The organism is Lysobacter sp. Soil_C_15, from assembly GCF_057657315.1.
Window position 1 is genome coordinate 259,229 of record NZ_JBDGIR010000002.1, and the last position, 57,671, is coordinate 316,899.

Annotated in this window: 39 protein-coding genes (2 of these 39 running past the window's edge); 25 read left to right on the forward strand and 14 right to left on the reverse strand. The window is 69.7% G+C overall.

All coding sequences use genetic code 11. The features are described 5' to 3' along the window. The 4 genes in view from AC3A57_RS05120 to AC3A57_RS05135 are tightly spaced (at most 16 nt apart) and all read left to right on the forward strand, a layout consistent with a single transcriptional unit that may run on beyond the window. Window positions 1-1,841, forward strand: the 3' portion of a protein-coding gene (locus AC3A57_RS05120) for a putative baseplate assembly protein (protein WP_487577911.1). 664 nt of this gene lie to the left of the window's left edge; the window shows 1,841 of its 2,505 coding nt (coding positions 665-2,505); its start codon lies beyond the left edge, outside the window; it ends in the stop codon at window positions 1,839-1,841. Then, window positions 1,838-4,999, forward strand: a complete 3,162-nt coding sequence (locus AC3A57_RS05125; RefSeq protein WP_487577912.1) for a putative baseplate assembly protein — start codon at window positions 1,838-1,840, stop codon at window positions 4,997-4,999. Before AC3A57_RS05120 ends, AC3A57_RS05125 begins: the two co-directional genes overlap by 4 nt. An 8-nt stretch (window positions 5,000-5,007) precedes the next feature. After that, window positions 5,008-7,257 carry a hypothetical protein gene (locus AC3A57_RS05130; RefSeq protein ID WP_487577913.1) on the forward strand — a complete coding sequence of 750 codons (2,250 nt, stop codon included), beginning with the start codon at window positions 5,008-5,010 and terminating at the stop codon, window positions 7,255-7,257. Window positions 7,258-7,273: 16 nt separating this feature from the next. Further along, complete coding sequence (locus AC3A57_RS05135; protein ID WP_487577914.1) at window positions 7,274-8,872, forward strand: DUF6519 domain-containing protein; 1,599 nt, start codon at window positions 7,274-7,276, stop codon at window positions 8,870-8,872. Window positions 8,873-8,887: 15 nt separating this feature from the next. Here the strand turns inward: AC3A57_RS05135 and cobA are convergent, their stop codons facing one another. From cobA to gcvA, 6 genes are all read right to left on the reverse strand, one after another. Then, entirely contained in the window at window positions 8,888-9,631 is a 744-nt protein-coding gene (cobA, locus tag AC3A57_RS05140; protein WP_487578399.1) for a uroporphyrinogen-III C-methyltransferase, read from the reverse strand. A 156-nt stretch (window positions 9,632-9,787) separates the two neighbouring features. After that, window positions 9,788-12,586 (reverse strand): nitrate reductase, encoded by a 2,799-nt coding sequence (locus tag AC3A57_RS05145; protein ID WP_487577915.1) that lies wholly within the window; start codon window positions 12,584-12,586, stop codon window positions 9,788-9,790. Beyond that, on the reverse strand, window positions 12,586-12,942 hold the full coding sequence (gene nirD, locus AC3A57_RS05150) for a nitrite reductase small subunit NirD (protein ID WP_221672561.1): 357 nt from the start codon (window positions 12,940-12,942) through the stop codon (window positions 12,586-12,588). Before nirD ends, AC3A57_RS05145 begins: the two co-directional genes overlap by 1 nt. Window positions 12,943-12,945: 3 nt before the next feature. Further along, window positions 12,946-15,399: a nitrite reductase large subunit NirB gene (gene nirB / locus AC3A57_RS05155; protein WP_487577916.1), complete on the reverse strand. Its 2,454-nt coding sequence runs from the start codon at window positions 15,397-15,399 to the stop codon at window positions 12,946-12,948. 11 nt (window positions 15,400-15,410) lie between these two features. Next, window positions 15,411-16,577: an MFS transporter gene (locus AC3A57_RS05160; protein WP_487578400.1), complete on the reverse strand. Its 1,167-nt coding sequence runs from the start codon at window positions 16,575-16,577 to the stop codon at window positions 15,411-15,413. 666 nt (window positions 16,578-17,243) lie between these two features. Beyond that, window positions 17,244-18,128, reverse strand: a complete 885-nt coding sequence (gene gcvA, locus AC3A57_RS05165) for a transcriptional regulator GcvA (RefSeq protein ID WP_487577917.1) — start codon at window positions 18,126-18,128, stop codon at window positions 17,244-17,246. A 101-nt stretch (window positions 18,129-18,229) separates the two neighbouring features. Between gcvA and AC3A57_RS05170 the strand changes: the two genes are divergently transcribed. After that, window positions 18,230-19,627 (forward strand): metal-dependent hydrolase family protein, encoded by a 1,398-nt coding sequence (locus AC3A57_RS05170; RefSeq protein WP_487577918.1) that lies wholly within the window; start codon window positions 18,230-18,232, stop codon window positions 19,625-19,627. Further along, the gene (locus AC3A57_RS05175; protein ID WP_487577919.1) at window positions 19,624-20,280 is read left to right on the forward strand and encodes a LysE family translocator; all 657 of its coding nucleotides are present in this window, start codon (window positions 19,624-19,626) and stop codon (window positions 20,278-20,280) included. The genes AC3A57_RS05170 and AC3A57_RS05175 overlap by 4 nt, the downstream gene beginning before the upstream one ends. Window positions 20,281-20,405: 125 nt before the next feature. Here the strand turns inward: AC3A57_RS05175 and AC3A57_RS05180 are convergent, their stop codons facing one another. Next, window positions 20,406-21,458, reverse strand: coding sequence for a CmpA/NrtA family ABC transporter substrate-binding protein (locus tag AC3A57_RS05180; RefSeq protein WP_487577920.1), 1,053 nt, complete (start codon window positions 21,456-21,458; stop codon window positions 20,406-20,408). Between the two features lie 7 nt (window positions 21,459-21,465). Continuing rightward, window positions 21,466-22,041, reverse strand: coding sequence for an ANTAR domain-containing response regulator (locus AC3A57_RS05185; RefSeq protein ID WP_487577921.1), 576 nt, complete (start codon window positions 22,039-22,041; stop codon window positions 21,466-21,468). A 583-nt stretch (window positions 22,042-22,624) separates the two neighbouring features. Between AC3A57_RS05185 and tssA the strand changes: the two genes are divergently transcribed. The 19 genes from tssA (at window position 22,625) to AC3A57_RS05280 (ending at window position 50,383) form a co-directional block, all read left to right on the forward strand. Further along, window positions 22,625-23,668: a type VI secretion system protein TssA gene (gene tssA / locus AC3A57_RS05190; RefSeq protein WP_487577922.1), complete on the forward strand. Its 1,044-nt coding sequence runs from the start codon at window positions 22,625-22,627 to the stop codon at window positions 23,666-23,668. A 54-nt stretch (window positions 23,669-23,722) separates the two neighbouring features. After that, the gene (gene tssB / locus AC3A57_RS05195) at window positions 23,723-24,313 is read left to right on the forward strand and encodes a type VI secretion system contractile sheath small subunit (RefSeq protein WP_487577923.1); all 591 of its coding nucleotides are present in this window, start codon (window positions 23,723-23,725) and stop codon (window positions 24,311-24,313) included. Between the two features lie 46 nt (window positions 24,314-24,359). Further along, entirely contained in the window at window positions 24,360-25,880 is a 1,521-nt protein-coding gene (tssC, locus tag AC3A57_RS05200; protein ID WP_487577924.1) for a type VI secretion system contractile sheath large subunit, read from the forward strand. Between the two features lie 41 nt (window positions 25,881-25,921). Then, window positions 25,922-26,404 (forward strand): Hcp family type VI secretion system effector, encoded by a 483-nt coding sequence (locus AC3A57_RS05205; RefSeq protein ID WP_487577925.1) that lies wholly within the window; start codon window positions 25,922-25,924, stop codon window positions 26,402-26,404. 261 nt (window positions 26,405-26,665) lie between these two features. Next, window positions 26,666-27,199, forward strand: a complete 534-nt coding sequence (gene tssE / locus AC3A57_RS05210) for a type VI secretion system baseplate subunit TssE (protein ID WP_487577926.1) — start codon at window positions 26,666-26,668, stop codon at window positions 27,197-27,199. 1 nt (window position 27,200) lies between these two features. After that, window positions 27,201-29,066, forward strand: a complete 1,866-nt coding sequence (tssF, locus tag AC3A57_RS05215; RefSeq protein WP_487577927.1) for a type VI secretion system baseplate subunit TssF — start codon at window positions 27,201-27,203, stop codon at window positions 29,064-29,066. Next, a complete protein-coding gene (tssG, locus tag AC3A57_RS05220) occupies window positions 29,063-30,157 on the forward strand; it encodes a type VI secretion system baseplate subunit TssG (RefSeq protein WP_487577928.1) in 1,095 nt (364 codons plus the stop codon). Before tssF ends, tssG begins: the two co-directional genes overlap by 4 nt. Continuing rightward, window positions 30,154-32,859 carry a type VI secretion system ATPase TssH gene (gene tssH, locus AC3A57_RS05225; protein WP_487577929.1) on the forward strand — a complete coding sequence of 902 codons (2,706 nt, stop codon included), beginning with the start codon at window positions 30,154-30,156 and terminating at the stop codon, window positions 32,857-32,859. The genes tssG and tssH overlap by 4 nt, the downstream gene beginning before the upstream one ends. Further along, window positions 32,856-35,765 carry a type VI secretion system Vgr family protein gene (locus tag AC3A57_RS05230; RefSeq protein WP_487577930.1) on the forward strand — a complete coding sequence of 970 codons (2,910 nt, stop codon included), beginning with the start codon at window positions 32,856-32,858 and terminating at the stop codon, window positions 35,763-35,765. The genes tssH and AC3A57_RS05230 overlap by 4 nt, the downstream gene beginning before the upstream one ends. Window positions 35,766-35,845: 80 nt before the next feature. Next, window positions 35,846-38,416, forward strand: a complete 2,571-nt coding sequence (locus AC3A57_RS05235; protein ID WP_487577931.1) for a DUF2169 family type VI secretion system accessory protein — start codon at window positions 35,846-35,848, stop codon at window positions 38,414-38,416. Continuing rightward, window positions 38,413-39,483, forward strand: coding sequence for a pentapeptide repeat-containing protein (locus AC3A57_RS05240; RefSeq protein ID WP_487577932.1), 1,071 nt, complete (start codon window positions 38,413-38,415; stop codon window positions 39,481-39,483). Before AC3A57_RS05235 ends, AC3A57_RS05240 begins: the two co-directional genes overlap by 4 nt. 11 nt (window positions 39,484-39,494) lie before the next feature. Beyond that, the gene (locus AC3A57_RS05245) at window positions 39,495-40,175 is read left to right on the forward strand and encodes a DUF3540 domain-containing protein (RefSeq protein WP_487577933.1); all 681 of its coding nucleotides are present in this window, start codon (window positions 39,495-39,497) and stop codon (window positions 40,173-40,175) included. 62 nt (window positions 40,176-40,237) lie between these two features. Further along, window positions 40,238-40,624 (forward strand): DUF4150 domain-containing protein, encoded by a 387-nt coding sequence (locus AC3A57_RS05250; protein WP_487577934.1) that lies wholly within the window; start codon window positions 40,238-40,240, stop codon window positions 40,622-40,624. 50 nt (window positions 40,625-40,674) lie between these two features. Continuing rightward, window positions 40,675-42,108 carry a type VI secretion system lipoprotein TssJ gene (gene tssJ, locus AC3A57_RS05255; RefSeq protein ID WP_487577935.1) on the forward strand — a complete coding sequence of 478 codons (1,434 nt, stop codon included), beginning with the start codon at window positions 40,675-40,677 and terminating at the stop codon, window positions 42,106-42,108. Further along, a complete protein-coding gene (tssK, locus tag AC3A57_RS05260) occupies window positions 42,105-43,472 on the forward strand; it encodes a type VI secretion system baseplate subunit TssK (protein WP_487577936.1) in 1,368 nt (455 codons plus the stop codon). The genes tssJ and tssK overlap by 4 nt, the downstream gene beginning before the upstream one ends. A gap of 60 nt (window positions 43,473-43,532) precedes the next feature. Then, complete coding sequence (tssL, locus tag AC3A57_RS05265; RefSeq protein ID WP_487577937.1) at window positions 43,533-44,780, forward strand: type VI secretion system protein TssL, long form; 1,248 nt, start codon at window positions 43,533-43,535, stop codon at window positions 44,778-44,780. 8 nt (window positions 44,781-44,788) lie between these two features. Continuing rightward, complete coding sequence (tssM, locus tag AC3A57_RS05270) at window positions 44,789-48,391, forward strand: type VI secretion system membrane subunit TssM (protein ID WP_487577938.1); 3,603 nt, start codon at window positions 44,789-44,791, stop codon at window positions 48,389-48,391. 63 nt (window positions 48,392-48,454) lie between these two features. Beyond that, window positions 48,455-49,633, forward strand: coding sequence for a hypothetical protein (locus AC3A57_RS05275; protein ID WP_487577939.1), 1,179 nt, complete (start codon window positions 48,455-48,457; stop codon window positions 49,631-49,633). 375 nt (window positions 49,634-50,008) lie between these two features. Beyond that, the gene (locus tag AC3A57_RS05280) at window positions 50,009-50,383 is read left to right on the forward strand and encodes a VOC family protein (RefSeq protein WP_487577940.1); all 375 of its coding nucleotides are present in this window, start codon (window positions 50,009-50,011) and stop codon (window positions 50,381-50,383) included. Window positions 50,384-50,462: 79 nt separating this feature from the next. Here AC3A57_RS05280 and AC3A57_RS05285 read toward each other — a convergent pair whose 3' ends face one another. The 6 genes from AC3A57_RS05285 to AC3A57_RS05310 all read right to left on the reverse strand — a co-directional run. Beyond that, on the reverse strand, window positions 50,463-50,867 hold the full coding sequence (locus AC3A57_RS05285; RefSeq protein ID WP_487577941.1) for a DUF4288 domain-containing protein: 405 nt from the start codon (window positions 50,865-50,867) through the stop codon (window positions 50,463-50,465). Window positions 50,868-50,869: 2 nt separating this feature from the next. Continuing rightward, window positions 50,870-52,594, reverse strand: coding sequence for a single-stranded-DNA-specific exonuclease RecJ (gene recJ / locus AC3A57_RS05290; protein ID WP_487577942.1), 1,725 nt, complete (start codon window positions 52,592-52,594; stop codon window positions 50,870-50,872). Further along, window positions 52,591-53,541, reverse strand: coding sequence for a phosphoglycerate mutase (locus AC3A57_RS05295; protein ID WP_487577943.1), 951 nt, complete (start codon window positions 53,539-53,541; stop codon window positions 52,591-52,593). Before AC3A57_RS05295 ends, recJ begins: the two co-directional genes overlap by 4 nt. Before the next feature lie 17 nt (window positions 53,542-53,558). Further along, entirely contained in the window at window positions 53,559-54,035 is a 477-nt protein-coding gene (gene greA, locus AC3A57_RS05300) for a transcription elongation factor GreA (protein ID WP_221672533.1), read from the reverse strand. A gap of 256 nt (window positions 54,036-54,291) precedes the next feature. After that, window positions 54,292-57,537, reverse strand: a complete 3,246-nt coding sequence (carB, locus tag AC3A57_RS05305; RefSeq protein WP_487577944.1) for a carbamoyl-phosphate synthase large subunit — start codon at window positions 57,535-57,537, stop codon at window positions 54,292-54,294. A gap of 3 nt (window positions 57,538-57,540) precedes the next feature. Continuing rightward, a protein-coding gene (locus AC3A57_RS05310; RefSeq protein ID WP_487577945.1) for a four helix bundle protein crosses the window boundary here: on the reverse strand, window positions 57,541-57,671 show its 3' portion. The gene runs 274 nt beyond the window's last position; only the last 131 of its 405 coding nucleotides appear in the window; its start codon lies beyond the right edge, outside the window; it ends in the stop codon at window positions 57,541-57,543.

A 57,671-nucleotide genomic window follows, 5' to 3' on the forward strand; every position in this document is an offset into this window, starting at 1 on the left:
CCCGCCTGGTCGACTACCGCCTGCACGAAGGCTGCAACGCCCGCGCCTGGGTCGCGATCGAGACCTCGCAGGATCTCGACCTGCCGGCCGCGGCGCTGCAATTCGTCAGCGGCATCGCCGCCGACGCGCCGCTGCCCGGCCTGCTCGATGCCGACGCGATGCGCGAGCTCGCGGCCGACAGCTACCAAAGCTTCCAGCCGCACCTGGCCGACGCCGCGGCCATCCTCCCGCTGCGCAGCGCGCACAACCGGATCGCGTTCTACGACTGGGGCCGCGACGACTGCTGCCTGCCGCGCGGCGCCACCGCGGCGGTGCTGCGCGACCGCTGGGCCGACGGCGAAGGGTCGGCGCGCGCTTTGCAACTGCGCGTCGGCGACGTGCTGTTGCTGAAAGAAGCCATCGGCCCGCGCACCGGCCTGGAAGCCGACGCCGATCCGGAACGGGTCTGGCCGGTGCGGCTGGTCGAGGTCGAACCGCTGCAGGACGATCTTTATCCCGCCGCGGCCGACGACCCGCGCCCGACCCCGTTGCTGCGGGTGCACTGGCATGCCGACGACGCCCTGCCGTTCCCGCTGTGCCTGAGCGCGCTGGGCCCGCCACCGCAGTGCCCGCGCCTGCGCGAGGTCTCGATCGCGCTCGGCAACGTGGTCCTGGCCGATCACGGTCGCGACGCGCCGGCGCAGGACCTGGGCGCGGTGCCGGACGGCCAGAGCGAAACGCTGTGCGAATGCGAAGGCCAGCCCGCGGACATCGAACTACGGCCGGGGCGTTTCAACTGGTCCTTGGACGAGACGCCGCTGACCCATCGCGAAGCGGCTCCCGCCGCCGCGCGCGCCGCCTCCGCCAGTCTGCGCCAGGACCCGCGCGCGGCGCTGCCGGCGCTGCGCCTGGACGATAGCGACGGCGGCGCGTGGATACCGGCATTCGACCTGCTCTCCAGCGCGAGCGAGGACCGCCACGTGGTCGCCGAAATCGACAACCGGGGCGTCGCCCGGCTGCGCTTCGGCGACGACGATCTCGGCAAGCGCCCGGCCGCCGGGCAGCGCTTCCAGGCCAGCTACCGGATCGGCAACGGCCGCGCCGGCAACGTCGGCGCGCACAGCATCAACCGCGTGCACCTGCGCGACGGCGATTGGAGCGGCTTGCAACTGCGGGTCGACAATCCGCTGCCGGCGCAGGGCGGCCGCGATGCCGAGCCGCTGGCGCAGGCGCGCCTGCTCGCCCCCGGCGCATTCCGCAGCCAGCGCCTGCGCGCGATCACCGCCGACGACTACGCCCGTCTGGCCGAACGCGACCCGCGCGTGCAGCGCGCCAGCGCCGAACTGGTTTGGACCGGCAGTTGGTACGAGGCCGACGTAGCGCTGGATCCTTATGGGCGCGTGCCCGCCGATGCGCCGCTGCTAGAGGACGTGCAGGCGGCGCTGCAGCGGGTGCGCCGCATCGGCCACGACCTGCATCTGGAAACCGCGGTGTACGTACCGATCGACCTGGCCCTGGAGGCATGCGCCCTGCCCGGCTACGAACGCGGCGCGATCCGGGCCGCCCTGCTCGACCGTTTCGGCGCCGGCCGCCGCCGCGACGGCCAGCCCGGCTACTTCCATCCCGACCGGCTCAGCTTCGGCCAGCCCCTGCGGATCAGCGCGCTGGTCGCCGAGGCGATGGCGGTGCCGGGGGTGGAATGCGCCCGCGTGGTCCGCCTGCAACGGCTGTTCGCGCCGGCCAACCGCGAACTCGAGGACGGTCTGCTGCGGCTGGGCGCGCATGAGATCGCGCGGCTGGACCAGGACCCCAACTACCCCGAGCACGGCAAGCTCGCGATCTCCGTCGGAGGTGGCCGATGAGCGCCCACGATCATGGATGCGGTTGCGGCGGCGCCGGCTGCGGCTGCTGCCAAGGCGTCGCAGTCTCCACGCCAGTGCCGATCCACAACCGCCGCGGTCTGCCCGAACTGGCCTACCGCGTCGGCAGCCACGGCCGGTTCCTGGCTAGCATGAAAGCGCGGCTGGCGACCGCCGTCGTCGACCTGCCGGCCGACGGCGAACGGCCCGCGCGCAGCCTGCGGCCGCTGCAGGCGTTGACCACCCGCGATGCGGCCGACCCGGCCATCGCCCTGCTCGATGCCTGGGCGACCGTCGGCGACGTGCTGAGCTTTTACCAGGAGCGCATCGCCAACGAAGGCTATCTGCGCACCGCCACCGAACGCCGCTCGCTGGTCGAGCTGGCGCGCCTGGTCGGCTACGCGCCGCGGCCCGGCGTCTCGTCCAGCGTGTTCCTGTCCTACACCGTCGACGACAACCAGGCGGTGCCGGTCGAACTGCCGATCGGCACCCGCGCGCAGAGCATTCCCGGCCCCGACGAACTGCCGCAGACGTTCGAGACCGACGAGCCGCTGCTGGCGCGGCGCGAATGGAACGACCTGCAGATCCGTCGCCAGCGCCCGCAACGGATCGGCTTGGCGACGATCCTGGCCGTGGACAGCGTTCACGCGGTCGGCGTGGCCACCGGCGTGCAGCCCGGCGAACTGCTGCTGTTCCAGTTCGGCAGCGGCGCCGCGCCGGTCTACGTGGCGCGCCGGCTGATCGCGGTCGAACCCGACTTCACCGGCCAGCGCACCGCCCTGCGCCTGCAGCCGCTGCCGCCGCTGGAGGCGCAGGCGCACGCGCTGTTGCAGGTGCTGCAGAACCGGCTGAGCTTCGTCCAGGACCAACGCGCGATCGAGAACTGCGCGCAGTTGCTCGGCGCGCTGCGCCTGGGCGCGCCGCGGCCGCCGCTGGGGGCGTGGGTCGAATTCCTCGATGCCGGCGTCGACGACACCGACGCTCACCAGGCGATCGACCGGTTCGCCACCGACCTGGCCGAACTGCAGGCGCCGGGCGCGGCCGTGCCGGGCGAAGGCCCCGACGCGGTGGTCGACAGCCTGCTCAAGCCGCAGCGGCCGCAGGCGGCCAACAGCCTGCGCCTGCGCCGCGATCTCGGCGCCGGCTTCCGTTACGGCGCCGATCTGCAACCGCAGCTGATCACCGATTTCGCGCCCGCGCTCAAGGACAACTATTACCAGGCCTGGCGCGGCGCGCACCCGGAGCAACTGCCGCCGCCGCTGGCCGCGGTGTATGCGCTCGGGGCCGGCGAGACGCTGTTCGGCGCGACCACCGCCAAACCCATGCCGGCGATCAACGGCGACAACGTACCGGCGGTGGAATCGTGGCCCGACTGGCGCTACGCCGCCGACGAAACCGACAGCAACGCCTTCCTGGCCAAGGCCGACCCGCTGCTGGTCGCCGGCGACGTGGTGCTGGTGACCCGGCCGCCGGAGCAGTTCCAGATCCTGCCGCGCTACGAAGCGCTGCGCATCGCCGCCATCCGCAGCGGACCGCGCAGCGCTTACGGCATATCCGGCGAAACCACCGAAATCGCCTTCGGCGCCGACGGCAAGCCCATCGCCTGGCGCGAAGTCGACGAAAACCCGCAGCTGAAGAAGCAGATCGTCGAGCTGCGCCAGATCTGGATCCATCCGCAGCGGCGGCGCCTGGAAATGGCCCAGGAACCGATCCTGGACGATGTCTCCGGCAGCGAACTCGAGCTCGGCCCGCTGCACGAACAGCTCAAGTCCGGCCGCTGGATCGTGGTCGAAGGCGAGCGCAGCGACATCGACGGCATCCGCGGCGTGCGCGCCAGCGAATTGCTGATGGTCGCCGGCCTGGAACACGGCAGCGACTTCACCCTGCCCGGCGACCGCCCGCACACCACCCTGCGCCTGGCTACGCCGATGGCCTATACCTACTACCGCGAAGGGCTGGCGATCCGCGCCAACGTGGTCCGCGCCAGCCACGGCGAAAGCCGCAAGGAAGTGCTCGGCAGCAGCGACGCGCGGCGGCCGTTGCAACGCTTCGCCCTGCGCCAGCCGCCGTTGACCTGGCGCCCGGCGCCGACCGCGGCCGGCGCCGCCAGCACGCTCAAGGTGCTGGTCGACGGGGTCGAGTGGCGCGAGGTCGACAGCCTCTCCAGCCTCGGTCCCGACGCGCGCGCCTACGTCAGCGCGACCGGCGACGACGGCGTCACCGCGGTGATCTTCGGCGACGGCGAGCACGGCCTGCGCCCGCCCAGCGGTTTCGAGAACCTGCGCGCCGAGTACCGCAACGGCATCGGCAAGGGCGGCAACGTGCGGGCCAAGCAGGTCTCCTTGCTGGTGAGCCGTCCGCTGGGGATCAAGGACGTGGTCAATCCGCTGCCCGCCTCCGGCGGCGCCGAGCGCGAAACCGCGGCGCTGATCCGCGAGAACGCGCCGCGCTCGCTGGCCGCGCTGGACCGCCTGGTATCGCTGTCGGACTACGCCGATTTCGCCCGCATGTTCGCCGGCATCGCCAAGGCCGAGGCGGTGCGCCTCAGCGACGGGATGCGCGAGCAGGTCCATATCACCGTGGCCGGGGTCGACGACATGCCGCTGGAACCGAACTCCGACCTCTACCGCAACCTGCTGCAGGCGCTGCGCGAACTCGGCGACCCCGGCCTGTCGGTGCAGGTGGCGATGCGCGAGCGGATCGCCCTGGTGCTGCAGGCGCGCCTGCGCCTGCAGGCCGGCCATCGCTGGGAGGCGGTCGCGAGCGCGGTGCGCGCGCGCCTGCTCGAGCGCTTCGGCTTCGAACGACGCGCCCTGGCCCAGCCGGCTTTGCTGTGCGAACTGGTCGCGGCGATGCAGTCGGTGCGCGGCGTCGATTGGGTCGACGTCGACAGCTTCGGCGGCATTCCGGAGACGGTGATCGACTGGCAGAGCGGGCAGCGTCGCCTGGTGCGCCAGGACGAGATCACCGAGATCGTCCAGACCATCGTCTACGGCGACAGCGACACCGGCTTCGACGACGAGCAAGGCGTGCCGGTGCAACCGCCGGCGCGGGTCGACGCCGGAACCGCCTATCGCGAAGGCGAGCGCATCCGCCCGGCTCGCCTGGCCTGCTTCGTGCCCGGCGTGCCCGACACCCTGATCCTCAACCCGGTCCAGTGAGCCAGGCCATGGACATCCCTTCGCTGCATCTCGAGCCGCGCACCGACCGCCTGTATCGGCTGCTGCCGGCGATCCACCGCATCCGCGACATCGAACAGGGCCATCCGCTGCAAGCGCTGCTGCGGGTCATCGCCGAACAGGTGAACCTGGTCGAGGACGATATCGCCCAGTTGTACGAGAACTGGTTCGTCGAGACCGCCGACGACTGGGCCGTGCCCTATATCGCCGACCTGCTCGGCTACCGCCCGGTCGAGGCCGCCGGCGCTGCGGCGCAACGCCGCGACGCCCAGGGCCGCGCGCTGGAGCGCGCGCTGGTGCCGCGGCGCGAAGTCGCCCAGTTGATCCAGCACCGGCGGCGCAAGGGCACCGTGTCGTTGCTGGAAGACCTGGCCCGCGACGTCGCCGGCTGGCCGGCGCGCGCGGTCGAGTTTTTCCAGTATCTGGATCGCGCTCAGAACCTGGATCATCTGCATATGCAGCGGATCGGCACCGCCTCGCTGCGCGATCCGGCGCCGCTGGAACTGGCCGGCAGCCCGTTCGATCCGCTGGCGCACAGCGTAGACGTGCGCCGGATCGCCTCGCGCCATCGCGTCGGCCGCCACAACATCCCCAGCGTCGGCGTGTTCGCCTGGCGCATGCGCAGCTACCCGGTGACCCGCACTCCGGCCTACTGCGTCGAGGATGTCGGCCCGCACTGCTTCACTTTCAGCGTGCTCGGCCAGGACGCGCCGCTGTACCGCAAACCGCGCCCGGAGCCGGACCGCTACCACCAGGCCGGCGAACAGAACCTGCCGTTGCCGCTGCGTCGGCGCGCCTTGCAGCGCGAACTCGAACACGAATACGGCCCCGGCAAAAGCCTGGCGGTGTGGGCCGAACAATGGGCCGGCCACGACGGCAGCCAGCCGCTGCCGACCAGCGCATTGCTGGTCGCCGACCTGAGCGGCTGGCGTTATCGGGTGCCGCGCGGCAAGGTCGCGATCGACCCGGTGCTGGGCCGGCTGATGTTTCCGCCCAACCAGATTCCCAAGAAAGGCGTGCGGGTCAGCTACCACTACGGTTTCGCCGCCGATCTCGGCGGCGGCGAATACCGCCGCGCGATGCGCCGGCCGGCGCAGGACTACACCCTGTACCGGGTCGGCGAAGCCGGCTCGCCGACGCCGACGGACAGCGAACCGCCGCTGCCGCGCATCGCCGACGCGCTGCGCCTGTGGCAGGAACAGTCGCCGCAGCACGCGGTGATCGAACTGATCCACAGCGGGGTCTGGGTCGAACCGCTGCATATCCGCCTGCAACCGGGCCAGTCGCTGAGCCTGCGCGCCGCCGACGGCGTGCGCCCGGTGATCCGGCTGATCGACTGGCAGACCGACCTGGCCGATGCGCTGACCGTGGAACTCGACGTCGGCAGCCGCTTCGCCCTCGACGGCATCCTGCTGACCGGCCGGCCGATGCACGTGTCGGCGCCGCGCGATCCGGAACGCTACGCCGAGCAGGCCGCGCTGCAGCCCGATTGCGCCGCCGCCCTGTCGATCCGCCATTGCACCCTGGTGCCGGGCTGGGGCATCGGCTGCGGCTGCGAGCCTGAACGCCCGTCCGAACCCAGCCTGGAGCTGTACAACCTGCGCGCGACGGTGCGGATCGAGCGCAGCATCGTCGGCTCGATCCAGGTCCAGCAGGACGAGGTCGGCAGCGACCCGATCCCGCTGACCATCGAAGACAGCATCGTCGATGCCGCCGGGCCGCGCCAGGAAGCGATCGGCGCGGCGACCTCGGCGGTCGCACACGCCTGCCTGAGCCTGCGCCGCTGCACCGTGTTCGGCACGGTCGAGGCGCATGCGCTGGCGCTGGCCGAGAACTGCCTGTTCAACGACTGCCTCAACGTCGCCCGGCGCCAGATCGGCTGCGTGCGCTTCTGCTACGTGCCCTGCCATTGCCGCACCCCGCGCCGCTATCGCTGCCAACCCGACGGCGTCATCGCCGCGGTGCGCGAGCGCAAGCTGCCGGCCGCGCAGGAGCCGCGCGAACTGGCCGCCGAGCGCCTGCGGGTGCGGCCGCGCTACCGCTCGCGCCGCTACGGCCGGCCCGGCTATGCGCGCCTGCTCGACGCCTGCGCGATCGAGATCCTGCGCGGCGCCGACGACGAATCGCAGATGGGCGTCTACCACCATCTCTACGAGCCGCAGCGCGCCGCCAATCTACGCGCGCGCCTGGACCAATACACCCCGGCCGGGATGACGGTCGGGCTCCTCTTCGCCGACTGACCTGGAAGGAACGCATATGAAAGGCGATTTCACTCGGGCGACCTTCGATCCCCGCCATCACTTCAGCCAGGTCCTGCTGCAACAAGGCCGGGTCACCCTGGACGCCGATCCCAACGAACAGGGCGCGATCCTGCTGCACCTGCTGCGCACCCTGGCCCGCGACGTGTTCGGCCCCTACGCCGCGCCCGCCGCCGAGCCGGGCTTCGCGTTGCAGCTGCAGGACAACGACGGCAAACGCTCGCTGAGCATCGGCGCCGGGCGCTACTACGTCGACGGCATCCTGTGCGAGAACGAGGGCTGCGACTACCTCGCCCAGCCGCACTACACCCCGGCCCCGGCCGATCCGAACGCCGGCGGCGGCGATCCTTTGCGGCTGTGGCTGGAATCGGGTTCCGACAACCAGGAGCAACGCTTCTGGGTCTACCTGGACGTGTGGGAACGCCACGTCACCTCGGTCGAAATGCCGCACCTGCGCGAGGTCGCCCTCGGCGGGCCGGACACCTGCAGCCGGCGGCAAGTGGTGTGGCAGGTCCGCGCCTGGGCCCAGGAGCCGTTGCGCAAGGCCTTCGAGGACCGCATCGCCCAACTCAAGCAGCGCGCCGAACAGACCGAGGACGAGGCCGAGCGCGAGCGCCTGCAGGAGTGGATCGCGCGCCTGGACGCGGCGCTGTCGCAGTTGTCCGAGGACTACCGCTCGGCCTGCGCCGCGCCGCTGCGCCTGTTCGAGCGCGAGCGGCCGCGGCTGGCGGCGCAACTGCAGGAGCACGAGCGCCTGGACGACCCCTGCGCGACCAGCCCCGACTCGGCCTACCGCGGCGCGGAGAACCACTTGTACCGGGTCGAGATCCACCGCGGCAGCGAGCACCCGCAAGGCCCGACCTTCAAATGGTCGCGCGACAACGGCAGCGTGCTGACGCGCTGGATCGGCGGCGGCGGCGACCGGCTCGAAGTGGCCAACGCGCGCGACTTCCGCGATCGGCAATGGGTCGAGATCACCGACGAGGAAGACGATCTGCTCGGCCGCCCCGGCCGGCTCAGCCAGATCGCCAGCGTCGAGGGCAACGTGCTGGTCCTGACCCAGGCCCAGGACCGCAGCCCCAACGCCAGCACCAAGCTGCGGCGCTGGGACCACGTCGGCCAGGGCGACTTCGGCCTGGCCAGCGACAACGCGGTGCCGCTGAACCCGCCGCCCAAACACGACCCAGGCAAGCCGTACTGGATTCCGCTCGAGGACGGCATCGTGGTCCGCTTCGGCGACGGCGGCGAGTACCGCAGCGGCGACTACTGGCTGATTCCGGCGCGGGTCGCGACCGGCGACGTCGAATGGCCGCGCATCGACGGCGAGGCCGAACTGCGTCCGCCGCTCGGCGTCGAGCACCGCTACGCGCCGCTGGGTTTCGTCGGCAGCGGCGACGACGGCGAAGGCGGACAGGTCGATTCCTGCCAGTGCCTGGTCTATCCCGAACGCCTGTGCGGCGAACTCACCCGCGTGCCGGGACCGGTCGACAACGATGCCATCGCCGGCGATCTGAGCGTGGCCGCCGGACGCGCGCCGCAGAACGCGGCGACGGCGGCGAAGAAGACAGCGGCCAAGCGCAAGAAGGTCGAGAAGTAGGCATCGCCGGCCGCTTCAGCGCCGCGCTGCGGCGGCCGCTTCGTCGGCGCAGGCAGGCGAGGCCGCGGCTGCGGCCAGCGCCGCGCCGACCAGGATCAGGCCGGGCGCGCCGCCCTGGCCGGCCGCGGCGTGTTCGTGCAGGCGCGCCAGCGTGGTGACGATGCGGCGCTCGTCGGCCCGGCTGGCCGCCAACACGATCGCCGCCGGCGTCTGCGCCGGCAGATGCCGCAACAGCGCCGCGGCGACCGACGCGACCCGGCCCAGCCCCATGTAGATCGCCAGGGTCGTGCCGGTCGCCGCCAGCGCCGCCCAATCGGGTTCGCCGTGGTCGCGGGTGTGCGCGGTGACGAAGCTGACCCCGTGGCAATGCTCGCGATGGGTCAGCGACACGCCCAGCCCCGCGGCCGCGGCGAAGGCCGAACTGACCCCGTTGACGATGCGCACCGGCACCCCGGCCGCGCGCAGGAATTCGATCTCTTCGCCGGCGCGGCCGAACAACAGCGCATCGCCGCCCTTGACCCGCACCACCCGCGCGCCCTGCAGCGCGTAGCGGCGCATCAGCCGGCAGATGAACGCCTGCGGCGTGGACCGGCAACCGCCGCGCTTGCCGACCCGCAGCACCCGCGCCCGCGGCGCCAGTTCGACGATGTCCGGATCGACCAGTTCGTCGAGCAGCAGCACCTGCGCCGCAGCCAGTTCGCGCGCCGCCTTCAGGGTCAGCAGTTCCAGATCGCCGGGACCGGCCGACAGCAGCACCACTTCGCCGCCGCGCCCTGCCCCGTCTGTGCCGATGTTCTGCCGCATGCTCGTCTCCGCCGGATGCCGTGTTGCGCCTGTTCGTCTTGCCTGCTCGTCCTGTCTTTTTGTCCCGCCTGTTCCACCGCCGCGACCAGGGCCGCGACCGCTTGCCTGCGCTCAGGCGCGCAACGCGGTCTCGCGGCACATGCGCATGACCTGCGGCCCGCAGGAGCCGCAGACGCCGGCGCAGCCCAGCCGTTGCTTGACCGTCTCGGCGTCGGCGCCGCGCGCGATCTCGGCGCGGATCGCCGACTCGCGCACCTGCAGGCATTGGCAGACCACCGGGTCGCGCGCGCTCGCCGCCGAGCGCGAGAACACCGCCAGGCGTGGGCCTTCCCAGGCGGTGCCGGACAGGGCGGTGTCCAGCAGCGCCTCGGCCGCGGCCGGGCGCTGCGGATCGGTCCACAGCAGGCCTTCGATCCGGTCCTGCGCGCTGGCGTCGCCCCAGACCACGCGCTTGACCAGGCCGCGGCGCGGGTCGCGGTATTCCAGCCGCACGGCTTGCGCCTGCAGGTCCAGCGCCGCCGCCAACTCGTCCAGCCAGGCTGCCGGCGGCGCCTCGACGCAGGCCGCGCGCAGCACCAGCCAGCCGCGCCCCTGGTCGGCTTCGCCGCGCCCCGGCGCGTCGCCCGGCATCGCCCAGGGATACAGGCCGATCCCGGCATACCCGCAATCGCGCAGGAACGGCTGCGCCGCGGCGTGCAGCGCCAGCGCGTCGCCGCAACGCGCCGCGAGCAGGTGCCAGCCGAACTCGGCCTTCTCCACCCGCACCGCGGCGTGCTTGAGTTCGGGCTGCAGCGAACGCGCGTCGACTGCGGGCTGGGTCACTTCGTTGATGCCGCCGCTGGACAAGAACTGGCCGCTCCAGTGCATGGCCGCGAACACCGTGCCGGAACTCACTTCGTCGGACAGTTCCAGCGGCAGCACCAGTTCGCCGCGTTTGCCGATCACCCGTACCAGATCGCCGGGGGCCAGGCCGCGCCGCGCCGCGTCCTGGGCCTGCATGCGCAGGCCGGGCTCGGGGCTGTGCGCGAACAGCGCCGGCACCCGGCCGCTGCGCGACATGCCGTGCCACTGATCACGCAGCCGGCCGCTGAGCAGGCGCAGCGGAAAACGCGACGAAGTGGGTTCGGCCACCGGCCGGTACGGGGTCGGCTGGAAACGCGCGCGGCCGTCGTCGGTGGGATAGCGGCCGTCGGCGTAGCGCCGCGCCTGGCCGCTTTGCGCGCCGGCCGGATACGGCCATTGCTGCGGCCCCTGCGCGTCCAGGCGCGCATAGTCGAGTCCGCCGATGTCGAGGTCGCGGCCTTCGGTCAGCCGCCGGTGTTCGTCGAAGATCGCCTCCGGCCCGTCGAAGCCGAACATCGGCGCGGTACCGGGCGGCGCCAGCCGCGCTTCCAGCCGGCGCGCGACTTCGGTCGCGATCCACCAGTCCGGCCGGGCCCGGCCGGGCGCCGGCACCGCGGCGCGCACCCGCGAGATGCGCCGCTCGGAGTTGGTCACCGTGCCTTCTTTTTCGCCCCAGGTCGCTGCCGGCAGTAAGGCGTCGGCATACGGCGTGGTGTCGGTGCGTTCGAAGGCTTCCTGCACGATCACATAGTCGGCCTGCTGCAGCGCTTCGCGCACCCGGCCGATGTCGGGCATGGAGTGCACCGGGTTGGTGCAGGCGATCCACACCGCCTTGACCCGGCCGCTGCGCAAGGCCTCGAACAGCGGCACCGCGGACAGGCCCGGCTGCGCCGACAGATGCTGCGCCGGCAGGCCCCAAAGCACTTCCAGTTCGGCCCGGTGCTGGGCGTTGCCGATCTCGCGGTGCGCGGCCAGCATGGTCGCCATGCCGCCGACTTCGCGTCCGCCCATCGCATTGGGCTGGCCGGTCAGCGAGAACGGGCCGGCGCCGGGCTTGCCGATCTGGCCGGTGGCCAGATGCAGGTGGATCAGGGCCAGGTTCTTGTCGGTGCCGTGCGCGGACTGGTTCAGGCCCATGCAGTACAGCGACAACGCCGGCTCGCCGCTGCCGAACCACTCCGCCGCCTGGACCAGGTCGGCGGCTTCGATGCCGCAGATCTCCGCGGCCATGCGCGGGGTGTAGTCGCGCAGCGTCCGCTTGAGTTCGTCGAAGCCCTGGGTGTGGCGGGCGATGTAGTCGCGGTCGATCCGGTCTTCCCAGATCAGGTGGTGCAGCATGCCGTTGAACAAGGCCACGTCGGTGCCGGGCTGGATCGCCAGATGCAGGTCGGCCATCGCCGCGGTGTCGGTGCGGCGCGGATCGATCACGACCCAGTGCCGCTGCGGATCGCGTTCGCGCGCCTGCTCCAGGCGCCGGAACAGCACCGGATGCGCATAGGCCATGTTGCTGCCGGCGAACAGCACGGTACGCGCCAGCTCCAGGTCTTCGTAACAGGTCGGCGGCCCGTCGGCGCCGAGCGCGAGCTTGTAGCCGGCGACCGCGCTGGACATGCACAGGCGCGAATTGGTGTCGATGTTGTTGCTGCCCAACAGGCCTTTGGCGAGCTTGTTGAAGACGTAGTAGTCCTCGGTCAGCAACTGCCCGGACAGGTAGAACGCGACCGAGTCCGGACCGTGTTCGGCGACGATCGAGGCCAGCCGCGCGGCCACCGTGTCCAGCGCCAGCGACCAGTCGACCTCGCGCCGCGGCGCATGCCGCGACGGCCGCAGTTGCGGTGCCAGCAACCGCCCCTGCAGGCTGCTCGCGCTCTGCGCCAGGGCGCGGCCCTTGCTGCACAGCCGGCCCTGGTTGGCCGGATGCTGTGGGTCGCCCTCGACCGCGACGATGCGCCGCTGCTCGCCGCTGCCGGCGGTCTGCACCAGCACGCCGCAACCGACGCCGCAGTAGCAGCACACCGAACGGATCCGGTCGTCGGCCTGCCGACCGGGCGCGCCGCCGCCGTCCATCAGGCCGCGCCCCGCAACGGCAGATCGGCCAGCGCCAGCCAGACCTCGCCGGCCTGCAGCCGGACGCGCAAGGTCGGCGTGCAGCCGACGTCCGGCTCGCAGGCGCGGCCGTCGCCCAAACCGATCGTCCAGGCGTGCAAGGGACAGGTCACCCGGTCGCCGGCGACCAGTCCCTGCGACAGCGGCCCGCCTTTATGCGGGCAACGGTCGATCAGGGCGAACACCCGGTCGTCGGCGGTGCGGAACACGGCGACGTCGTCGCCGCCGGCGATCTCCAGCACCCGCGCGCCGAGGCGCGGAATGTCTTCCAGCACGCAGATGCGCTGCCAACGCGGATCGTCGTCGATCTCGTGCATCGCTCAGCCCTCCGCCCCGACCAACTGCGCCGGAATCCGCAGGCGCTGGTACTCGCGCGGCTTGGCCGCGGCGATCCGCGCCGCCCACGGGTCGCTCAGGCCTTCCAGCGCGTACAGCAGGCGCTCGTACAAGGCGCGCCGGTTGGCCGCGTCGGCGACCACCCGCTGCTGCACGTAGTCCATCCCGACCCGCTGCAGGTAGTGCACGGTGCGGTCCAGGTAATAGGCCTCCTCGCGGTACAGCTGCAGGAAGGCGCCGGTGTACTCGCGCACCTCCTCGGCGCTGCGCACCTTGACCAGGAAGCGTGCGACCTCGGTCTTGATCCCGCCGTTGCCGCCGATGTGGATCTCCCAGCCCGAGTCCACCGCGATGATGCCGACATCCTTGATCCCGGACTCGGCGCAGTTGCGCGGGCAGCCCGACACCGCCAGCTTGACCTTGTGCGGGCTCCACATGTTGGCCAGCATGGTTTCCAGGTCGATGCCCATCTGGGTGCTGTTCTGGGTGCCGAAGCGGCAGAACTCGCTGCCGACGCAGGTCTTCACCGTGCGGATCGACTTGCCGTAGGCGTGGCCGGAATTCATTCCCAGATCGCGCCAGACCTCGACCAGGTCTTCTTTCTTGACTCCGAGCAGGTCGATGCGCTGGCCGCCGGTGACCTTGACCATCGGGATCGCGTACTTGTCGGCGACGTCGGCGATCCGGCGCAGTTCCGAGGCGTTGGTCACCCCGCCCTTCATCTGCGGAATCACCGAGAAGGTGCCGTCTTTCTGGATGTTGGCGTGGGCACGCTCGTTGATGAAGCGCGACTGCGGGTCGTCGACCGCTTCGCGCGGCCAGGTCGAGATCAGGTAGTAGTTGATCGCCGGCCGGCAAGTCGCGCAGCCGTTGGGCGAGCGCCATTCCAGGAAGGCGTAGGCCTGGGCGTGGCTGAGCAGCTTGTGCTCGCGGATCGCCTGGCGCACCTCGCCGTGGCTGTGGTCGGTGCAGCCGCACACCGCCTTGGTCTTGGGCGTTTCCTGGAAGTTCGAACCCAGGCAGTTCATCAGCAACTGCTCGACCAGGCCGGTGCAGGAACCGCAGGAACTGGCGGCCTTGGTCTGCTTCTTGACCTCGTCGACGGTGAACAGGCCCTGCTCGTTGATCGCCTTGACGATGCACCCCTTGCTGACCCCGTTGCAGCCGCAGACCTCGTCGGCGTCGGCCATCGCGCTGGCGCGGTCCTGGCCGGCGGTGCCGGCGTCGCCGAGCGCGGTCTCGCCGAAGATCAGCTGGTCGCGGCGGTCGTCGATCGGGCTCGCGTCCTTGAGCAGCTTGAAATACCAGCCGCCGTCGCCGGTGTCGCCGTACAGGCAGGCGCCGACCAGGCGCTCGTCGCGGATCACCAGTTTCTTGTAGACCCCGCCGGCCGGGTCGGACAGCACGATCTCGTCGCAGCCCTCGCCGCCCATGAATTCGCCGGCCGAGAACAGATCGATGCCGGTGACCTTGAGCTTGGTCGACGACACCGAGCCGCGATAGATGCCGATGCCGTAGCGCGCCAGATGATTGGCGCAGACCTTGGCCTGCTCGAACAGCGGCGCGACCAGGCCGTAGGCGACGCCGCGGTGGCTGACGCATTCGCCGACCGCGTACACGCGCGGGTCGTAGGTCTGCAGCGAATCGTTGACCACGATGCCGCGCGCACAGTGGATTCCTGCGTCCTGGGCCAGGCGGATGTTGGGACGGATGCCGACCGCCATCACCACCAGTTCGGCCGGCTCCTCGCTGCCGTCGGAGAAGCGCACCGCGCGCACCGCGCCGTGCTCGTCGCCGAGCAAGGCCTCGGTCGAGGTGCCCAGGCGGAAGCGCAGGCCGCGCTCGCTCAGCGAGCGTTGCAGCAACTCGCCCGCGACCGGGTCGAGCTGGCGCTCCAGCAGCCACTCGGCCAGGTGCACCACCACCACCTCCATGCCGCGCTGGCGCAGACCGTTGGCGGCCTCCAGGCCGAGCAGGCCGCCGCCGATCACCACCGCATGGCGCTTGACCCGGGCGGCGTCGATCATCGCCTGGGTATCGCGGATGTCGCGGTAGCTGATCACCCCGTCCAGGTCCTTGCCCGGCACCGGCAGCAGGATCGGCAGCGAGCCGGTGGCCAGCAGCAGGCGGTCGTACTCGGCTTCGGTGCCGTCGGCGGCGATCACCCGCCGGCGCACCCGGTCGATCCGCACCACTTCGCGGCCCAGGTGCAGGCGGATCCCGTTCTGCTCGTACCACGACAACGGATTGAGCACGATGTCGTCGAAGGCCTGCTCGCCGGCCAGCACCGGCGACAGCAGGATTCGGTTGTAGTTCGGATGCGGCTCGGCGCCGAACACGGTGATGTCGTACAGCTCCGGCGCCAGCTTGAGCAGTTCTTCCAGCGTGCGGATGCCCGCCATGCCGTTGCCGATCACCACCAGCTTGAGTTTGTTCATGGGTTCTCCCCTCAGACCCGGGCCGCGCCGACCGCGGTCCACTGCTGGCGCCAGTGCTGGCGCAATCCCGCCACCGACAACCAGGCCAGTCCGGCGAATGCGGCGAAGCCCCACAGGCCGGGCGCATAGCTGCCGTATTCCTGCTTGAGCACGCCCATGCCGGCGGCGAGCAGGAAACCGCCGACGCCGCCGGCCATGCCGATCAGGCCGGTCATCAGGCCGATGTCGCTGCCGAAGCGCTGCGGCACGAGTTGGAACACCGCGCCGTTGCCAGCGCCCAGGCACAGCAGGGTCAGCACGAACAAGGCCACCGTCGCCGCCGCGCCCAGGCCCAACGCGGCCATCGCGACCAGCAGCGCCGCCAGCGCGTACACCGCCAGCAAGGTGCGGGTGCCGCCGATGCGGTCGGCGATCGCGCCGCCGAACGGACGCATCAGCGAGCCGGCCAGCACGCAGGCCGCGGTGGCCCAGCCGGCGAGCTTGGGTTCGAAGCCGAACTGATCGTGGAAGTAGCCGGGCAATGCGCTGGCGAAGCCGGCGAAGCCGCCGAAGGTGATCGCGTAGAAGAACATGAACCACCACGAATCGCGGTTGCCGACCAGCACCCGGCCGTAATCGCGCAGGCGCCGCTGCGGCACCGCCACCGGCGCATCCTTGGCGTACAGGGCGAACACCGCCAACACGACCAGCAGCGGCAGGCAGGCCAGGCCGAACACGTTGCGGTAGCCGAACGCAGCGGCCAAGGCCGGCGCGAACAGCGCCGCCAGCACCGTGCCCGAGTTGCCGGCGCCGGCGATCCCCATCGCCGTGCCCTGGTGCTCGGGCGGATACCAGCGCGAAGCCAGCGGCAAGGCGATCGCGAACGAGGCGCCGGCGACGCCGAGCATGGCGCCGAGCAGCAACACCTGCGCATAGCTGTGCACGCCCGAGTACCAGGCCACGAACAGCGCCGCGATCACTACGCCCTGGGCGAGCAGGCCGGTGCGGCGCGCGCCGATGCGGTCGGCGACCAGGCCCAGCAACAAACGCAACAGCGCGCCGCACAGGATCGGCACCGCCACCATCAGCGCGCGTTGGCGCGTGTCCAGCGCCAGGGCTTCGGCGATCTGCACCTGCATCGGCCCCAGCAGGTACCAGACCATGAAACTCAGATCGAAATACAGAAACGCCGACAACAAGGTGGGCGTATGCCCGGCCCGCCAGAACGAACGATCCATCCGCGCAATCTCCGAAAGGTGGCCGCGCCGCGCCGTTCCATCGGCACGCCAGGCGACCGCAAGGGGCAAACGAAAACGGCGCCTTCCCGGTGCGAACCGGAAAGACGCCGTTGTCTTCGGCAACCGGACCGCCGTTGGTCCGCCTGCCGCTATCGGGTTGTCGCGAACGCGCCGTTGCGCCCGCACGACAGATCAAGCAAAGCCCGTGCCAATCGCGTGCGGGGCATTCGTCGAATGTGATTCTTTATAAATTCAGACGCTTAGGCACTTCGCCTCCTGCGTGGACCAGCGCCGGGCAGCTCCGTCGCGCCAAAATCGTGCGGCGCTGCACCAATATTGTGCGACGCACCAGGTCTCGGCGTGTCGCAGGCGTAAGCCGTGGCCGCGTCGGCTCGGACAGGCGATCTCGAACAGGCGATCTCGAACAGGCGATCCCGAGCAGGCGATCTCAAACAAGCGATCCTGGTCGGAACCCGTTCCGGGACCTTCCGCACCGGCGCCATCGAGCGGTATTCGATGGATGGCCCTGCTGCGCCTGCGGGCAACACCGGCAAGTCCGCGCCTGTGCGCGTATCCCCATCGCGGTCCGCGCTGGCGCAGACGCAGGCCGCACCCGGCACCGCTCGCTCAGACCACCGCGCCCGCATGCGCCAGCAGCCAGGCGCGGAACTCGGCCGCCAGTTCCGAACGCGACACCTGCCTGGGCCAGACCAGGTAGTAGGCATAGTCGGTCGCCACCGCCGTCGCGAACGGACGGACCAGGACGCCTGCGGCCAGGTCGCGCTCCACGATCGAGCGTCGCGCCAGCATGACGCCGCGTCCGTCGATCGCCGCCTGCAGGGTCAGCGCCGCGTCGTTGAAGGCCAAGGCCGGACGCGGTTCCAGCGGGCCGAGCCCCGCCGCCTCGAACCACGGGCGCCAGCCGGGCGGATCGGCCTGCAGCAGCGGGAGCGCGCACAGATCCTGTGGGCCCAACGGCGGCCGCGCGTCCAGGAACGCGGGGCTGCACACCGGGAACTGCTCGTCGCGCATCAGCAGTTCCGAATCGACGTTCGGCCAGCCGCCGGGACCGAAGCGGATCGCCAGGTCGACCCCCTCGGCGGCGAAATCCACGTGCGCGCTGCCGGTACGCAGGCCGAAGTCGATCCCGGGATGGGCATCGAGGAAGCTGCCGATGCGCGGCATCAGCCAGCGCGACGCGAACGAGGGCAAGGTGCTGATCACCAGGCGCTCGGGCCGTTGCCGCTGGATCCGCCGCGCCGCATCGGCGACCTGCTGCAGGGCGCCGCGGACCTGCTCGGCGAAGTCCCGCCCCTCGCCGGTCAGCACCAGGCTGCGCTTGCCGTGGCGCACGAACAGCGCCGCGCCCAGGAACGCTTCCAGCGCCTTGATGCGGTGGCTGACCGCCCCCGGGGTGACGTGCAGTTCCTCGGCCGCGCGCGAGAAATTCTGCAGGCGGGCGGCGGCCTCGAACGCGCGCAGCGAGCTCAAAGGCGGCAGTCCACGCATCATGGCTTGTTATTTCCAGTCATAAGACTTGCGAGAAACGATCGTTTCCTGTGGCTCGTAAGCGTTCGTACGATTCCGTCAGGCACTTTCATATCGGACGGTTGATGTTACATCTACTCAAGATAGCGCGGTGGGCGCCGGCGCTGCTGTCGCTGGCCCCCTCGACCGCACTGGCCACGCCCGCCGAAAACGGCTCCGGCGGCGCTGACGGCACCGCGCTGCGCGCCCTGCACTGCGGCCGCCTGGTCGATGTCGACCGCGGCCAGTTGCTCGGCCCGACCACGGTGCTGGTGCGCGATGCGCGTATCGCCCAGGTGCTGCCCGGCCGCGTCGCCCCCTCCGGCGCGCAGGTCGTGGACCTGAGCGACGCGACCTGCCTGCCCGGCCTGATCGACGCCCATGTCCACCTGTCCGACCAGGTCGGCCCGGCCAGCGCGGTCGAGAAGTTCCGCCTCGACATCGCCGACTATGCGGTCCGCTCGACCCGCTATGCGCGCGACACGCTGCTGGCCGGCTTCACCACGGTGCGCAACCTGGGCGACAACGCCTACGAGACGGTGGCCCTGCGCGACGCCATCGCTGCGGGCTACGCGATCGGCCCGCGCATCCTCACCGCGGGCGTGCCGATCGGCTCCACCGGCGGCCATGCCGACCCGACCAACGGCTATCGCGCCGATCTGGCCGGCGACCCGGGCGTGGCGCAGGGAGTGATCGACGGCGAGGACGATGCCCGCAAGGCGGTGCGCGAGCACTACAAGCGCGGCGCCGACGTAATCAAGCTGATGACCTCGGGCGGTTTCCTGAGCGAAGGCGCCAGCGCCGACAACGCGCAGATGACCGTGGCCGAGATCAAGGCCGTGGTGGCCGCGGCCCGCGACTACGGCTTCAAGGTCACCGCGCATGCGCACGGCGCCGAAGCGATCCGCCGCGCGGTGCTGGGCGGCGTGGATTCGATCGAACACGGCACCTACGTCGACGAGCAAGGCCTGCGGCTGATGAAGGCGCACGGCACTTGGTTCGTGCCCACCATCAGCCCCAATGCCTACACCTTCGACAAGGCCGACCAGTCCGGCTATTTCCCCGCGGTGGTGGCGGCCAAGATCAAGGCGGCCGGCTTGCGCAATCTGCAGACCACGGCGCGCGCCTACCGGGCCGGGGTGAAGATCGCCTCCGGCAGCGATGCCGGGGTGTACCCGCACGGCGAGAACGCGCGCGAACTGCAGTTGCTGGTGCAGGCGGGGCTGCCGCCGATGCGCGCGATCCAGGCCGCGACCCTGCACGCGGCGCAGATGCTGGGCATCGACCGCGAGACCGGCACCGTCGCCGAGGGCAAGCAGGCCGACATCGTCGCGGTGGCCGGCGATCCGGTCGCCGATATCGGCCTGCTGCGGCGGATATCGTTCGTGATGAAGGGCGGGCAGGTGTATCGCGACGATCCGGCCGGCGGTCGCGACAGCGCGGCGCATCCGGCCGCGGCCGACAGCCCTCCCGCAACGCCATGATCGACGCGCCGATGTTGGCCTGGTTCGCGGGCGCCGCGACGGCGGTGATCGTGGTGCCCGGCCCGACCACCCTGCTCGCGCTGAGCCACGGCAACACCGGCGGGCTGCGCCTCGCCGGCTTCGGCATCGCCGGCGCCGCCCTGTCCGATCTGATCCTGATCGGCGCCGTCGCCGTCGGCCTGGGATCGGCGGCGATGGCCTCCACCGCCGTGTTCCTGGCGATCAAAAGCTTCGGCATCGCCTATCTGGTTTGGCTGGCGCTGCAGCTATGGCGCACGGCGGACAGCGCGATCGCCGAGGATCCGCCGCAGGATCTGCCCAAAACGCCGACGCCCGCACCGACACCCGCAGGCGCCTGCGCATTCGTGCGCTGCCTGGCGGTGGCGCTGGGCAATCCGAAAGGCTGGCTGTTCTTCTGCGCCTTGCTGCCTCAGTTCGTACGCGACTCGCAGCCGTTGTGGCCGCAGTACGCGCTGCTGGCCCTGGTGTTCGTCGCGATCGATGTTCTGGTCATGGGCGCCTACGCGCTGGCAGGCGCCAGCGCGGCCCGGCGGTGGCGCGCGCGTGGGCTGCGGCGGATCCATCGCGGAGCGGCGCTGGTGCTGCTGGGACTGGCGGCGGCCCTGGCCTTGCATCGGCAATCGGACGGGTGAGGCTCGGCCGCGCATCGACCCTTCATGGGCCGACCGGCACGTCCAGTCTCCACCTCCGCCGTCGGCTCGCTTGAGTCGCAACACCGGCACGCACCATCGGCGGCTGTCGCGGCCGACGCCGCTCCCTACCAGGCGACGGGGTCGGGGCGTTCGACCGATGCGGGGACGGCAATGCCCAGGCGCTGCGCGGCGGCACGATAACTATCGAGCCGATGCAGGTCGGCCAAGCGGGTTTCCTCCTCGTCCGCCGCGGCCGGCACCAGCCAGCCCCAGCGGCGGAACTGGCGCAGGAACCAGCGCCCGTCCGAACGCCGCGGCGGGTTGACCTCGCCGTCGCCGTGGAAGCGCAGCGCCGACGGGTCGGTCGGCGGCTGCGCCAGCAGGCAGTCGGCGATCGTCGCCGCCGGCAGACCGATCGCCTCCGGTTGCGCCAGCCAGGCCACGGCCTCGCGCCGGTTCTGCGGCTCGTCGAGCCAGCGGCAGGCTTCCAGCACCGCGGCGGTCAGCGCCGTCGCCGTATCCGGCTGCAAGGCGGCGAACGCGCGCCGGCAGGCCAGCACCTTTTCCGGATGCCCCGGCCACAACCGGCCGCTGGGCAACGCGACCGCACCCGCATGCGCGGCAATGGCCTCGGCGGCCCAAGGCTCGCCGGCGCAGAACCCGTCGAGTTCGCCGCGCGCCAACGCCTGCGGCATCTGCGGCGGCGGCAGGGTCAGGCTGCGCACCTCGCGCAGCGGGTCCACGCCCTGCCCGGCCAACCAGCCGTACAGCCACATCGCGTGGGTGCCGGTGGGAAAGGTCTGGGCGAACACCGGCACGCGCGGCAGCGTCGCCAGGGCGGCGCGCACGTCGCGGCCCTGGGCCAGCGACGCGGCCAGCGACGAGGACAGCACGATCGCCTGGCCGTTGTGATTGAGCGTCATCAGCACCGCCAGGTCGGCCTGCGGCCCGCCGATGCCGGCGTCGACGCCGTAGACCAGTCCGGCCAGGGCCTGCGCGGCGTCGAGTTCGCCCGACAGCAGCTTGTCGCGCAGAGCGGCCCAGGAGGCCTGCCGCTGCAAGCGCAGGCGCAGGCCGTGGCGACGATCGAAGCCGAGCCGGGCCGCGACGATCAGCGGCGCGCAGTCGATCAGCGGCAGATAGCCCAAGCTCAGGGTGACGTCGGTGCTCTCGCTCATCGGCTCCTCATCCCAGCAGTTCGGCCAGGTCGATGATCCGCCGCGCCACGTCGGCCAGCCTGGCGCCCTGCTTCATCGCCTGCTGGCGCAGCGCGGCATAGGCCTGCGCCTCGCTCATGCCGCGCTTCTCCATCAACAAGCCCTTGGCGCGGTCGATCAGCTTGCGGTCGAGCAATTGCTGCTGGACCTGGTCCAGGCGCTGGCGCAGGTCGGCCTGATGCTCGAAGCGCGCCATCGCGACCTGGACGATCGAAGCCAGCCGCTCCGGCGCCAGGCCGTCGACCACATAAGCGGCGACCCCGGCACCGACCGCGGCACGGATCAGACGCTCGTCGCCGTCGGCGGAGAACATCACCACCGGCCGCGGCGCATGCGCATGCAACATCGCCAACTGCTCCAGGGCGTCGCGCGAAGGCGAATCGACGTCGACGATGACCACGTCCGGGCGCTCGGTCTCGACCGCACGCAGCAGGCCGCAGGTCGTCGCGACTTCACCCAGCACCTCGTGCCCGGCCGCCTGCAAGACCGCGCGCAGTTCGCCGATCGGCTTGTCGGTGTCGGTGACCAGCAGCACACGCGGCATCGCGGGACAGTCCGATGGGGTACGGCCCCATGTTGCCATGCAACATGAGCGGCGCAACAGCCGCGCCGCGACCGGCCCCGCCAGCCGGCGCCCGCCCGTCCCCGACACTCCCGGCATGCGGTGGACCGGACTTTGATACTCGCGCGGCGGCATCGCGTATTCATGAAAAGAAAATACCGGCGCCGCCGGCCAATATCGGCCAGATAAACAATTCCACAAGCGGTCACAAATATCGCTACCGTGCGCTCGCGCAGGGAAATAATGTTCAACATTTACTATTCAGCGCAAATTCATTTTGCAAAAATTGGTGTTTGAGCCGAATGTGACATCGGCCTAAATGTGCCTAGCAATATTCATGCGCCCCTATAAGAAATTACGCATCGACACACCAGCTAAGCGCGGATTTCGTGCAACGCCATAACGGAATTCATCGCCCCCTAACAAGACTCATTCAGCCTCGTGAAAAGTGATTCGAATCACGCAAGCCCCTTCAGTCGCGCTCGTTGCCGAGCCGCCACCGCGATTGTTATCCATATCAATAGGCGACCGGACGCTCGGTCGCGACAGGGACAGGGGAAGGGAGATGGTGCTTCAGGACGCCGGCGGGCTGGACGCGCTGATCAACGAATATTCCCGTTCGGATGCCCCTTGCGGGGACGATCTCGAATATGACGAGGAATATCTGCATATTCTGCGTCTGGCCGCCGGCCGCGAAGAGCGACAATATGGCGCCGCGGTGATTCCGGCCGAGCCGCCGGACTGGAACGAGGTCGAGCGGCGCGCGCTGCAACTCAGCGCGCGCACCAAGGACCTGCGCATCGCCGCGCTGATCGCCCAGGCCAAGCTCGAGCGCGACGGGCTGCCGGGGCTGGTCCAGGGCCTGGAACTGATCGCCGCCTGGCTGGACCGTTACTGGTCCGACCTGCACCCGCGCCTGGACGCGCTCGACGACCACGATCCGCTGCCGCGCCTGAACGCCGTGGCCGGCTTGAGCGACCCCACGGGGATGGCGCGTTCGCTGCGCAATGCGCCGCTGCTGCGCGACCGGCGCGGCGCCACCATCAGCGTCCGCGATGCCGCGGTCGCGGTCGCGGTGGTCAACTCGACCGCGCTGGCGACGAGCGAGCAGGCGGCGTTGATCGGGCAATTGCGCCGCGCCCATGCCGAGGGCCAAGCCGACGTCGCCAGCATCCCGGCGGTGCTGGCGGCGCTGGCGCGGATCAAGGCGCGCTTCGCGCTCGAACTCGGCGCCGAGTCCATTCCCGACTTCAGCCCGATCGAGCAACCGCTGCACACGATCGAAACCGTGTGCGCGGTCGCCGAGGAATCGCCCGCCGCCATCGCCGCCGACGCCACCGCGCAGGCCGAGCCCGGCGCCGACAGCGCCGCCGCGCCGCACGATCCCGCGGCGCTGCAGCTGCGCTCGCGCCGCGACGTCGCCGCGGTGCTGGAACTGGCCAGCGCCTACCTCGAGCGCCACGAACCCAGCCACCCCGCCCCGCTGCTGATCCGGCGCGCGCTGCGGCTGATGGACATGAGCTTCTACGACATCGTGCGCGAACTCGCCCCGGCCAGCCTGGGTCAGGTCGAAACCGTCGCCGGCATCGCTCCCGCACCCGCCGACTGATCGGCGCGCGCTCCGCCCCACCCCGCCCTTTCAAGCCGAACCAGAGGAATCGCCGTGGTCAACACCAACATCAAGAAGGGACTCAAGCAGAAGTCCGGCGGCCAGAAATTCATCGGCCGCAACCGCGCGCCGCGCGTCCAGATCGAATACGACGTCGAGCTGTACGGCAGCGAGCGCAAGGTCGAAATCCCCTTCGTGATGGGCGTGATGGCCGACCTGGCCGGCAAGTCCAGGACCCCGCCGAAGAACCTGGAGCAGCGCCAGTTCCTGGAAGTGGACATCGACAACTTCGACGAGCGGCTCAAGTCGGTGGCGCCGCGGGTCGCCTTCCAGGTGCCGAACAAACTCACCGAGGGCGACGACATCCTGGTCGACGTCACCTTCGAAAGCATGGACGACTTCTCGCCGGCCCAGGTCGCGCGCAAGGTCGAACCGCTGAGCCGCCTGCTCGAGGCCCGCATCCAGTTGGCCAACCTGCTGTCCTACATGGACGGCAAGAACGCCGCCGAAGAACTGATCGCGCGCGCCTTGCGCGAACCGGCGCTGCTGGCCGCGCTGGCCAATTCGCCCAAGCCCGCGGCCGTCGCCGACGCGCCCGCCGCGGCGGACGAAACCGCGCCCGACGCCGATCACAGCGCCGACTGAACCCCGCATCGCTCCGCGGCGCCGCCGCCGAGCCAGGACATCGCCGATGAAGACCCAGACCCAAGCGATCGAGAACAAAGCCGCCGCGCGCGCGGTGCACGCCGCCGACGCCCTGCAGGCGGACGATTTCTCCAGCCTGCTGTACCGCGAACTGCGGCCCAAGACCGACCAGGCCAAGCAGGCCGTCGAAAGCGCGGTGCGCACCCTGGCCCAGCAGGCGCTGGAGAACGCCGTCACCGTGTCCTCCGACACCTACCAGACCGTACAGGCGATCATCGCCGAGATCGACCGCAAGTTGTCGGAGCAGATCAACGCCATCCTGCATCACCCCGAGTTCCAGCAGCTCGAATCGTCCTGGCGCGGCCTGCACTACCTGGTCAACAACACCGAGACCAGCGAGACCTTGAAGATCCGCTGCATGCCGATCAGCAAGAAGGAGCTCAGCCGCGTGCTCAAGCGCTACAAGGGCATCGGCTGGGACCAGAGCGCGATCTTCAAGAAGATCTACGAAGAAGAATACGGCCAGTTCGGCGGCGAGCCGTTCGGCTGCCTGGTCGGCGACTTCTATTTCGACCACAGCCCGCAGGACGTGGAAACTCTGGGAGAAATGGCCAAGATCGCCGCGGCGGCGCACTGTCCCTTCATCGCCGGCGCGTCTCCGGCGGTGATGCAGATGGACTCCTGGCAGGAGCTGGCCAATCCGCGCGACCTGACCAAGATCTTCCAGAACACCGAATACGCCTCCTGGCGCAGCCTGCGCGAATCGGAGGATTCGCGCTACATCGGCCTGGCCATGCCGCGCTTCCTGGCCCGCCTGCCCTACGGCATCCGCACCAGCCCGGTCGACGACTTCGATTTCGAAGAGGACACCGAGGGCGCCAGCCACGCGCGCTACGCCTGGATCAACTCGGCCTACGCTATGGCGACCAACATCAATCGCTCGTTCAAGTCCTACGGCTGGTGCACCTCGATCCGCGGCGTGGAATCCGGCGGCGCGGTCGAGAACCTGCCAACCCACACCTTCCCGACCGACGACGGCGGCGTGGACATCAAATGCCCGACCGAGATCGCGATCAGCGACCGGCGCGAGGCCGAACTGGCGAAGAACGGCTTCATGCCCTTCGTCTACCGCAAGAACTCCGATTTCGCCGCCTTCATCGGCGCCCAGTCCCTGCAGCGGCCGTTCGAGTACACCGACACGGAAGCCACCGACAACGCCAAGCTCTCCGCGCGCCTGCCGTATCTGTTCGCCTGCTGCCGCTTCGCCCACTACCTGAAGTGCATCGTCCGCGACAAGGTCGGCGCGTTCCGCGAACGCGCCGAGATGGAGACCTGGCTCAACGACTGGATCATGGGCTACGTCGATGGCGACCCGGCGAATTCGTCCCAGGACACCAAGGCCCGCAAACCGCTGGCCTCGGCCGAAGTCATCGTGGAGGAAGTCGAGGACAACCCGGGCTACTACAGCGCGAAGTTCTTCCTGCGTCCGCACTACCAGCTGGAAGGCCTCACGGTCTCGTTGCGACTGGTATCCAAGCTCCCCTCGCTGAAGGAAGGCGTCGCCTGAGACGCCATTGGCAAGCAATCACTCACTGAAGAGGAAACGAAATGGCAATCGACATGTACATGCGCGTCGACGGCGTGGTCGGCGAAGCGAAAGACGCCAACCACCGCGGTTGGAGCAACGTGCGTTCCTACGGCTGGGGCGCCAAGCAACCCGGCAGCATGGCCACCGGTTCCGGCGGCGGCACCGGCAAGGCCAGCTTCAACGACCTCAAGGTCACCGCCGTGATCGACAAGGCCGCGCCGGCGATCCTCAAGTACTGCGCCAACGGCCGCCATCTGCCGTCGGTCGAAATCTCGGTCTGTAAGGCCGGCGGCACCCAGGTCGAGTACCTGCGCATCACCCTCAACGAAGTGCTGGTGACCGCGGTCGAACACAACGCCGACCACGACAGCGACGCGATCCTGATGGACTACACCTTCCAGGCGGCCAAGGTCACCAAGCAATACTGGGAGCAGACCGACCAGGGCACGCGCGGCGGCGAAAGCGTGCTGACCTGGGACATCAAGCAGAACCGCGAAATGTAAGACCCGCCGTTTCCGACCCGCTCGGCATCGGCGTCCCCCGCTGCCGCTCATGCATCGAAGGCTGGACCGGGTCGGGTCCAGCGCGTTCCGGGACTCCGGGACGGTGTCGGTGGGCCGCATCCAGCGGCCGTTCCCCCTCGAAGACGGTCACCGACCGCCGGTCCGCTCCGGCGTCGCCGGAGGCTGCCTCCGACACCGTTCCGGAGCCTTTTCCGCTCCCTCCCCATCCGCTCCATCACCGTATCGACCCAGGCCGACCGCATGACTCCATTCGCGCCCGCGCTGCTCCCGACCGCTCCGACCCGCAGGGCCGGCGGCGAGGCCAGCCTGCTCGACCGGCTCACCGATCGTTCGGCCGAGCGCAAGGGCGCGCCAGAGGTCGATCCGTCGGCACCTTCGCGCCTGCGCGACGCGCTGCTGCGCGATCTGAGCTGGCTGCTCAACACCGCCAACCTGGAAGCGGACATCGATTTCGACGCGTATCCGCACGCGCGCCGTTCGGTGATCAACTTCGGCATCAGCGCCTTGGCCGGCATGCGCATGTCCGAGGTCGAATGGGACGACATCGAACGCACCATCCGCGCCGCGATCGTCGATTTCGAACCGCGCATCTGCGCCGGGTCGCTGCAGGTGCGCTGCCTGTCCGAGTCCGGCGCGCGCGCGATCGGCAACGTGCTGAGCCTGCTGATCCAGGGCGACGTGATCTCGCCCGACCGCGCCACCGCATTCTCGTTCCGCTCCGAGATAGACCTGGAAAGCGGCCACATCTCGCTGCGCGCGCAACGGGCCGAATGACATGGACGCGCGCCTGCTGCACTACTACAACCGCGAACTGGCCTATCTGCGCGAACTCGGCGCCGAGTTCGCCCAGCTCCACCCCAAGGTCGCCGGCCGGCTCGGACTGGGCGAAGGCGAAAGCGCCGATCCCTACGTCGAACGCCTGCTGGAAGGGTTCTGTTTCCTGACCGCGCGGATCCAGCTGAAGATGGACGCGGAGTTTCCGCGCTTTTCCCAGCGCATGCTCGACGTGGTCTATCCCGGCTATCTGGCGCCGACGCCGTCGATGGCGATCGTCGCCTTCGAGCCGAACGTGCGCGAAGGCAATCTGCGCGCCGGCTTCACCCTGCCCGCCGGCACCGCCGTGCAGGCCAAGCCCGACAGCGAGCGCCAGACCGCCTGCGAGTTCCGCACCGCCCATGCCGTCACCCTGTGGCCGCTGCGCCTGAGCGCGGCCTCGTTCGCGGGCGAGCCCGGCGATCTGCCGCTGGCTGCGCTGGGCCTGGCCCGGCGGGTGCGCGGCTGCTTGCGTCTGCGCCTGGAGACCCAGGGTTCGATGCCGCTGCGCGAACTATCGCTGGAACGCCTGGCCCTGCATCTCAGCGGCCCCGACCGCGAGGCCTCGCGGCTGCTGGAATGGCTGTTGTGCCGGACCGTGGCCGTGGTCTGCCACGACCCCGAACGCCCGCTGCGCTGGCATCACTTGCTGGGCGCCGACGCGCTGCGCCACGACGGCTTCGAAGCCGACGAGGCGCTGTTGCCGACCGGGCCGCGCGGCTTCCAGGGCTATCGGGTACTGCAGGAGTACTTCGCCATGCCCGCGCGCGGCCTGTTCCTCAGCCTGCACGGGCTGGGCCCGGCGATGCAGCGCGCGCAAGGCCGGGCGATGGAGATCAGCCTGCTGTTCGACGCCGCCGACCCCGAGCTGGAAGCGAGCGTCGGCAGCCACAGCCTGGCCCTGCACTGCACGCCGATCGTCAACCTGCAACGCAAGACCAGCGACCGCATCCCGGTATCGGCCCAGCGTTACGAGCACCACCTGGTGCCGGACCGGACCAAACCGCTCGACTACGAGGTCTATAGCGTCGAGAAGGTCGTCGGCCACAGCCCCCGCGGCGGCGAGAAGTGGCAGTTCCATCCGTTCTACAGCTGCCTGCGCGACGGCAGCGAACAAGGCCGGTTCTTCTCCCTGCGCCGCGAGCCGCGCATCGCCGGCGCGCCCTCGCAAGCGGCGCAACCGCGTTCCCGCTACGCCGGCAGCGAAGTGTTCCTGAGCCTGGTCGACGCGCAGGAAGCGCCGCATGCCGACGAGCTGCGCCAGTTGTCGGTGGAGATGTGGTGCAGCAACCGCGACCTGCCGATGCGCCTGCGTCCGGCCGAACACGGCCTGGGCCTGCGCGTGTCGGCGCCGGTGGCGTCGATCCGACTGCTGCACGGCCCGACACCGCCGCGTCCGGCGCTGGCCGAAGGCGAAGCGGCGTGGCGGTTGATCAGCCATCTCGGCCTCAACCACCTGACCCTGACCGATCTCGACGAGGTCCAGGGCGCGCAAGCGTTGCGCGAGCTGCTTGAGCTGTACGCCGGCCGCCCGGGTTCGGCCCTGCACCGGCAGATCCAGGGACTGCGCTCGGCGCGGCTGGAGCCGGTGCACCGGCCGATGCCGACGCTGGGGCCGATCGTGCTCGCGCGCGGGGTGCGGATCGAGATCGGCCTGGACGAAACCGCCTTCAGCGGCGCCAGTCCCTATTTGCTCGGTTCGGTGCTGGAACAGTTCCTGGCCCGTCACGTGGCCTTGAACAGCTTCATCGAGCTGGCCTTGCACAGCCTGCAACGCGGCCCGCTGCACCAATGGCCGCCGCGGCTGGGACGGAGGCCGGTGGCATGAACGCCGCGACCGAACTGGTCCCGCTCGACCGCAACGCCGGCGCCGACTCGGCGGACTTCTGGCGCCGGCTGGCGCAGGCCCCGCACGAGTACGACCTCTATCACCTGCTGCGCTGGCTGGACGCGCGCATGGACCATCGGGCGCCGCTGGGCCGCGCCGCGCGGCCGGCCGAAGAGCCTTTGCGCCTGGGCCAGGAACCCGGCCTGGCCTTCGCGCCCTCGACCCTGGCCGGCGTCGAACTGGGCGTCGGCCCGGCGCCGAAGCTGTCGATCTTCAGCTTCGGCCTGTTCGGCCCGAACGGCCCGCTGCCGCTGCATCTCACCGAATACGCCCGCGACCGTGCCCGCCACCACAACGATCCGGCGATGAGCCGCTTCGCCGACCTGTTCCACCATCGCCTGATCCTGTTGTTCTACCGGGCCTGGGCCGATGCGCAGGCCACCACCAGCCTGGATCGCGGCCTGCGCGGCGGCGCGCGCTTCGGCGACTACATCGCCAGCCTGATCCACCTGGGCCAGCCCGGCCTGCGCGGCCGCGACCGCATCCCCGATCACGCCAAGCTGTTCATGGCCGGCCACCTGAGCCGCCAGACCCGCAACCCGGAAGGCCTGCAGCAGATCCTGGCCACCTACTTCGGCTTGCCGGTACGGATCCGCGAATGGGTCGAGACCTGGATCGCGGTGCCGCCGGCGCGCCGCACCCGGTTGTGCGGCCGCGGCGCCGCGCAGCCGCTGGGCAGCGGCGCGGTGCTCGGCGCGGCGGTGCGCGACGTGCAGTCGACGTTCGAGATCGTGATCGGCCCGCTGTCGCTGAACGACTACCGCAAGCTGCATCCCGACGCCGAAGCGACGCGCGAAATCCTGCAGTGGGTGCGCAACTACGTCGGCCTGGAGTTCGCCTGGCGGGTACGCCCGGTGCTGGCCCGGGACCAGGTCCCGCCGGCGCAACTCGACGGCAGCGCGCGCCTGGGCTGGGACGCCTGGCTGGGCCAGCGCCGCGCCGACAGCGACGCCGACGATCTGACCTATTCGCCCGAACAGCGATCGGCCGCCGCCACCGCTGCGGCCGCAGCCCCCTGGAACCGACCATGACCCATATCAGCCGTAAAACGCTCTACGCGCGGCTCAACCCGTTCCTGCTCGGCACGCTCGAGTCGGCGACCGCGTTGTGCAAGCTGCGCGGCAATCCCTATGTCGAACTCTCGCACTGGCTGCACCAGATCGCCCACGAGCACGACAGCGACCTGCATCGCCTGGCCCGGCATTTCTCCCTCGACTGGGCGCGCCTGACCGCCGACATCAACGCCTCGCTCGATCGCCTGCCGCGCGGCGCCAGCGCGATCGCCGACTTTTCCAGCTTCATCGACGAAGCGGTGGAACGGGCCTGGGTCTACGCCAGTCTGTTGTACGAACAGGCGCAGATCCGCAGCGCCCACTTGCTGGCCGGCATGCTCCAGTCCGGCGGCCTGCGCCAGGTGTTGTGCGGAATCTCCGGCGAACTGGCCAAACTGCAGCCCGACGCGCTGCTGGAGCGGCTGCCCGAGGCGGTGGCCGGCTCGCGCGAGCAACCGGCTAGCGCCGACGCGACCGCCGCGCCGGCCACGACCGCAGCCGGCGCGCAGGAAAAATCGGCGCTGGCGCGCTACGCGGTCGACCTGACCGCGCGCGCCCGCAGCGGCGGCATCGACCCGGTGGTCGGCCGCAACGACGAGATCCGCCAGGTCATCGACACGCTGATGCGCCGGCGCCAGAACAACCCCTTGCTGACCGGCGAGGCCGGGGTCGGCAAGACCGCGGTGGTCGAAGGCCTGGCCTTGCGCCTGGTCAGCGGCGACGTGCCGCCGCCGTTGCGCGGCGTGCGCCTGTGCGCACTCGATCTGGGCCTGCTGCAGGCCGGCGCCGGGGTCAAGGGCGAGTTCGAGCAGCGCCTGCGCCAGATCGTCGAGGAAGTCGAAGGCAGCGCGCAGCCGACGGTGTTGTTCATCGACGAGGTCCACACCCTGATCGGCGCCGGCGGCGCCAGCGGCACCGGCGACGCCGCCAACCTGCTCAAGCCGGCGCTGGCGCGCGGCCAACTGCGCACCATCGGCGCCACCACCTGGAGCGAGTACAAGAAACACATCGAGAAGGACGCCGCGCTGAGCCGCCGCTTCGAAGCGATCCAGGTTCCGGAACCGTCCGAACCGCAGGCGCAGGACATGCTGCGCGGCCTGGCCGGGCGGCTGGAGTCGCATCACGGCGTACTGCTGCTGGACGACGCCATCGCCGCGGCGGTGCGGCTGTCGCATCGCTACATTCCCGCGCGGCAGTTGCCGGACAAGGCCATCGCCCTGCTCGACACCGCTTGCGCGCGGGTTGCGCTGAGCCAGCACGCAGCGCCGTCTCAGGTCGAAGCGCTGCGCCAGCGGATCGACGCGCTCGACATCGAACTGAGCCGGGCCCGGCGCGAATGCGCGATGCAGGCGGGCGACCCGGCACGCCCCGAGCGCCTGGACGCCGAACTGCGCGAACACCGCCGGCGGCTCGACGAGTTGGTCGCGCGCTGGCAACGCGAGCGCGATTTGGCCGAACGCATCGCCCAGACCCGCACCGCGCTAGAGCGGCTGGACCGCGCGGACCCGAGCGCGGCCCCAAACCCGGACGCGCCGGACGCGCCGGCCGATCCGGACCAGGACCGCGCCGCCGCATTGCGCAGCTCGCTCGCGCAGGACCAGGCGGAGTTGCGCGACCTGCAGCATCCGGCGCCGCTGGTGACCCCGGCGGTCGACGCAGATGCGGTCGCCGCGGTGCTGGCCGACTGGACCGGCATCCCGGTGGGGCGCATGGTCAAGGACGAAGCGCAGGCGGTGCTGGTGCTGACCGAAACCCTGCAACGCCGGGTGCTCGGCCAGCTCGACGCGATGCAGGCGATCGCCCGCCGGGTGGAGATATCCCGCGCCAAGCTCGACGACCCCGGCAAGCCGATCGGCTGCTTCCTGTTGTGCGGCCCCTCCGGCGTCGGCAAGACCGAAACCGCGCTCGCCCTGGCCGAAGCCTTGTACGGCGGCGAGCAGAATCTGATCACGCTCAACATGAGCGAATTCCAGGAAGGCCACTCCGTCGCCACCCTGCGCGGCTCGCCGCCGGGCTACGTGGGTTACGGCGAGGGCGGCGTGCTGACCGAAGCGGTGCGTCGGCGGCCGTACAGCGTGGTGTTGCTCGACGAGGTCGAGAAAGCGCACCCGGACGTGCTGGAAGTGTTCTACCAGGTATTCGACAAGGGCTGGATGGAGGACGGCGAAGGCCGCCGCATCGATTTCAAGAACACCATCCTGATCCTGACCTCCAACGCCGGCGACGAGCTCATCGCCCAGCGCCGCGGCGACGATGCCGCCGCCCTGGCGCCGAAGCTGCACGACGAGCTGTTGCAGGTTTTCCCCGCGGCCTTTCTCGGCCGGCTGACGGTAGTGCCCTACCGTCCGCTCGACGACGACACCCTCGGCCGCATCGTGCGCCTGCAGTTGGACCGTTTGGTCGAACGCATGCGCGCCGCTCACGACATCGGCTTCGTCTACGGCGAAGACGCGGTCGACGCGATCCGCGAGCGCTGCGTGCAACGCAGTTCCGGCGGCCGGGTGATCGAGTCGGTAATCGTCGACACCGTGCTCCCGCCGATCAGCCGCGCGGTCATCGCCGCGATCGCCGACGGCAGGCCGCTGCAAGCGGTCGAGCTGCACGACCAGGGCGGAACCCTCGTCCACCGCTTCTTCCCCTCCCCCATCGATTCCTCACTCGCACTGACGGACCCGGCATGAACAGAGTCGTCGTCGCACATACCCCCCTGCCCGCGGACAGCCTGCGCTTTCGGCGCCTGCGCGGCACCGAGCAACTGTCGTCGCTGTACGAGTTCGCCGTCGAACTGGTTTCGGAAGACCCGACCGTCGACATGAAGTCCCTGCTCGGCAAACCCCTCACTCTCGAGATACAGACCCAGAGCCGCGATCGCCGCCATTTGTGCGGCCAGATCGTGCGTTGCGAACTGAGCGGCCGCGAAACCGAGACCCCGCGCAGCTACATCTACACCCTGACCCTGCGCCCCAGCCTGTGGTACCTGACCAAGACCATCGACTGCCGGATCTTCCAGAACAAGAACGTGCTGGACATCCTCGACGAGGTGTTCTCCAAGTACGGATTTCCGGTGGAAAAACGCACCTCCGCCAGCTACCGGAACTGGGAATACTGCGTCCAGTACCAGGAAACCGACTTCGCCTTCGTCAGCCGGCTGATGGAGCACGAAGGCATCTACTACTACTTCAAGCACGAGATGGGCCAGCAGACCCTGGTGCTGGCCGACGAGTTGGGTTCGCACGACGAGCTTCCCGGCTACGCCACCCTGCCGTACATCGCCCACGACCGCCTGGCGCTGCAGGACGAACCCGGCATCGACCAGTGGCGCAGCGCCGAGGAAGTGCGCTCCGGCGCCTACAGCATCGACGACTACGACTTCAAGAAGCCCGCCGCCAAGCTCGGCCAGTCGCTGGCTCATCCGATGGAGCACGACCACGCCCAGTTCGAGAAGTACATCTGGCAGGGCGGCTACATCGAGGCCGACCAGGGCACGCACTATGCGCGCATCCGGCTGGAGGCCGAGCAGGCCGAGCATGCCCGCATCCGCGCCCACAGCACCGTCCGCGCGATCGCGTGCGGCGCGCTGTTCTCGCTGACCGGTTGTCCGCGCGACAACGAAAATCGCCAATATCTCATCGTCGCGGTCGACTACGACCTGCGCGAAGGCGGCTACGCCACCGGCAGCAACGACGCCCGCTACGACATCGACTTCACCGTGCAGCCGGCGCAACTGCCGTTCCGCGCCGCCTGCGTCACTCCCGTGCCCAAGGCGACCGGCCCGCAGACCGCGGTCGTGGTCGGTCCGCCGGGGCAGATCATCTGGACCGACCAATACAGCCGGGTCAAGCTGCAGTTCCGCTGGGACCGCTACGGCAACAGCGACGAGAACAGCTCGTGCTGGGTGCGCGTGTCCGACGCCTGGGCCGGCACCAATTACGGTTCGGTGCATGTGCCGCGCATCGGCCAGGAGGTGGTGGTCGACTTCCTCAACGGCCAGATGGATCGCCCGCTGATCACCGGGCGCATCTATAACGCCGACCAGATGCCGCCGTTCGAGATGCCGGTCTCGTGCACCCAGAGCGGCTTCGTCACCCGCACCCCGGGCGGCGGTCCCGAAAACGCCAACATGCTGCGCTTCGAGGACAAGCAGGGCAGCGAACAGGTGCGGCTGCACGCCGAGCGCGACTACGACGCCTCAGCCGAGCACGACTCGACCCTGACCGTCGCCAACAAGCTGCTGTTCACCGTCGGCAGCATCCTCACCCCGCACGACGGCGCGCAGAGCCCCTTGCCGATGATCGACGGCGCCGCGGCCGGCAACTTTCCCAAGCCGTCCGCGGTACAGGCGCCGAGCGGCGCCGAAGCCACCACGGCGGCGGCGCGCACCCAGCAGCAGCAGTCGGCGAGCGCGGCCGCAGCCAATGCCGCCGCCGCCCAGGGTGTGCAGATGCCGCCGCCGAAAGCCAAATCCGCGGCTGCGGGTGCGGCGTCCGCGGGCGCGGGCGTTTCTGCCGGTTCCGGTGGTACCGGTAGTTCCGGTAGCTCCGGCGGCTCCGGCGGCTCCGGCAGCGGCGTGTCGACGTCCTCGACCGGCGTCAGCGTGTCGCGCACCGGAGCCTCGTTCTCGTCCACCGGTCTGAGCATGTCCAGCACCGGCGCCTCGTTCTCGTCTACTGGCCTCAGCGCTTCGGCCACCGGCGCCTCGTTCTCCGCCACCGGGGCCAACGTGTCGGCCACCCTGGCCGACATCAGCGCCAAGATCGCCAGCGCCTCGGTGACCATGTTCAGCGTCTCAGTGCAGGGATTCACCATCAACGTGACTCTGGGCGGCACGATCTCGGTGACCACCGGCTGCGCGATCAGCGTGCTCAACGGCAGTTCGTTCTCCGACGTCAACGGCAACACCAGCAGCTTCGTCAACGGCAACTCGACCAGCGTGGTCATCGGCAATACCGATTCGTCGGTGATCGGCAACACCGCCTCGCTGGTTTGCGGCAACTCGACCTCGGTGCTGGAAGGCAGCTCGCATTCGACCACCATCGGCAGCACCTGGTCGTTCGTGGAAGGAAGCACCACCTCCACCGTCGTCGGCAGCACCATGTCCACGGTGCAAGGCAGCACCCGCTCGCTGGTGGTCGGCAACACCGATTCGACCGTCGAGGGCAGCACGCGCTCGCTGGTGGTCGGCAACAGCGACTCGACCACCGAGGGCAACATCAACTCGACCACGGTCGGCAACGTCACCACCACCACCCTATCCAACGACACCAGCCTGACCGTCGGCAACAAGACCGCGACCACGATCGGCAACAAGACCGAGCTGACGGTCAGCAACACCACCTCGACTTACATCGGCAACACCAACGCGTTGACCGTCGGCAGCAGCCAGAACGTCAAGATCGGCGCCAGCACCAACATCAACGCCACCCACGACACCAGCATCAACACCTCGACCCTGGGCATCACCGGCAGCTCGATCAGCATGACCGGCTTCAGCTTCAGCATCACCCAGGTCGGCTACAGCCAGACCATCGTCGACCTCAAGGACATGCAGAGCTCGGTCGAAATGGTGGGAAACAAGATGATCATGTGAAACCGAACTCATCCGTTCCGGGCGGCGCCGACGCGCCGCCCGCCCACCTCCTGCGCTTGCGCACCCCGAACGCATCGACGATGAAAACGACCAAGCCTACCCACCTCAGCTATCTCACCCGCTGCTTTCGCGACCGCGGCAGCGAACACTTCGGCCTGGCGGTAGCGGCGCTGGTCAATCTCGGCGCCAAACCCAAGCTGGGCTCGGACCAGGATCTGTGGCGCCTGGTCGGCGAAGAGGTCTCGCCGATGCCGCTCGACGAAGCGGTGCCCAAGGGTTGCGCCGAGTATCTGGTCAGCGGCTACGCCTATCCGGAGCCCGGCCAGGCCAACGCCGAACGCGGATTCGTTCGGGTGCGGTTCGCCGGCTTGGATAAGCAGCTGCAGGTGCACGGCGATCGCTGCTGGCTGAACGCATTCGAAACCAGCGACCCGATACCGTACGAACGCATTCGGCTGGACTGGCAGCATGCCTACGGCGGTTCGGGCTACGACGCCAATCCCGACGGCATCGGCGCACCCGGCGCCGCCACCGGCGAAACCGGGCTGCGCCGCGCGCCGAACGTGGAATACGCCGACTACGCCCAGTCGCGCGCCGGCGTCGAAGCGGCACCGGCCAGCTTCGCGCCGCTGCCGCCGGCGTGGCCGCAGCGAAGCGAGTTGTACGGCCGGGTCGACGATCACTGGCTGCAGCACGACTACCCCGGCCTGCCGCGCGATCACGACCGCCGCTACTACAACCTTGCGCCGGCCGATCAGCGACTGGCCGACAGCGTCGCCTTCCCCGTCGCCGCCGAGTACGAAATTGTCGGCATGCACCCCGATCGCGCGCGCCTGCAGGGACGCTTGCCGGCGCTGAAGGCTCGCGCCTTCGTGCAACGGCGCGGCGGCGGCGAGTTGGAAGAAATTCCGCTGCACATGGGCACGGTCTGGTTCTTTCCGCACCGCGAACAGGCGATCATGATCTTCCACGGCCAGGCGACGGTCGAGGCCTTCGACGCCAGCGACCTGTCCGGCTTGTTGCTCGCCGGCGAACAAGACGGCCAGGAGCGGCCGTTGTCCTGGTACCGGCAGGTGCTGCAATGGCGCAACGACCCCAAGCATGGTGCGTTGTATTGCTTGCGCGACCGCGATCTGCTGCCCACCGAGCTGTTGCCGGAACCGCCCGCGGTCGCAAGCGGCGGCGTCGAGTCCAAGCTGCAACGCGAGCTGGACCGAGCCAAGCGTCAGTTGCGCGAAGTGCCGCCGCCGAGCCACGGCGTCGACGCCCTGCCCGATCCGGAGCTGACCGTGCCGGCCCTGCCGACGGCCGATGCCCTGCCGGAATTCGCCTTGAAGACCCAACGCCGCGCAGAACGCGAACTCGAAGCGCTGCGCAAGATTTCCACCGACGCCCTGGCCGAAGAACATACCGAACGCGCGCGAGCCGCCGCCGCTCCGCACGGCAAGACCGTGACCGTACCGCCGGCGCCGCACGGGCCGCCGAAATTGGCTCGGCCCGACCTGGACGCGCTCGCGGATCGGGCACCGAACGCGGCCGACCGCGCCGCGCTGGACAGTCGCCTGCAACGCTGCGAGACCGATCTTATCGCTGGCTATCGCTGGTCGGCCCAGCATCAGAAACCCGCGCCGCGACTGGACGCGGCCGCCTCCCAGACGCTGCGCGAACGCGTCGCCGCACTGCATGCGCGCGGCGAACCCCTGGCCGGACTCGACCTGACCGGCGCCGACCTGCGCGGCATGAACCTGCACGGCGCCCACCTAGACAGCGCGCTGATGGAAGGCGCCGACCTGTCAGACGCCGACCTGTCCGGCGCCAGGCTGGACGACGCCGTGCTGGTTCGTTGCGATCTGACCCGCACGCGCCTGTCGGCAGCGGTCGGCAAGCGGGTCAATTTTTCCCAGGCCATCTGCGAAAAAACCGATTTCAGCCTGTGCGAACTGAAGGAAGCCAACTTCGAGGCGGCGAAGCTACAGCGCTGCCGGTTCTCGTCCGCCAGCCTGGATCGCTGCCGCTTCGATCGCGCCATCCTCGAAGCAATCGATTTCAGCTCCGCCAAGCTCAGCCATCTGATGCTGATCGGCAACACCTTGCGCGATATCGACTTTCGCAGGGCTCGACTCCGCAAAATCGTATTCATGCAATGCCGCTTGCACGACATCGACCTATCGGAATCCGACATCGAGAACCTCGCCCTGAACGACACCCGAGCAGAAGGCGATACCCGCCTGGTCCGCGCCCAGTTGCGCAAGGCCGCGCTGGGCGGCGCTGAGTTGCCTCGCGCCAACTTCAGCCAGGCGCAGCTGGCCGAGGTCAACTTCCGCGGCGCAAATTTGCGCGGCGCGCGCTTCGTCGCCGCCCAGGTGCGCGCGAGCGATTTCACCGACGCAAACCTGAGCGAGTCCGATTTGAGCCGAATCAAGATCCACGACGGCCTCCTGGTGCGCACCATTCTGCGCGGCGCCGACCTCAGCTCGTCCGACCTGATCGGCGCCTACATGCGCGGCGCGCGGTTGGAGGGCGCCGACCTGGACATGGCCAACTTGTTCCGCGCCCATCTCTCGGAAGTGACGCTCGACCAAGGCACCCGACTGCGCGATACCTACCTAGAGAAGAGCATCGCCTATCCGGTGCGGGAGCGCGCCCCATGAGTCCTGAACTGTGCGCCCTGCTCGAACACCTGGCCGAAAACAGCGCCGTATCGGAGCTGGCCCTGCACGGCGCCGATCTGCGCGGCGCGAACATCGCCGGCGCAGCGTTCGACCGGATCGATTTCTCCCATGCGCAACTGCAGCACGCGCGCCTGGTCGACTGCGTGTTCCACGACTGCCGATTCGACAGCAGCGACCTGGAATCGGCGTCCCTGCGCGCGTGCCGGTTCGACCGCGGCCGCTTCGGCCAATCGCGCTGGGCCCAGGCGCAGTTGGAGGAATGCGTATTCCACGAGGCCAGCGCGGCCGGGATCGATTTGCGGAGTGCGCGCGTCCTCCAGAGCCAGTGGTTCAACGGCGACCTGCGCCAGGCGATACTGCGCGATGCCTCGCTCGAACGCAGCATTTTCGCCGCAACCGCTTTGGAACAGGCGGACCTGCAATCGGCGCAGTTGCGCCAAGTCGGGTTTGATCGGATCGACGCGCGCAACGTGGACATCGCCGGCGCGACGCTGGACCAGGTCGCGTTCTTCGACTGCGACCTCAGCGGCAAAGTGCTTCGCGGCCAACGCATGCCCCGCAGCCAACTCGTACGCACGCGATTGGCTGGCGTCGACCTCTCCGGGGCCGACCTGACCCAGAGCAATTTCCAGGGCGCCGACCTTCGCGGCGCGCGACTGGAGGCCGTAGCCGCCGCCTACGCCAACTTCTGCGGCGCCGACCTGAGCGATGCGCGCTGCCAGTCGTCCTATTTCGCCAACAGCCTGTGGGTGGAAACGCGCCTGGACCGCGCCGACCTGAGCGGCTCCGACTTGGAATCGGCATCGATGCTTCGCGCCAATGCGGTCGGCGCCAGCTTCTCTCGCGCGCGCCTCAAGCATACCGACCTGTCCTACGCGGATTGCTCGGAAGCCGACTTCGGCGGCGCCTCGTTCTCAGCTACGCGCGTTCACCGCGCCACTTTGCCGCGCGGCCCGTGGCGCCGGCAACCCGGCGTGATTTTCCAAGACGCGGACCTGTATGCGGCCGAAGCCTGGTCGCAACGCCGCGATGCCATCTACGAATGAAGGAGTCCGTCATGTTGCAAGAACAGGAAAGCGCTACATCGGTGTTCGCCGAGTTGCTGCATCACGAAGAATCCCCCTGGGCCGGCGCGGTCAACGTGCTTGCGACCGACGAGCGAGGAGACATCGTTATCGATCGCCAAGGCCGACGGCTGCATTGTCGTCGCGCCCATAGCTGCCTGACGCCCCCAGAAGCCGACGACCGTGTCTGGGTCGTCTCCGATGGGCGCAGCGAACATTACGTCTGCGCGGTTCTGCACCGTCCCGATGCGGGCCCGGTTCGATTGCAAGTCCAGGGCGACATGGAGCTACGGGCGATCGGCGGCCAGTTGCGCCTGCATGGCGACACGCGCCTCGTTCTGCGCAGCGACGAGGAACTGCATGCCGACGCCGGAACGCTGGCTTTCGCCGCCCGCGAAGCGAGCGTAGAGGCCGATGCCGCGCAAGTTCGCTGCGGCCGGATCGAGACCCGGGTCGGGTTGTGGCGACTGGTCGGGCGCGTACTGGAGTCGGCCGCCGAACGTATCGTCCAGGCCAGCCGCCATAGCGTGCGCAAGATCGAAACCGTCGATTACTTGCGTGCCGGACAGATCGATTACGCCGCCGCCACCGATGCGCGGCTGCATGCGGATCACACCATCGTCACCGCCGCCAAGTTGGCCAAGCTAGACGGCGAACAAGTGCATATCGGCTGATCGACGCTCGCCTGCAAGCCCTGCTCTGGCTTTCCCTCCGCTTCCGCATCAGGACCTCCGCCATGCCCACGCCGGCCAATACGACCTCAAGCGGCTTTTGCTTCGCCATATCGGTCAACCTGACCATCGTTCTAGTGCCGGTTCCGTTCCCAAACATGGGACAGAGAAGCAGCGCCGCACCCAACGTCCTGAACATCTTCATCGTCAACGCCCTGGCCTGCAACGTAGCCACGATCATCATGGTCAGCGTCGGCGACCAACCCGGCGTCGTGGGCGGCGTTGCCTCGGGGACCGTCGGCTCGACCTGCCAGAACATCAAGGGATCCAGCAAGGTCAGCGTCGGCTGCATGCCGGCGACCTGCCTTTCCCACCCCACTCGACAGAATTCCACCAACACCATCGGCTTCGATGCGTCGCCTTGCCAGGTCAAGGTGTTCTTTTCCACCTGAGCCCATGCCGGCCGTTGCCGTCCGATCCCCATAAAACGATGCGATCCGCCATGAACCCGTTCGCGCGTCTGTTGCCCCTGCTCTGCGCTCTTCTTTCGGCCGGCTGCGCCGGCCTGAAAACCCAGGTCGCGCCGCCCTACGACCTGGACATCCGCGTCGCCGCCGACGCCAACCGCAACGCGCGCGGCGAGGCCGCGCCGGTGCTGGTCGCGATCTACGAGCTCAAGGCCGATACGACGTTCGCCAACGCCGACTATCCGCAGTTGCAGGACGACGACAAGACCGCGCTCGGTCCCGACCTGCTGGGCGGCGAGCAGCTGATCCTGCACCCGGGCGAGCAACGCCGGCTGCGCCGCAAGGGCAATGCCGAAGCGCGCTTGCTCGGCATCGCGGTCGGCTATCGCGAGCAGGGCAAGCCATGGAAGGCGACACTCGCCCTGCCCTCGGCCAAGGACAAGTATTTCCAAATCAAGTCGGGCCGCCGGTTGCTCCAAGTCGATATCGGCGCTGGCGGGCTGCGGTTGCTAGCCGACCGACGCGATCGGCCCGAGCCGGCCCCACCGCGCGTGCGCGCCGGCGCCGCGCCGCGCTCGACCAGCGACGCCCGCGCGATCGCGCAAAGGCGCAACGCAGCGGCCGGACCGCGGCCTGAGCAAGCGGCGCGCAATCCGTCGCAATCGCCGCCGCGCGCGGCGCGCGCGGCGAAAGCGGCTACGAAGATCGCATCGGCGATCGCCGAAACGACGTCGAAAGCCGCTTCGACGACCGCCGGGGCCACTTCGAAGATCGCTTCGACGATCTCCACCGCGACGTCCAAAACCGTACCGACGGCACTTCCGGCAGGTTCGAAAGCGATCTCAACGATAGCCACGGCAACGTCCAAGACCGTCCCGACGCCTGCGTTGCCGAGTTCGAAAGCCGCCTCGGCCGTCACTTCGGCGTCGTCGAAGGCTGCCTCGGCGATCGCTGCGACGGCCGCGAAGACCGCCCCGCCGGCCGCCGCTGCGACTTCGAAGGCCGCTTCGACCATCGCCGAAAAGATCTCTAAGGCCGGCCCGACGTCCGCGGCGAACGCATCGAAGACGGCTACGGCGACCTCGAAGGCCGCTTCGTCGAACTCCACGACGGCCTCGACGGAGTTCCCGCAGGCCGCAGCGCCAACGTCGAAGTCCGCCGCAACGACTTCGAAGAAGGCACCGGCAGCCGCTACGGCAACGGCAGAGACCGCCACGGCCGCTACCGCCGCGACGGCTTCTAAGAGCACTCCCGCCACCGCTGCGGCAACGCCCAAGACCGCGCCGGCGGTCGGCACGGCCGCTGCGCGGACCAAACCGAAGACCGATTCGCGAAAGCGTTCGCGAGCGTCCGCGCCCGCCCAGCCGCAACCGCCCGCTTATCCGCAGATGTACCCCGCCGACGCCATACCTACGCCAGCGCCTGCGTCCTCTCCCTCGTCCTCACCCAGCCAGCGGAACCGCAAATGACTTCCAGCGAATCGCCGATGAAGGACGCGCACCTGGCGCGCAGCAAAGTCGTCTGGTCGGAGGGCATGTACCTGCGGCCGCAGCATTTCCAGCAGCAGGAGCGCTATCTGGAGAGCTACGTCCAGCAGCGCTGCCTGGGCCAGCAGGCCTGCTTCTGGGGCTATTGCCACTACGACATCGATCGCGACGCCCTGGCACTGGGCAAGATCGTGCTTGCCTCGGCGCGAGGAGTCATGCCCGACGGTACGCCGTTCCAGTTCGCCGGCGGTCGCGAAGCGCCGCCGCCGCTGGAGGTGGCGCCGGGCTGCCGCGACGAGCTGGTGGTGCTGGCCCTGCCGCTGCAACGCCAGGGCGGCGAGGACCTGATCTACGTCGACAACGAGCAATCGCTGGCGCGCTACACCGTCCAGGCCTGCGACATGGCCGACAACAACGCCGTCGCCTTCGGCCCGGCCAACATCCAGGTCGGCCGGCCGCGCTTCCGCCTGGTGCCGGCCTCGCAACTGGGCGCGGAATGGCAGGCGCTGGGACTGACCCGCGTGCTCGAGCGACGCAGCGACAACTCGCTGCGGCTGGATCCGCGCTATATCCCGCCGATGCTCAGCGCCAACCAGAGCGCGCCGCTGGCCGGCTTCGTCAACGAACTTCACGGACTGCTGGAACAACGCGGCGAAGCGATGGCCCACCGGCTCTCGCAGACCGGCCGCGGCGGCGTCGCCGAGGTCGCCGATTTCCTGCTGCTGGAGCTGATCAACCGCAGCATGGCCGATACCTGGCATGCGCTGAACCTGGACGGCCTGCACCCCGAACGCCTGTTCCGCGACTGGCTGCGGCTGGCATTCGACCTGTCCACCTATACCACCGCCGAACGCCGCCCCGGCGTGCGCCCGACCTATCGCCACGACGAGCTCAGCGCCAGCTTCGAACCGCTGATGGCCGAACTGCGCCGTTCGCTGTCGACCGTGCTGGAACAGAACGCGATCGCGATCGAACTGCAGGAGCGCGCGCCGCGGGTGTGGGTCGCGCAGATCCCCAGCGTCGAACTCATCCGCACCGCCGGCTTCGTACTCGCGGTCAACGCCAGCGCGCCGGCCGACGTCGTCCGCACCCGCTATCCGGCCCAGGTCAAGATCGGCCCGGTCGAACTGCTCAACGACCTGGTCCACCTCCACTTGCCGGGCATCGGCATCCGCAGCCTGCCGGTCGCGCCGCGGCAGATTCCCTATCACGCCGGCTACCACTACTTCGAGCTGGATACCGGCAGCGAACTGTGGCGGCAGATGGAAACCTCCGCCGGCCTGGCCCTGCACTTCGCCGGCGATTTGCCCGGCCTGAGCATGGAGTGCTGGGCCATCCGCAACTGACGCATCGCGCCCCTCCGACCGCGCTCTTTCCGCCTACGCCCATATGCCGGAATCTCCGCCATGAATCTGCTCGCCCTGGCCGCCAAACCGCGCACCGACGCCGCACCGCCGTCCGCTTCCGATGGCGCCGATCCCATCGCCCTGCCCGACCGGCACGGCGGCGGCAATCCGCTGGTCGCCGCCGCCAATCCGCTGCTCGACCTGCTGCCGACGATCCGGCGCAGCAAGCACCACGACTCGCCCGAACGCCTGCGCGAGTACCTCGCCGCGCAGGTGCGGCGGTTCCAGACCCGCGCCCAGCAGGCCGATATACCGCTGGAGACCATCGTCGCCGCGCGCTATTGCCTGTGCACCGCGCTCGACGAAGCCGCGGCGCTGACGCCCTGGGGCGGCGGCGGACTGTGGTCGGCGCACAGCCTGCTGGTGACATTCCACAACGAGACCTGGGGCGGCGAGAAGTTTTTCCAACTGCTGGCGCGACTGTCGCAGCAGCCGCACGCGCACCGGCAGATCCTCGAGCTGCAGTATTTCTGCCTGGCGCTGGGCTTCCAGGGGCGCTACCGGATCGTGCCCAACGGCCAGGCGCAGGTGGAGAACGTGCGCGAGCGCCTGCTCAAGCTGCTGCGCGAAACCGGCTCGCCCACCGCCGCGGCGCTGTCGCCGAACTGGCGCGCCCCGCTGCCGAAATCCGAGGCGACGCGGCGCTGGATGCCGGCGTGGGTATGGCTGGTGTTGGCCGCGCTGCTGGGTTGCGGCGCCTTCATCGGCTTCCTGACCGCGCTGCAGGGCTACGGCGACCGAACCTATGCGGCGATCAACGCCATTTCCCTGCCCAAACTCGACACCTTCGTGCAGGCGACCCGCCTGACCGGCCTGCTCGCCGACCAGCTCGCCGACGACCGCATCTCCGTGGTCGACGAGGCCGACCGCAGCGTGGTGACGATCCGCGGCGACGGTCTGTTCGATTCCGGCTCGGCCCAGCTCAAGGACGGCTATCTGGCGACCATCCAGCGCATCGGCAGCGCGCTCAACAGCGCCGAAGGCACGGTGCGGATCATCGGCCACACCGACTCGCAGCCGATCCACAACCAGAGCTTCGCCTCCAATACCGAACTGTCGCAAGCGCGCGCCGACGCGGTACGCAACTTGCTGGTGCTGTCGCTGCAACGTTCGAAGGACATCCAGGCCGTCGGCCTGGGCGCCGAACAGCCGGTCGCCGACAACGCCAGCGCAGAAGGCCGCGCCCGCAACCGCCGGGTCGAAATCATCCTCCAGGCACCGGCCGACGCCGAGCAACCGCAACTCTGAGGTCCGTCATGTACTGGATATTCCGCATCTTCGGCCGCTTGTTCTCGATCCTGTTCTCGCGCGAGCTGTGGCTGTTCCTGGCGATGTTGCTGGTGCTGGCGCTGATCTGGGCCTACGGGCCGGCGCTGGACATCAACGGCTGGCGTCCGCTGGAAACCAAGCTGTGGCGCTACGTGCTCAGCGGCGCGATCGCGCTGTGGTGGCTGGTGCGACTGTTGCGCCGCTGGCGCTGGTCGCAGGCCGGCGGCGCGCGGGTGCTGGAACGGATGCGCCAGCCCGGCCGGCTCAAGCGCGACGCCGCCGCGCCGCGCGAAGCCGCCCACGATCCGTTGCGCGCCGGCTTCGACGGCGCCTTGCGCAAACTCGGCACCGTCCCGTCGGAAGCGCGCGGCTGGTGGGGGCGCCTGCTCGACCGACTGAGCCAGCAGTACCGCTACCGGCTGCCGTGGTACCTGGTCGTCGGCGGTCCCGGCGCGGGCAAGACCTCGGCCCTGCTGCGCGCGGGGATCGATCTGCCCGATCCGGACGCCGACCCGGCCGGGCTGTTCTCCGACCACGCCGGCGATGGCGACTACGCTTGGCTGTTCTCCAATCACGCGGTGCTGATCGACGCCCCCGGCCAGGCGTTCGATGCCGACGGCCGCGCCGAGGCCGAAGACGCGCGCTGGCTGCAACTGCAGAGCTTGCTGCGCAAGCACCGCAGCCGGCAGCCGTTGAACGGCGTGGTGCTGACCGTATCCCTGCCCGAGCTGCTCGGCCTGGACGACCGCGGCCGCATGCGCCAGGCGGCGCTGCTGCATCGCCGTCTGCTCGACCTGCAGGCGCGGCTGGCGTTTCGGATTCCGGTCTACCTGCTGCTGACCAAGCTCGACAGCGTGCAGGGCTTCCGTGAGTACTTCGACGGTCTGGACCGCGACGCGCGCGAACAAGCCTGGGGCTTCGCCTTTCCGGCCGGGTTGTCGTCGGAGCAGGCGATCAAGCGCTTCGACGCCGAATACGGGCTGCTCGCCGAGCGCCTGCACGCCGGCGTGCACGACGTTCTGGAACGCGAACCGGAGCTCGACGACCGCTGGGCGGCGTACGTGTTCCCGCAACAGTTTTCGACCTTGGGGCCGGTGCTGAAGGAGTTCTTCGCGCGCGTTTTCGCTGCGTCGAAGTTCGAGTCCGGGTTGTGGCCGCGCGGCGTCTACCTCAGCAGCGCCGCGCAGCACCAAGCGATCGTCGATCGGGTGTCCGATCCCAATCTGCCGGGCCTGACCGCGCTGCCGGCGCGCACGCCGCGCCCCGGCGCGGGCCAGGGCCTGTTCCTCAAGCGCTTCTTCTCCGACGTGGTGTTCGCCGAATCGGGCTTGGCCGGCACCCATCCGACCTGGCGGCGCCGGCACCTGTGGGCGCACGTCGCCACCTGCGTGCTGATCGCCGCCGCGCTGAGCCTGGCGGTGTGGGGGTGGACGGTTTCCTACCGCAACAACCGCGACTATCTGCAGGAAGTCGCCCAGCGCGCCGAGCGCTTCGAACGCACCTCGCCCAAGCAGATCGCCCTGCCCAGCGGCGCGGTCCAACCCTTGTCGCCGTTGCTCGACACCTTGCTGAGCTTGCCGCAGAGCCCGAATCTGGACACCGCCGATCCGAAGCTGAGCTATCGCTTCGGCCTGTACCAGGGAGCGCGGGTGCAGGGCGCCGGCGACGCGCTGTACCGCCGCGCCCTGGTCGAGAAGCTGCTGCCGCAAATTGCCGTGCGCCTGCGCGACATCCTCGCCGACGCGCCGGCCGAGGACGTCGAGTACTCCTACCAGGCCCTGAAGGCTTATCTGATGCTGTACGACGGCGAGCACTACGACGCCGACTTCCTCGCCGCCTGGCTCAACTGGAACATCGAGCGCAACCTGCCCGCGACCGTCACCAGCGAGCAGATCAAGACCATGGAGGCGCACATCGGCCGTCTGCTGAAGCCCGGCGCGTTGCCTTCGCCTTATCCCATCGATCGAGGCCTGGTCGACGCCACCCGCATGCGCATCACCCAGGTGCCGATCAGCCAGCGCGCCTACCAGCGCCTGCGCCGCAAGCTGCTGCGCACGATCGAGATGGACCCGATCACCTACGTCAGCACCGGCGGACCGCAGGCGGCGCTGGTGTTCCGCCGCCGCAGCGGACGCCCGCTCACCGAAGGCATCCCCGGGCTCTACAGCTATCGCGGCTATTGGGAGGTGTTCAACAAGCAGGTCTCCAGCGCCACCTCCGACCTGGAGAACGACGACGCCTGGGTGCTGGGCGTGCGCCAGCTGCAGGGCCTGGACGACATCGCCCGGCGGCGCCTGGTCGGCGAGGTCAAGCGCGAGTATTTCAACGACTACGTCGAGGTCTGGGACCAGTATCTGGACGATCTCAGCCTGGCCAGCAGCGAGTCGCTGACCCAGAGCATCCAGATCGCGCGGGTGCTGTCCTCGCCCGACTCGCCGCTGAAGCTGTTCCTTCAATCGGTGGCGCGCGAAACCCATCTGCTGCGCGGACGCGTCGGCGATCGCCGTTCGCTGCTCGGTCGCGCCCAGGAAGGCATCAGTCAGGCCCAGCAGGCGCTGACCGACGTGTTCGGCGACGCCCTGCCGACTCGCCGCCGTCCGGCCGAGAACCAGCGTTTCCTGGAGAGCATCGTCGACGACCACTTCGATCCGCTGCGGCGCATGGTCGCCGGCAACGCGCCCGACGGCAGCGGCCCATCGGCGCTGGACGGCACGCTCAAGACCATCGACGAGCTTTACAGCTATCTCAACTCGACCCAGTCCGCCCAGGCCACCGGCAGCCCGCCGCCGCCGCCCGACGTGTTGAGCAAGCTGCAATCCGAGGCCGGGCGCATGCCGATACCGCTGCGGCAGATGTTCGACGAGTTGTCCGGCATCACCACCCGCCAGGTCAGCGGGGTCGGCCGCAGCAGCCTGATCGGCAATGCCGAAGCCTCGGTCGGCCGGCAATGCCGGCAGATCATCCAGGGCCGCTATCCGTTCGTGCGCGACGCCGAGCGCGAGGTCTCGGCCGAGGATTTCGCCCGCTTGTTCGCTCCGGGCGGGCTGATGGACGCGTTCTACCAGAAGCACCTGGCCGACCGCATCGACATGAGCACCCAGCCGTGGTCGTTCCGCGACCCCGGCGCGGGCGCCGAACCGGTCGATGCGGCCCTGCCGGTGGCGTTCCAGCGCGCCGAGGTGATCCGCGACGTTTTTTTTCCCTCGGGTGAGCGCATGCCGACGGTCCGCCTGCGGCTCACCCCGGTCGACCTGGATCCGGCCATCGAGCAGTACCAGTTGAACATCGACGGCCAGACCCTGCGCTATGCGCACGGCCCGCCGACGCCGGCGAGCATGACCTGGCCCGGTCCGCGCGGCAGCGCGACCGCGCAGTTGCAGATCAGCCCGGGCACCGACGCGATCCGCACCGAGGGCACCTGGGCCCTGCACCGCCTGTTCCAGCGCGGCCGGATCAAGCCCGGCGCGGCGCCGGAGGACTTCGTCGTGTCCTACGGTTTCGGCGGCCGCAAGCTGTCGCTGCGGGTCGCGGTCGGCGGCAGCCGCAATCCGTTCCATCTGCCCGAACTGGAGTCCTTCGCCTGCCCCTGAACGCCGCGCGGCGCCTGTACGCCGGCGCCGCCTATCCCCTGGAGTCGTCATGAAGGAGTCGTCATGAAACTGATTCTCGTCGGCCGGCCCGGTACGGCCTGCGAAACCGACAAAGCGGTGCAGTTCGACCATCGCGGCGGTACGCTCGGCGCCGATCCCGAAAACGACCTGGTCCTGCCCGCCGTCGACGGCAACGTCGCCGCGCGCCAGGCCAGCATCGTGCGCGGACGCGGCGAATGGCGATTGCGCAACGAAGGCAAGCGCTTCGTGGTCGTCAACGGTCGCTGGCTGGAATGCGGCGCCGAACGCGCGTTGGCCGACCACGATGTGATCGAGATCGGCGATCACGTGTTGATGGTCGAGGACGCGACCCTGGACGAAGACGTGGCGGACGACGCGATCGCCGAACCTGCGCTGGCCGCTTCGGACCCGGCCGGCAATCCCTTGCGCGCCTATCCCGCCGACGACCCCGGCACGCCGCCATCGCCGCTGGGCGAACGCGCAGGCGCCGGCCTGGACCCGGCCGAACTGCTCAACACGCCGCTGGACCCGCTGAGCCTGTTTCCCAGCGCCGGGCATGGTGCAGGCGGCGCCGGCATGGACCTGTTCGACCCCGGCGAGCCGCTGTCGCCGGCCGACCCGACCTCGCTGGCGTTCGCGGCCGAAGCGCCGCGCGCATCCGTCGACGGCGGCTTCGGCCTGCGCGCGGTCAAGGACACCATGCCGGAGTTCTCCGGACCGATGCAGATCCGCATCGCCGAGGACGCCGCAGCGACGGCGACGCCGCCGCTGCGCGACCAAAGCGGACTGGCGGCCGCGCTGCAGGCGTTCTCGATCGAGTCCGTGCCGGCGGAGGCAGCGTCCGCGGCCGAGCCGAGCGACCCGGTCGCGGCCGCGGTGCAGTCGCCCGATGTCGCGCTGGCCGATGTCGCGCCGCCCGAAACCACGCTATCCGAAACTGCGCGATCGGACGCCGCGCATGCGCCGTTGCCGAGTACCGCAGAGTTGATCGCCTCGTTGACGACGCCGGTAGCGGCTGCGTCGGTCGCAGGTTTCGGCAGGCCGCCGACGGCCTTGGCCGGGCCGGAACTGGTCGAACAGCACTGCAGCCTGGCGCGCGCCTTTCTAGAAGGCGCCGGCGCCGACATCCATGTGGCCCAGGACTTGTACAGCCTGGACTTCATGCACCGTCTCGGCGGGTTGGTGCGCAACCTGCGCACGCTGGCCGGCGCCGGCGGGTGAATCGGCGACGCAAGCGCGGGTCGGACGGATGGGATGCGCTTGGCTCGAACCTGGGCGCCGGCGGGGCTCTGCGCGAGGCTTGAGAGCAAATCCCCCTGCCGGTCCGGCCAGCAGGCATAACCTGCTGGCGTCGATCGTGCGCGAACCTGCGGTTCGCAAGCGCAGGCTCTCACCCTTTTTCGAAGGGGAGGAACGGCTTGGCGGGACCAGCATGAGGCAGCGGTTTGGGGCAGAGCGCTTGATCGGGTGCCCGATAGCCGGTAGGTTCGGCCGGCGTCGCCTTGCGTCGATCCGACCCGCTGCGATCCGGTCGCAACGCAGCATGAAGGCGGCATCCGTCGATGCGGCTTTTCGCGCCCGTGCATGGAGGCCACCGTGCCCACATTGAACGTTTCCGACCTTCGCCCCTTCATCCCTGCACAGGACTTCGCCCTGTCCAAGCGCTTCTACGCCGCGCTGGGTTGGGAAACCCGCGACGTCGACCGCGGGCTGGCCCTGGTAAGCCTGGGCGAAGAACAGCACTTCTACATCCAGGACTACTACATCAAGGAAGTCGCCGAAAACACCATGCTGCACCTCACCGTCGACGACGCGCCGGCCTGGCATGCGCACGTCGCCGCGGTCCTGCGCGACGGCGATTTCGCCCCGGCGCGGGTGCAGCCGCCGCGCCGGCAGGACTACGGCGCCAGCGTGGTGTTCGTGCACGACCCGGCGGGCGTGCTGCTGCATCTGTGCCAGTGGGATCGTTGATCCGCACGCCCCAGACGTCTTCAAACAGGACCCGAGCCCTTGCGAACCGAGCCGCAAGCGGCTTCGACATGGACAACAACTAGTCGCTCGACTTGGCGCCTAGGTGTTCCTTGATCTCGCTCAGCGGTTTGGCGCGCTGCCTCAGCTCGCTGAGCCTGACGGCCTCGTGATCTTCCCACATGATCTCGGCACCATCCTCGAGAGGCTCGTAGATGGGCAAGAGCTCGGTCACGCCCTCGAACAGCCATTGCACTGGAACACCTTCGTCCCCGCCCTTGTAGGGAGCGGTTTCGGACTCCGCCAGGGCGACTACTTTTTTGTATGCATCATCCAGGTTGCCGGCTCTTACGATGACCGTGTTTTCCCAAACGGGGAACTCGCCGTCCGGATCGTCATTGCCAGGAGCATCGAGCTCGATGAACCGAAGCACGTAAGAGGCCACGTACCAGCCCACGGGCGAGATGTCTTTCGAGTAACCGGTCATGGTCAGAGCGACTCTCGATAAACGATATTGAGCTGGATCGCATCCCCGCCCCGGTAATCGTCCGGTTCCAGCCGGAACGCCACGAGGATATGTTTCGGCGGCGGCACGCCGTCCCAGCCGTTGAACTGGATCGCGTTCAGCGGCTCCGCCCTGCCCGCCACGCGCAGGGTCAGCTTCAGGTGCTTCTCGCCGAGCACGCGGTGGTTGAGCACTTCGCAGTGGGCATGGAAGGTCGGCTCGGGAAAGCCTTGGCCCCAGGGGCCGCCGTCGCGCAGGCATTCGGCGTGGCGGCGGTCGAACTCGGCCGGTTGCAGTTCGCCGTCGCTGAGGATGTCGGCCTGCAGCAGCTCCGGGGTCAGCAGGCGCTGGGCGCAGGCCTCGAAGGCTAAGCGGAACGCGTCGAAGGCCTCGCGCCGCAGCGACAGGCCGGCGGCCATGGCGTGGCCGCCGAAGCGTTCGATCAGTTCGGGGTGCTGCGCGGCCACGTCGGCCAGGGCGTCGCGGATGTGGAAGCCCGGAATCGAACGCGCCGAGCCGCGCAACTGGTCGCTGCCGGGCTCGGCCGGGGCGAAGGCGATCGCCGGCCGGTGCAGGCGTTCCTTCATCTTCGAGGCGACCAAGCCGACCACGCCGGGATGCCAGTCGGCGTCGTACAGGCACACCGCCAGCGGCGCGCTGTCCGCGTCGAGAGCGACGCGGGCGAACGCGCTCTGCGCCTCGTCGGTCATCTGCTGCTGCACCGCGCGGCGCTCGGCGTTGATCTCGTTGAGGGTCGCGGCGATCTCGCGCGCCTGGCCGGCATCGTCGGTGAGCAGGCATTCGATGCCGAGCGCCATGTCTTCCAGGCGCCCGGCCGCGTTGAGCCGCGGCCCGACCGCGTAGCCGATGTCGGCCGCGGTCAGCCGCCGGTAGTCGCGCTGCGAGACTTCGATCAGCGCGCGCAGGCCGGCGCAGCCTTGGCCGGCGCGCAGGCGGCGCAGGCCGGCCGCGACCAGGGCGCGGTTGTTGGTGTCCAGCGGCACCAGGTCGGCGACCGTGCCGACCGCGACCAAGTCCAGCAGCACGCTCAGGTCCGGGCCTTTGCCGTCGGCGAAGGCTCCGGCCTCGCGCAGGCGCCGGCGCAGCGCCAGCAGGACGTAGAACATCACCCCGACGCCGGCCAGCATCTTGCTCGGGAAACCGTCGCCGGGCTGGTTGGGGTCGACGATGGCGTCGGCCTCGGGCAGGCGCTCGCCGGGCAGATGATGGTCGGTGACCAGCACCTGCCAGCCGCGCGCGCGCGCCGCGGCGATGCCGGCATGGCAGGCGATGCCGTGGTCGACGGTGACCAGCAGGTCGGGTTGCAGCGGCGCCAGTTCCTCGACCAGCGCCGGCGACAAGCCGTAGCCGTGCACGATCCGGTTCGGCACCGCATGCGAGACCCGTTGCGCGCCGAGCATGCGCAACCCGCGCACGCCGACCGCGCAAGCGGTGGCGCCGTCGCAGTCGAAATCGCCGACCACCAGGATATGGCGTTGCGCGGCGATCGCCCGCGCCAGCAGTTCGGTGGCCCGCTCCAGCCCGAGCAGGCCGTCGAGCGGCAGCAACTGGGTCAGCTTGGGCTGGGCGAGAGCCACGTCGGTGGCGCCGCGCGCGGCGTAGATCCGCCGCAGCAGCGGCGGAATGCTGTCGGGAAAATCGCCGCTCTCGCTCGGCGGCCGGTGACGCAGACGTGCGGCCGGGGTCATTGCGCCGGCTCGGGGTCCAACAGCGAACGCAGCGGCTTGCGCCAGAAGCGCCAGCGCTGCGAACGCGCCAGTTCGAAGCGCTCGCCGTCGGCGAAGGCCAGCACCGCGCGCTCGATCGCGCCGGCATCCAGGGCCTGGCCGATCGGTTCCAGCCAATCGCGCTGGACGATCGCCAGGTCGCGGGTCGCGCGCAGGTCGAACAGGCAGGCGCCCTCGCCCGCGCTCCAGCGCGGCGGCAGCGCCTGCGCGGCGACGCCGGCCTGGGCGCCGAACGCGGTCAGCGCTTCGTCGTCGCTGAATACCTGCGCGTAGTCGCTGCGCACATGGTCGGGCAGCACGCCGGCGCCCCAGAACCACAGCGAGTTGATCGGCGCCAGCCCGGCGGCGATGCGCTGGGCGTTGTGCGGGTGGTTGTGCAACACCACCTGCGCCTCGCTGAGCAGGCTGCGCCAGCGCCGGCCTTCGGCGCCCTCGCCCTCGGGCAGGTGCTGGAACAGATCTTCGCCCAGCGCCTGCTCCGGCGAAGCGAACCGCGGCAGCCGCGCCTCGCGCGGCAGGCGCAGGTACCAGCGGGTCGGGCTGGGCGCGTCGATCGGAAAGCCGGCGTCGCCGAACAAAGGCCGCAGCGCCGGCAGCAGCGCGGCGCTGTCGCGCTCGCTCAGCGCCAGCGCCTGGCCGTAGGCGAGCAGGCGCGCGCCGTTGATGTCCGGGCGCACGTAGGCCGGATCGGCGCGCAGCCAGGCCGCGTGCGCGGCGTCGCCGGCATCGCGCTGGCGGGTCACCGCCGCGACCGGCCAGCCGCGCGGCAGGATGTCGAACGCGCGCGCGGCCTGGTCGGCCGCCTCGACCTGGCGGTCGGCGCGGCCGAGCCGGCGGCCGAAGGCTTCGCCGAAGCGCTGGCCGCCGTAGCGCGCGCGCGCCGGCAGCAGGACGGTGGCGGAATTCATGCGCGCGGGGCCGCGGCTCAGCCCTGGTAGCTGACGCCGACGATCTCGTATTCGCGGGTGCCGCCCGGCGCTTCGATGACGACGCTGTCGCCCTCGTTCTTGCCGATCAGGGCGCGCGCCACCGGCGAGGAGATCGCGATCAGGCCCAGCTTGATGTCGGCTTCCAGGTCGCCGACGATCTGGTAGGTCTTTTCCTCGTCGGTGTCGACGTCGGCCAGTTCGACGATCGCGCCGAACACGACCTTGGAGCCGGCGTTGAGCTGGCTGATGTCGATGATCTGGGCGTGCGACAGCTCGGCTTCGAGCTGCTTGATGCGGCCTTCGATGAAGCCCTGCTGTTCGCGCGCGGCGTGGTACTCGGCGTTCTCCTTGAGATCGCCGTGCGCGCGCGCTTCGGCGATCGCGTTGATCACCGCCGGCCGCTTGACCGTCTTCAGTTCGTCCAGCTCGGCGCGCAGACGCTGCGCGCCCTTCGCGGTCATGGGTGCTCTCATTGCCTTCCTCTCGCCGGACGCCGCCGGCCCATCGTGTTTGACTGTAACGGCATTGTGCCGGGAACGGGACGGCTTGGCACCCCGCGGCGGGGCGCCTGCGCGGAACGTGTGACCGATCCCGGGGATTCGACCGTCGCCTTGCTCCGGCCTGGCCGGCCGCAGCGGGTTTCGCCGTAGCCCCGGCGGCGCGCGGACGCGCCGCCGGCTAGTGTGCCTGCGAAACGGATCGGCGATCCGACCGGCGATCGCGGCCCGGTCAGGCCGCGCCGATCTGCGCGTGCAGCTCCTGCAGCGACCACACCGGCCCCTGGCCGCGGTAGTCGAGCGAGTTGACCAGCGCGCGCGCGCCCGACACCGTGGTCGAGTACGTCACCCGCTGCTGCAGCGCTTCGCGGCGGATCGAGAACGAGTCCGAGATCGCCTGGCGGCCTTCGGTGGTGTTGATGATGTAGACGATCTCGCCGTTCTTGATCAGGTCGACCACGTGCGGGCGGCCCTCGGTGACCTTGTTGATCGACTCGCAGGCCACGCCGTGCCCGCTCAGGAACTCCTGGGTGCCGCGGGTCGCGACCAGGCTGTAGCCGCGGCGCACCAGTTCCTGCACCACCGGCAGCACGCGCTGCTTGTCCGGGTCGCGCACCGAGACGAACACCTTGCCGACCGGCGGCGCCTTGATCCCGCCGGCTTCCTGGGCGCGCGCCATGGCCGCGCCGAAGTTCTTGCCCACGCCCATGACCTCGCCGGTCGAGCGCATCTCCGGGCCGAGGATCGGGTCCACGCCCTGGAACTTGGCGAACGGGAAGATCGCCTCCTTGACCGAGTAGTAGTCCGGCACGATCTCCTCGACCGCGTCCTGCGAGGTCAGGGTCTGGCCGACCATGCAACGCGCGGCGATCTTGGCCAGGGCCATGCCGGTGGCCTTGGACACGAACGGCACGGTGCGCGAGGCGCGCGGGTTGACCTCGATCAGGTAGATGGTCTCGTTGCCGTCGGCGTCGGTCTGGATCGCGAACTGGGTGTTCATCAGGCCGACCACCTTCAGCGCCTTGGCCAGGGCCACGACCTGGGCGCGCAGTTTCTCCTGGGTGGCGGCCGACAGCGAGTACGGCGGCAGCGAGCAGGACGAGTCGCCGGAGTGCACGCCGGCCTCTTCGATGTGCTCCATCACCCCGCCGATCAGCACCCGGCCTTCGCGGTCGGCGATCACGTCGACATCGACCTCGACCGCGTTGTCGAGGAAGCGGTCCAGCAGCACCGGCGAATCGTTGGAGACCTTGACCGCGTCGCGGATGTAGCGGGTCAGATCGGCGTCGGAATAGACGATCTCCATCGCCCGGCCGCCGAGCACGTAGCTCGGGCGCACCACCAGCGGGTAGCCGATCTGGCCGGCCAGGGCCAGCGCCTCGTCGGGGTTGCGCGCGGTGCGGTTGATCGGCTGGGCCAGGCCCAGCTCCTGGACCAGCTTCTGGAAGCGCTCGCGGTCCTCGGCCAGGTCGATGCTGTCCGGGGTGGTGCCGATGATCGGCACGCCGTTGGCTTCCAGCGCGCGCGCCAGCTTCAGCGGGGTCTGGCCGCCGTACTGCACGATCACGCCCTTGGGCTTCTCCAGGTCGGCGATCTCGAGCACGTCTTCCAGGGTCAGCGGCTCGAAGTAAAGCCGATCGGAGGTGTCGTAGTCGGTCGACACGGTCTCCGGGTTGCAGTTGACCATGATGGTCTCGTAACCGTCCTCGCGCAGGGCCAGGGCGGCGTGCACGCAGCAGTAGTCGAACTCGATGCCCTGGCCGATGCGGTTGGGGCCGCCGCCGAGGACGATGATCTTGTCGCGGCCGGTCGGCGCGGCCTCGCACTCGTCCTCGTAGGTCGAGTACATGTAGGCGGTGGTGGTGGCGAACTCGGCCGCGCAGCTGTCGACGCGCTTGTACACCGGGCGCACCTTGAGCGCGCGGCGCAGGATGCGCACCGCGGTCTCGTCGGTGCCGGTGAGCTGGGCGATGCGCGCATCGGAGAAACCCTTGCGCTTGAGCGCGCGCATGCGCGCCTGGTCGAGCGCGGCCAGGCCGGCTTCGGCGACGTCGCGCTCGGTCGCGATCAGCTCTTCGATCTGATCCAGGAACCAGGGATCGACGAACGACAGCGCGTGCACGTCCTCCACGCTGAGGCCGGCGCGGAACGCGTCGCCGATGTAGAACATGCGCTCCGGGCCGGGCTCCTTGAGCTCGCGCTTGAGCCGGGCCAGGTCGACCTCGCTGGCCAGGTCCAGGCCGGTCGGGTCGAGGCCGACCTTGCCGGTCTCCAGGCCGCGCAAGGCCTTGTGCAGCGACTCCTGGAAGGTGCGGCCCATCGCCATGACTTCGCCGACCGACTTCATCTGCGTGGTCAGGCGCGCGTCGGCCTGCGGGAACTTCTCGAACGCGAAGCGCGGGATCTTGGTGACGACGTAGTCGATGCTCGGCTCGAACGAGGCCGGGGTCGCGCCGCCGGTGATCTCGTTGCGCAGCTCGTCCAGGGTATAGCCGACCGCCAGCTTGGCGGCGATCTTGGCGATCGGGAAGCCGGTGGCCTTGGAGGCCAGCGCCGAGGACCGCGACACGCGCGGATTCATCTCGATCACCACCACCCGTCCGTTCTTGGCGTTGATGCCGAACTGGACGTTGGAGCCGCCGGTGTCGACGCCGATCTTGCGCAGCACCGCGATCGAGGCGTCGCGCAGGCGCTGGTATTCCTTGTCGGTCAGGGTCTGCGCCGGGGCGACGGTGATCGAGTCGCCGGTGTGCACGCCCATCGCGTCGAAGTTCTCGATCGAACAGACGATGATGCAGTTGTCCGCCTTGTCGCGGACCACTTCCATCTCGAATTCCTTCCAGCCCAGCACCGATTCCTCGACCAGCACTTCGGTGGTCGGCGACAGCTCCAGGCCGCGGTTGACGATCTCGATCAGCTCTTCGCGGTTGTAGGCGATGCCGCCGCCGCTGCCGCCGAGGGTGAACGAGGGACGGATGATGGTCGGGTAGCCGACCCGGGTCTGGATGTCGAGCGCCTCTTCCAGGGTGTGGGCGACCTCGGCCTTGGGGCATTCCAGGCCGATTTCCTTCATTGCCACCCGGAACAGCTCGCGGTCCTCGGCCATCCGGATCGCCTCGCGCGAGGCGCCGATCAGTTCGACCTTGTACTTCTCCAGCACGCCGTTGTCGGCCAGGTCGAGCGCGCAGTTCAGCGCGGTCTGGCCGCCCATGGTCGGCAGCAGCGCGTCGGGCTTTTCCTTGGCGATGATCTTCTCGACCGTCTGCCAGTTGATCGGCTCGATGTACACGGCGTCGGCCATGTTCGGGTCGGTCATGATCGTGGCCGGGTTGGAGTTGACCAGGACCACGCGGTAGCCCTCGTCGCGCAGCGCCTTGCACGCCTGCGCGCCGGAGTAGTCGAACTCGCAGGCCTGTCCGATCACGATCGGGCCGGCGCCGATGATCAGGACGGTTTTGATGTCGGTACGCTTGGGCATGTATTAGCTCCGGGACTCGGGACTCGGGACTGGGGACTCGGCCCCGAGTCGGCGAATCAGGGATTGGTGAAGGCGTTGCAGCATCTGCCCCACCCGATCAGATAGGTCTATCGCGGACTGGCGCAGGCCGTCTT

What these genes read in the sequence shown, in the direction of transcription:
- AC3A57_RS05275 (WP_487577939.1), top strand. Translation starts at nt 48,455, where the DNA reads ATGAAACTGATTCTCGTCGGCCGGCCCGGTACGGCCTGCGAAACCGAC.
- AC3A57_RS05240 (WP_487577932.1), top strand. Translation starts at nt 38,413, where the DNA reads ATGAGTCCTGAACTGTGCGCCCTGCTCGAACACCTGGCCGAAAACAGC.
- tssJ (WP_487577935.1), top strand. Translation starts at nt 40,675, where the DNA reads ATGAACCCGTTCGCGCGTCTGTTGCCCCTGCTCTGCGCTCTTCTTTCG.
- nirB (WP_487577916.1), bottom strand. Translation starts at nt 15,399, where the DNA reads ATGAACAAACTCAAGCTGGTGGTGATCGGCAACGGCATGGCGGGCATC.
- tssL (WP_487577937.1), top strand. Translation starts at nt 43,533, where the DNA reads ATGAATCTGCTCGCCCTGGCCGCCAAACCGCGCACCGACGCCGCACCG.
- AC3A57_RS05245 (WP_487577933.1), top strand. Translation starts at nt 39,495, where the DNA reads ATGTTGCAAGAACAGGAAAGCGCTACATCGGTGTTCGCCGAGTTGCTG.
- gcvA (WP_487577917.1), bottom strand. Translation starts at nt 18,128, where the DNA reads ATGATGCGTGGACTGCCGCCTTTGAGCTCGCTGCGCGCGTTCGAGGCC.
- tssH (WP_487577929.1), top strand. Translation starts at nt 30,154, where the DNA reads ATGACCCATATCAGCCGTAAAACGCTCTACGCGCGGCTCAACCCGTTC.
- AC3A57_RS05180 (WP_487577920.1), bottom strand. Translation starts at nt 21,458, where the DNA reads ATGAGCGAGAGCACCGACGTCACCCTGAGCTTGGGCTATCTGCCGCTG.
- AC3A57_RS05295 (WP_487577943.1), bottom strand. Translation starts at nt 53,541, where the DNA reads ATGAATTCCGCCACCGTCCTGCTGCCGGCGCGCGCGCGCTACGGCGGC.
- tssG (WP_487577928.1), top strand. Translation starts at nt 29,063, where the DNA reads ATGAACGCCGCGACCGAACTGGTCCCGCTCGACCGCAACGCCGGCGCC.
- carB (WP_487577944.1), bottom strand. Translation starts at nt 57,537, where the DNA reads ATGCCCAAGCGTACCGACATCAAAACCGTCCTGATCATCGGCGCCGGC.
- AC3A57_RS05185 (WP_487577921.1), bottom strand. Translation starts at nt 22,041, where the DNA reads ATGCCGCGTGTGCTGCTGGTCACCGACACCGACAAGCCGATCGGCGAA.
- tssF (WP_487577927.1), top strand. Translation starts at nt 27,201, where the DNA reads ATGGACGCGCGCCTGCTGCACTACTACAACCGCGAACTGGCCTATCTG.
- AC3A57_RS05170 (WP_487577918.1), top strand. Translation starts at nt 18,230, where the DNA reads ATGTTACATCTACTCAAGATAGCGCGGTGGGCGCCGGCGCTGCTGTCG.
- tssM (WP_487577938.1), top strand. Translation starts at nt 44,789, where the DNA reads ATGTACTGGATATTCCGCATCTTCGGCCGCTTGTTCTCGATCCTGTTC.
- AC3A57_RS05125 (WP_487577912.1), top strand. Translation starts at nt 1,838, where the DNA reads ATGAGCGCCCACGATCATGGATGCGGTTGCGGCGGCGCCGGCTGCGGC.
- AC3A57_RS05130 (WP_487577913.1), top strand. Translation starts at nt 5,008, where the DNA reads ATGGACATCCCTTCGCTGCATCTCGAGCCGCGCACCGACCGCCTGTAT.
- AC3A57_RS05250 (WP_487577934.1), top strand. Translation starts at nt 40,238, where the DNA reads ATGCCCACGCCGGCCAATACGACCTCAAGCGGCTTTTGCTTCGCCATA.
- AC3A57_RS05230 (WP_487577930.1), top strand. Translation starts at nt 32,856, where the DNA reads ATGAACAGAGTCGTCGTCGCACATACCCCCCTGCCCGCGGACAGCCTG.
- AC3A57_RS05235 (WP_487577931.1), top strand. Translation starts at nt 35,846, where the DNA reads ATGAAAACGACCAAGCCTACCCACCTCAGCTATCTCACCCGCTGCTTT.
- greA (WP_221672533.1), bottom strand. Translation starts at nt 54,035, where the DNA reads ATGAGAGCACCCATGACCGCGAAGGGCGCGCAGCGTCTGCGCGCCGAG.
- AC3A57_RS05285 (WP_487577941.1), bottom strand. Translation starts at nt 50,867, where the DNA reads ATGACCGGTTACTCGAAAGACATCTCGCCCGTGGGCTGGTACGTGGCC.
- nirD (WP_221672561.1), bottom strand. Translation starts at nt 12,942, where the DNA reads ATGCACGAGATCGACGACGATCCGCGTTGGCAGCGCATCTGCGTGCTG.
- tssE (WP_487577926.1), top strand. Translation starts at nt 26,666, where the DNA reads ATGACTCCATTCGCGCCCGCGCTGCTCCCGACCGCTCCGACCCGCAGG.
- AC3A57_RS05135 (WP_487577914.1), top strand. Translation starts at nt 7,274, where the DNA reads ATGAAAGGCGATTTCACTCGGGCGACCTTCGATCCCCGCCATCACTTC.
- AC3A57_RS05145 (WP_487577915.1), bottom strand. Translation starts at nt 12,586, where the DNA reads ATGGACGGCGGCGGCGCGCCCGGTCGGCAGGCCGACGACCGGATCCGT.
- tssK (WP_487577936.1), top strand. Translation starts at nt 42,105, where the DNA reads ATGACTTCCAGCGAATCGCCGATGAAGGACGCGCACCTGGCGCGCAGC.
- AC3A57_RS05175 (WP_487577919.1), top strand. Translation starts at nt 19,624, where the DNA reads ATGATCGACGCGCCGATGTTGGCCTGGTTCGCGGGCGCCGCGACGGCG.
- AC3A57_RS05205 (WP_487577925.1), top strand. Translation starts at nt 25,922, where the DNA reads ATGGCAATCGACATGTACATGCGCGTCGACGGCGTGGTCGGCGAAGCG.
- tssA (WP_487577922.1), top strand. Translation starts at nt 22,625, where the DNA reads ATGGTGCTTCAGGACGCCGGCGGGCTGGACGCGCTGATCAACGAATAT.
- tssC (WP_487577924.1), top strand. Translation starts at nt 24,360, where the DNA reads ATGAAGACCCAGACCCAAGCGATCGAGAACAAAGCCGCCGCGCGCGCG.
- recJ (WP_487577942.1), bottom strand. Translation starts at nt 52,594, where the DNA reads ATGACCCCGGCCGCACGTCTGCGTCACCGGCCGCCGAGCGAGAGCGGC.